This window comes from uncultured Paracoccus sp. (genome assembly GCF_945915435.1).
GTDB lineage: Bacteria > Pseudomonadota > Alphaproteobacteria > Rhodobacterales > Rhodobacteraceae > Paracoccus.
Map to the genome: position 1 here is coordinate 1 of NZ_CAMEFG010000022.1, position 54,096 is coordinate 54,096.

A 54,096-nucleotide genomic window follows, 5' to 3' on the forward strand; every position below is an offset into this window, starting at 1 on the left:
CGACGTGATGAAATGCGACGCCATCCTGGAAATCCCGAACGCCAAGGGCATCCACGGGCTGCGCCCGCAGAAATGGCCGCGCACCGATTACATCTTCTGCAACGGCGAGGACGAGGCACCGCTGATCAACGACGGCTCGACGATGGAGGACCTGTCCACCTACGTCAACATCTTCACCGCCGTCGCCGCCGATGCGATGGAAGTGGCGTGGCAGGTGAAGGTTTCGGGCAACCTCGACAACTGCGACGCGGATTATGAAGGCAAATGGGCCTTCTCGACCAGCTACAACTCGGAAATGGGCATGACGCTGGCCGAGATGACCGAGGCCGAGATGGACCACGTCGTCGTCTTCAACATCGCCGAGATCGAGCGCGCCATCGAGGCCGGGGAATACGAGGAAATCAACGGCTGCAAGGTCGTGGACGGGCGCAAGGAAGCGAATAGCAAGTTCACCCGCTATATCCCCATCGCCAACAACCCGCACGGCTGCAACATGGCGCCGGACCGCAAGCACCTGTGCGTCGCGGGCAAGCTGTCGCCGACCGTGACCGTGCTGGACGTGACGAAATTCGACGCGATCTTCGACGAGGATGCCGATCCGCGCAGCGCCGTGGTGGCCGAGCCTGAACTGGGCCTCGGGCCGCTTCACACCGCCTTCGACGGGCGGGGCAACGCCTATACCTCGCTGTTCCTGGACAGCCAGGTGGTCAAGTGGAACATCGAGGACGCGATCCGCGCCTATAACGGTGAATCCGTCGATCCGATCAAGGACAAGATCGACGTCCATTATCAGCCCGGCCACCTGAAAACGGTGATGGGCGAGACGCTGGACGCCAAGAACGACTGGCTGGTCTGCCTGTGCAAGTTCTCGAAGGACCGTTTCCTGAACACCGGCCCGCTGAAGGCGGAAAACGACCAGTTGATCGACATCTCGGGCGACCGGATGGTGCTGGTCCACGACGGCCCGACCTTTGCCGAACCCCATGACGCGATCGCGGTCGATCCCTCGATCATGGACATCAAGTCGGTCTGGGAACGCGATGACCCGATGTGGGCCGAAACCCGCGCGCAGGCCGAGGCCGACGGCGTCGATATCGACGAATGGGCCGAAGAGGTGATCCGCGACGAAAGCGACCCGACCAAGGTGCGCGTCTACATGTCCAGCGTGGCGCCGAACTTCAGCCTCGAAACCTTCGAGGTGAACGAGGGCGACGAGGTGACGGTGATCGTCACCAACCTGGACGAGATCGACGACCTGACCCACGGCTTCACGATGGGCGATCACGGCGTCGCGATGGAGGTCGGGCCGCGCCAGACCGCATCCGTCACCTTCGTCGCCGCGAAACCGGGGGTCTACTGGTATTATTGCCAGTGGTTCTGCCACGCGCTGCACATGGAAATGCGCGGCCGCATGTTCGTGCGCCCGAAGGAAGCCTGAGCCATGCGCCTGTTGCCCGCCCTGATGCTGCTGATCCTGTCCCTTCCGCTTGCGGCGGAGGAAATCCGGGTCGTGCCGGGGGCGGGCACGCTTGCCGATGCCATCGCCGGGGCCGCACCCGGCGATGTGCTGCACCTGCAAGGCGGGGCCTATCCCGGCCCCGTCACCATCGACCGCCCCCTGACCATCACCGGCCCGCGCGAGGCGGTGGTGGACGGCGAAGGCCAGGGCACCGTCATCACCATCGAGGCGCCGGGCGTCACGCTGACGGGTTTCACCGTCACCGGATCGGGCCACCGGAACGAGGACCTCGACGCCGGGGTCAAGATCCTGCGCGAGGCACACCGAGCCCGGATCGAGGGGCTGCTTGTCACCGGCAACATGCACGGCATCGACATCCACGGCGGCCACGATGCCCGCGTCATCGGCAATGAGATCATCGGCACCCGAAACCCGCGCATGAACGAACGCGGCAACGGCGTCTATGTCTGGAACAGCCCCGGCGCGCTGGTTCAGGGCAACCTGATCCGCTACGGCCGCGACGGGATCTTTTCCAACACCAGCAAGGACAGCACCTATCGCGGCAATACCTTCCTGGACCTGCGTTTCGCCGTGCATTTCATGTATACCCACCGCACCGAGGTGACGGGCAACATATCCATCGGCAACCATCTGGGCTTTGCCATCATGAACTCGGACCGGGCGGTGGTGCGCGACAATATCAGCCTTGGCGACCGCGAACACGGGGTCATGCTGAACTATACCAACAACTCCGACATCGCGGGCAATCTGGTGCGCGGCGGCACGAAGAAATGCCTCTTCATCTACAACGCCCACAAGAACCTGATCTGGGATAACCGCTTTCAGGATTGCGGCATCGGCATCCATTTCACCGCCGGGTCGGAACGCAACGTGCTGACCGGCAACGCCTTCATCGCCAACCGCGAGCAGGTGAAATACGTCGGCACCCGCCACATGGAATGGAGCCATGAGGGGCGCGGCAATTTCTGGTCCGACCATCCGGCGTTCGACCTGAACGGCGACGGGGTGGCCGACAGCTTCTATCGCCCCAACGACCTGATGGACCAGATCCTGTGGTCGCAGCCCGCCGCCGCCCTGCTGACCGGCAGCCCCGCCGTCCAGCTTGTCCGCTGGAGCCAGTCCAGCTTTCCCGCGACCCTGCCCGGCGGCGTGCGCGACTCTGCCCCCCTGATGCGCCCATTGACGATTGCGGTGCCCGGTGACGCCCTGCCGCTCGAGGCAGCCGCCGCCGGACGCTGGACCCAAGGAAACCATGATGACATCGACCCTGAAAATCTCGGCGCTCACTAAACGCTTCGGCCCGGTCGAGGCGCTGCGCGAGGTCTCGCTGGACCTTGCGCCGGGGATGCGCGCGGCGCTTCTGGGCCATAACGGCGCGGGCAAATCGACGATGATGAAGATCATCCTCGGGCTGATCCCTTTCGATGCGGGCGGGGTTCAGGTCTGCGGCGCGGCCCCCGGCTCGCCGCAGGCGCGGGCGCGCGTGGCCTATCTGCCCGAAAACGTCGCCTTCCATCCGGCCCTGACGGGCGAGGAACAGATCCGCCAATACCTGTCCCTGCGCGGCGAAAATCCGCGCCAGGCGCCCGACCTGCTGGCACGGGTCGGGCTGGCCGATGCGCGGGCCCGCCGGATCGGCACCTATTCCAAGGGGATGCGCCAGCGCGTCGGCCTTGCCCAGACCCTGATCGGACGCCCGCAACTGCTGGTGCTGGACGAGCCGACCTCGGGGCTGGACCCGGTGTCGCGGCGCGATTTCTACGAATTGCTGGACGGGCTGGCGGCGGATGGCGCCTCGATCCTGCTGTCCAGCCATGTGCTGACCGAGGTCGAGGCGCGCACCGACCGCATCCTGATCCTGTCCGGCGGGCGGCTGGTGGCCGAGGGCACGCTGCCCGACCTGCGCGCCCGCGCCGCCCTGCCGGTCGCGCTGACGATCCGCCCCGCAGCGGGGGCCGATGCCGCGCTGGCCACGGCCCTGCCGCAGGCCGCGCGGGGGCCGGACGGGCTGCTGCGCCTGACCTGCACGCAGGATGAAAAGCTGCCGCTGCTGGCGCGGATCACCGCATTGGGCGGGCAGGTCGCCGATCTGGACGTGATCCCGCCCAGCCTCGAAGACATCTACAGCCATTTCAGCAAAAGGGACGGGCAATGAGCCGCATCCTCGCCATCGCGGGCGCCGAGTTCCGCATCGCGCTCCGCAACCGCTGGGTCGCCATCGCCACGCTGATGATGGTGCTTTTCGCGCTGGTGCTGGCCGCCGCAGGGGCCGCGCCGACCGGCGATATCGGCGCCGACCGGCTGTCGGTCACGGTCGCCTCGCTGACCTCGCTTTCGGTCTATCTGGTGCCGCTGCTGGCCCTGCTGATGAGCTTCGACGCCCTTGCCGGAGAGGTCGAGCGCGGCACCCTGCCCCTGCTGCTGACCTATCCGATCTCGCGCTTGCAGATCCTGCTGGGCAAGCTGATCGCGCATCTGGCGATCCTCGCGCTGGCCTGCGGGCTTGGCTATGGCGCGGCGGCGGGGCTGGCGCTGTGGTCCGATCCGGGGGCGCTCGCGGGGCTGGCCTCGCTGTGGCGGCTGGTCTGGTCCTCGGTCGTGCTGGGGGCGACCTTCCTTGGCGCGGGCTATGCGCTGTCTGCGCTGTCGCGGCGACCCTCGGGGGCTGCGGGGCTGGCGATCGGGCTGTGGCTGGGCGTCGTCGTGCTTTACGACCTGGCGCTCTTGGCGCTGATCGTGTCGGACGGGGGCGGCGCACTGACCACCCGCGCCCTGCCCGTCGCCCTGCTGGCCAATCCCGCCGACGCCTTCCGCCTGTTCAACCTTGCCGCGGCCGAGGCCGTCGCCGCGGCGGGCGGCATCAACAGCGCGGCGGGGGCGATTCCGCTGTGGCAATCCGCCGCCTCGATCCTTCTCTGGCCGCTGGCGGGCATCCTGCTGGCATGGGCCGCCTTCCGAAAGGTCACGCCATGAAAACCGCGCCGCTTCTGCTGATCGCCCTGCTGGCCCTTGCCGCCTGCCGTCAGGACGAGGTCGCGCAGGACACCACCCCGCAGGAAATGACCGCCGAAACGCTGGGCCATTATTGCCAGATGAACCTGCTGGAACATCCCGGCCCCAAGGCGCAGGTCCATCTGGAAGGGATGCCGCCGCTGTTCTTCAGCCAGGTCCGCGACGCCATCGCCTATGCGCGCGGACCCGAACAGGTCGCCCCGATCCTTGCCATCCACGTCAACGACATGGGGGCTGCGGGCGCAAGCTGGGACGAACCGGGCGAAGGCAACTGGATTGTGGCCGACGACGCCTTCTTCGTCCTGGGTTCCGCGCGCGAGGGCGGCATGGGCGCGCCCGAGACCGTGCCCTTTTCCAGCCTTGAGGCCGCCGAAACCTTCGCCGCGCGCGAGGGCGGGCAGATCCTGCCGCTGGCCCGGATCACCGACGACATGGTGCTGACCCCGGTCGAGACCGGCGATCCCGGCGAGAACGACGACGATTATCTGCGCCGCCTGCGCGCCCTGACCCCATCGGAAAGCTAGACCCATGCGCCTGACCCGCCGCCGCCTGATCGCCATTTCCGCCGCTGCCGCTTTCCTGCCCGCCGTGGCCCGCGCCCGCCCGCCTGCTCGGGTCTGGACCGGGCAGGCGTTGGGGGCGCGCGCCTCGATCCGCCTGGACCACCCCGACGCCCTCGCCATCGCCGCCCGCGCGCTGGCCGAGATCGAGCGGCTGGAGGGCATCCTCAGCCTCTATCGCGCGGACAGCGCGCTTTCGCGGCTGAACCGCGACGGGCGGCTGGCCGCGCCGCCGTTCGAACTGCTGGAATGCCTGTCCATCTGCGCCGCCGTCCACCGCGCCAGCACCGGGCGCTTCGATCCCACGGTCCAGCCGCTGTGGCAGCTATGGGCCGAGGCCGCCATCGCGGGCCGCCGCCCCGGCGATGCGCAGATCGAGACGGTCCTTCGACGCACCGGCTGGGGTGGCGTGACCATCGGCGCGGATGCGATCACCCTGCGTCCCGGCATGGCGCTGACGCTGAACGGCGTCGGTCAGGGCTATGTCGCCGACCGCATCGCCCTGCTGCTGGAAGCCGAGGGGCTGACCGATATCCTGATCGACACGGGCGAGTTCCGCGCGCTTGGCGGCCAACCCGGCGGCGGGGCATGGCCGGTGAAACTGGCGGCGGGCGGATCGGTCGGGCTGCGCCAGCGCGCGTTGGCGACATCCGCCCCGCTTGGCACCTGCTTCGATGCGCAGGGGCGCGACGGCCATATCCTCGACCCCCGCAGCGGTCGGCCCGTGCGGGCGGGCTGGCGCGAGATCACCGTCTCGGCCCCTTCCGCCGGGCTGGCCGACGCGCTGACCACCGCCGCCTGCGCGATGCCGGACGAGGCGGGGCTGCGCGCCATGATCGCGGGCTTTGACGGGGCAAGGCTCGAGGCCGCCCACCGCGCCTGACCCCTTCCCCCGGCGCCGCGCACCATCCTATGATCGCAACAAGGGGACATGAGAGAGAAGAATCATGGATGACAAGCGGCTGGCGTGGACGCGCAACGATACGATCTGGATGCTCAGCCTGTTCGGCACCGCGGTCGGCGCGGGCATCCTGTTCCTGCCGATCAATGCCGGGATCGGGGGATTCTGGCCGCTGGTCGCGATGACCCTGCTGATCGGGCCGATGACCTACCTGTCCCATCGCGGGCTGGCGCGCTTCGTCTGTTCGGGCAGCCGCCCCGATGCCGACATCACCGAGGTCGTGGCCGAGCATTTCGGACCCCGCGCCGGGCAGTTCATCACCGTGCTGTATTTCCTGGCGATCTATCCCATCGTGCTGATCTACGGGGTCGGCATCACCAATACCGTCGGCAGCTTCATGGAAAACCAGATGGGCATGGCGCCGCCGCCGCGCTGGATCCTGTCGGGGGTGCTGATCGCGGCGATGATGGTGGTGATGATCGCGGGCGAAAGGATCATGCTGGTCGCGACGCAATGGCTGGTCTATCCGCTGGCCGCGATCCTGGTCTTTCTGTCGCTGTATCTGATCCCAAGCTGGAACCTGGCCGCGGTCAGGCAGTTCACGCCGATGGGCACGGCGCTGTCCACGATCTGGCTGACGCTGCCGGTGCTGATCTTTTCCTTCAACCATTCGCCCGCGATCTCGCAATTCTCGGTCGCGATGCGGCGCGATTACGGGGCGGACGGGCCGGCCAAGGCCGACCGGATCCTGCGCAACACCTCGGCCATGCTGGTCGGCTTCGTGATGCTGTTCGTCTTTTCCTGCGTGCTGTCGCTGACGCCCGAACAACTGGCCGAGGCCAAGGCGCAGAACCTGCCGGTGCTGTCCTACCTGGCCAATGCGCATGGCAGCAGCTTCGTTTCGATCTTCGGGCCGCTGATCGCCTTCGCCGCCATCGTCTCGTCCTTCTTCGGCCATTATCTTGGCGCGGCCGAGGGGCTGAAGGGCATCCTGCGCGGCAGGACCGGACGGGTGGCGGCAGGGCCGGGGTTGGACCGGATGATTGCGGTCTTCATCTTTCTGACCACCTGGGGGGTGGCGGTCGTCAACCCCTCGATCCTGGGGATGATCGAGACGCTGTCGGGTCCCGTCATCGCGGCCATCCTTTACCTGATGCCGATGTATGCGATCGGCAAGGTGCCCGCGCTGGCGCAATATCGCGGGGCGCTGTCGAATGTCTTCGTGACGGTTTCGGGGTTGGTCGCGGTCAGCGCGATCCTTTACCTGATGTTCTGACGGCGCGGCAAGGAAGGGGGGCGCTGCCCCCCATCCCCGTGCCGGGGATTCCCCCCGGGGTATTTGGATGATGAAGAATTTCCGGGCCGTTCGCGGATGAGGCCAGGCTGATCGTTGTCCCAAGCGGCCATCGCCGCCTGTGCGGACCGATGGCGGGGTTCAGCCATCCATGACCTTGCGCCAGTATTCGTCGGCGCGCTTTTCGAATGTGGCGGCGTCGCGGGCGTCGCTTTGGTAGAGCGTGCCGGGCGGGACCTGCGAATATTCCTGTTCGACCCAGCCGCGCGGGTCCTTGTGGGGCAGGCGGTAACCGGTATGGCCCAGGGCCTCGGCCCCCTTGTAATGCGCGTCCCGCAGGTGCAGCGGCACCGGGGCGGGCGGGGTCGAGGTGACCAGTTGCAGCGCCGCCGCGATGCCGCGCGAGGACGAGGCCGATTTCGGCGCCCGCGCGATATGCAGGGCCGCATGGGCCAGCACGATCTGCGCCTCGGGGTAGCCGATCCTTTCCACCGCCTGCGCCGCCGCCACTGCCGTCTGCAACGCGCTGTTGTCGGCCAGCCCGACATCCTCGGACGCATGGATCATGATGCGCCGGGCGATGAAGCGCGGATCCTCGCCTCCGTGGATCAGGCGGGCCAGCCAGTAGAGCGTCGCGTCAGGATCGGAACCCCGCATCGACTTGATGAAGGCCGAGACCACGTCATAATGCGCATCGCCCGAGCGGTCATGATTGATGGGGGCGCTGGCATAGGCTTCCTTGATCATCGCGTCCGTCACCGGGCCGTCATGGCCAAGCGCCAGGCTTTCCAGCGTGGTCAGCGCGCGGCGCGCATCGCCGCCGGATCGGCCCGCGACAAGGCGGACCTGTTCAGGCGTCATCGCCACCCCCGGCAGGTGGTCCAGCCCGCGCTGCACGACCTTTTCCATATCCTCGATGGACAGCGGTTCCAGCTTGAGGATGGTCGAGCGCGAGACCAGCGCGGGCGTCAGCACGTGATAGGGGTTGCCGGTGGTCGCGCCGATGAAATCGGCCGTGCCGTCCTCGCAGATCGCCAGCAGCTCGTCGGTCTGGGTCGCGGAAAACCGCTGCACCTCGTCCACGAAGATCAAGAGCGGGTTCATCCGCGCCTCATCCGCCAGCCTGCGCAGATCGGCGACCCCGGCGCGGGTGGCGTTCAGCGGGCGGAAGCCCTTGCCCAGCATGTTGCCCACCGCCCGCGCGATCGAGGTCTTGCCGATGCCCGGCGGGCCGTAGAGGATGACGCTGCCAAGCGCCCCCGCCGCGATCCGCCGCCGCAGGATCGAGCCGGGCGCGGTCAGCGCATCCTGCCCGATCACCTCGTCCAGCGTGGCGGGGCGCAAGGCCGCCGCCAGCGGCATCCGGCCCTTGCGCGGGGCGGCGTCGAAAAGATCGCTCATGCCGGTATCCTGATGTGCGTGTTTTGTTCCGGGTATCAGGAAGGCCGGATGCCTGCAAGGAACCCGCCGGCCCATCGCCGGTTGAGCCTGAGGCAACCGGCAAGGGGACATGACAGCACGCGCCATCCTGTGGGTTCTTTGCGCCTTCGCGGCGATGGCCTTGCCATTCGTCGTCCTGATGACGGGTGAGCGGGTGCCGGGCACCGGGCGGCTGCGCGATTTCTCGAAAGGGCTGGGGTTCGGCGCGCTGGCGGGTGCGGGGATGCAATTCGCCCTGACCGCGCGGTTCCGGCGCATGGCCCATCCCTTCGGGATCGACGTGATCTATCTGTTCCACCGCCATATGGCCTGGGGGATCGTCGCGCTGATGCTGGGCCATTTCGCGATCTTCTGGACCTGGTTTCCCGACGACCTGGGCGAGTTGAACCCCCTGACCGCGAGGTGGGAGCTGACGATGGGCCGCTTTGCGCTGCTGTGCTTTCTGGCGCTGGTCGTGACATCGGAACTGCGCAAGCGGCTGGGGATCGAATATGGCCGCTGGCGGCTGGTCCATGTCGCGCTGGCGGTCGCGGGCTTTGCCGCCGCCATCGCCCACGTCCTTGGCGTCGGTCATTTCACCGGCACGACCGACAAGCGGCTGGCGATGCTGGGCGTCACGGCGGGCTGGCTCTTGCTGCTGGCCTGGGTGCGGCTGGCCAAGCCGTGGTGGCAGCTTCGCAACCCGTGGCGCGTGACGGACAACACCGAGCGCGGCGGCGTCCATACGCTGGTGCTGGAACCGATGGGCCGGGGGCTGCGCCGCCGCAAGCCCGGCCAGTTCGCATGGCTGACCCTTGGCCATTCGCCCTTCGGCCTGCGCGAGCATCCCTTCACCATCTCGAACCCGCCCGAGGATGGCGCAAAAATCGCCATGTCGATCAAGCCCCTGGGCGACCAGACAAGGGAACTGGTCAAGACCCGCCCCGGCACGGTGGCGTGGCTGGACGGTCCCTATGGCGCCTTTTCCATCGACATGGAACCGCAGGCCGAGGGCTTCGTGATGATCGCGGGCGGGATCGGCATCACGCCGATGATCGCCAACCTGCGTTCGATGGCGGCGCGCGGGGACCGGCGCCCGGCGATCCTGATCTACGCCAACCCCGACCGGGAATCGGTCACCTTCCGCGAGGAACTGGACGACCTGTCCCGCCGCATGCCGCTGCGCGTGGTTCACGTGCTGGAGGATCCGCCCGAAGGCTGGCGGGGCGAATCCGGCCATATCGACAAGGATATGCTGGCCCGCCACCTGCCCCCGGACAGCCGCGACTGGCCGCATATGCTGTGCGGGCCGCTGCCGCTGACAGACGCGGCCAAGGCGGCGCTGCGTGATCTGGGCGTGCCGCTGCGCCGGATCGATTCCGAAATCTTCGACATGGTGTAGCCCGATGCGACCCGTCCTTGCCCCCATCCTCGCCGCCGCCCTGATCGCATGGGCGGGCGCGCTGGCGCTGGTCTTTGCCCTTGGCTGACGGCGCCTTCGCGAAGGATTGCCCCGGTCCCACACAAGACGTATTCATGTTGCCTACATTCTTTTTTCGGAAATTGGCAGGAGTTTCGTTGATGGCCGGCACCGACCCCCTACCCGAGCGCAGGCGCGGTTCCGGCGTCAAGCTGGTCTATGAACAGCTACGCGACGAAATCCTGGACCTGGCCCTGCCGCCGGGCTGCCCCATCGACGAGGTTCAACTGGCCGAGCGCTTCGGCATGTCGCGCACCCCCATCCGCGAGGCGCTGGTCCGCCTTGCCAGCGACGGGCTGGTCGAGACGCTGCCGAACCGCTCGACCCTGGTCGCGAATATCGACTTTCTGAACCTGCACACCTTTTTCGACGCGCTGACGCTGATGTATCGCGTGACGACCCGCCTTGCCGCAACATATCACCGCCCCGAGGACCTGGACATCATCCGCGCCCATCAGGCCCGGTTCGCGGCTGCGGTGGAAAGGCAAGACGCGCTGGCGATGATCGCGGCCAACCGCGACTTTCACGCCGCCATCGCCGAGGCCGGGCGCAATCCCTATTACACCGGCCTGTTCCTGCGCGTGCTGGACGAGGGGCGGCGGTTGCTGCGGCTTTACTACCAGTCCTTCGACGACCGGCTGCCGGTGGAATATGTCCATGAACACGAGGCGATGATCGCCGCCATCGCGGCCCGCGACACCGCCCTGTGCGACCGGCTGGCGAAATCCCATGCCGACCAGATCGTGCGGCAGATCCAGAACTTCCTGGCCCGCGACCAGAGGCAGAACCCCCCGCTCTAGCTGTCGCTTTATTGTCGACAAACAAAATGCAAGGTGTAGGATCGTGGTCGAGCGAATCAGCCGCGCCCGAAGCCGCGCGCCAGCAAGGAGCCATCGAAGATGAACACCCAGATCTTTACCGGCGTCATTCCCGCCCTGATGACGCCCTGCACCGCCGACCGGCAGCCCGATTACGACGCGCTGGTGCGCAAGGGGCGGGAACTGATCGCGGCGGGAATGTCGGCGGTGGTCTATTGCGGCTCGATGGGCGACTGGCCGCTGCTGACGGACGCACAGCGGATGATGGGCGTCGAGCGGCTGGTCGGGGCGGGCATCCCGGTGATCGTGGGCACCGGTGCGGTCAACCCGGCGCTTGCGGTCGCCCATGCCGCCCATGCGCAAAGGACCGGCGCGGCGGGGCTGATGGTCATCCCGCGGGTGCTGTCGCGCGGCGCGTCGGCCACGGCGCAGCGCCATCACTTCAAGGCAATCCTCGCCGCCGCCCCCGACCTGCCCGCCGTGATCTACAACAGCCCGCACTACGGGTTCGAGACGCGGGCCGACCTGTTCTTCGCCCTGCGCGCCGAACATCCCAACCTGATCGGCTTCAAGGAATTCGGCGGTGCCAAGGCGATGAGCTATGCCGCCGAACACATCACCAGCGCCGATGACGGCGTGATCCTGATGGCGGGCGTCGATACGGGCGTCTACCACGGCTATGTCAAATGCGGCGCGACGGGGACGATCACCGGCATCGGCAACGTCCTGCCGCGCGAGATCCTGCATTTCGTCGCGCTGGCCAAGGCGGCGGCGGCAGGAGACCCGGATGCCCGCCTGCGCGCGCAGGAACTGGGCGAGGCGCTGGAGGTCCTGTCCACCTGGGACGAAGGCACCGATCTGGTGCTGTATTACAAGCACATGATGGTCTTGCAGGGGAACCCGGAATATGCCCTGCATTTCAACGAAACGGACGAGTTGACCCCCAGCCAGCGGGGTTGGGCCGAAGCGCAGTTGCGCCAGTTCCAGAACTGGTATGCGCAATGGAGCAAGCAACCCGGCGCGGTCCGGACATACGCCGCCTGACGGGCGCGCCCGCAAGGCCCTTCCGAAACCGGAAGGGCCTTTTTAGTCACGCGATGGCGTCCAGCCCCAGATCGTGCCAGCGGTCAAGCTGGGCCAGTTCGGCCCCGGTCAGGACAATACCCTCGGCCAGCGCCTTTTGCCGGGCCGCGAAACGGCGTTGCGAGGGCAGCCGCGCGCCCTGCCCCTGGATCGCCTCGAACAGGGTTTCAGCCCGCGCGAAGGGATCGCCCTTGCGGCCTGCGGCGAATTTTTCGGGCGACAGCGCCAGGATCAATTCCCCATGCATCGGCGAAAGCGTGGTGGCGCCAAGGAAGTCCAGAACCTCGGGGCTGGTCAGGTCGCCGATCATGATCCCGGCCAGCAATTCGATCATCGTGCCGATGGCCGATCCCTTATGCCCGCCGAATGGCAGCATCGCGCCCGCCAGCGCGGCCTCGGGGTCGGTGGTGGGCCGGCCCGCGGCGTCGATCGCCCAGCCTTCGGGCAGCGGCTTGCCCGCGCGGCGATGCAGCTCGATCTCGCCCCGCGCGGCGACCGAAGTGGCAAAGTCGAAGACATAGGGCGGCGCATCGCGGCGCGGCCAGCCGAAGGCGAAAGGGTTGGTGCCCAGCAAGGGGCTTGTGCCGCCCGTCGGCACAACCGTCGCATAGCTGGGGCACATGACCAGCGCGGCAAGCCCGTGATCGGTCACCGCCTCGACCTCGGGCCAGAGGGCCGAGAAATGGGAACAGTCGTTGACCACCAGCGCCGCCAGCCCCAATTCCCTGGCGCGTTCGGCCAGCGCGGGCAGGCCAAGCTCGAATGCCGGGGTGGAAAAGCCGCCCCGCGCATTCACCCGCAGGATGGCGCTGCCGGTGCAGGGGTCCAGTTCCGGGATGGCGGTGCCGTCGGCCTTGCCGGCCCGCAGCGTGCGCAGGACCCCCTCGATCCGGTAGATGCCATGCGACTTGCAACCGTCCCGCTCTCCGGCCACGATCACGCGCGAAAGTGCGGCGGCCTGCACCGCATTCGTGCCTGCCCGCAGGAAGATTTCCTCGATCCGCCCGCGCAGGTCCTCGACCGTCAATCCGTGTTCCATGCTTTCCCTCCGAAGATGACCGGCTATCTGCATACATCAAATATGCAATAAGGGAAAGGCGGGCAGGCCGGGGGCGCGCTTCGGGCGATTTTTGTATAATCCTTGTATTATTAAATTGCTTTTGCGGAAAACTTCTGCGGATATTGAGCGATATGGAATCGGTCGTGAACAGACCGGCCACGACAACGACAGGAGAAGGTCATGAAGAAGCTCACCCTCACGCTCGGCCTGCTGGCATTCGCGGCCCCTTCATATGCGGACAAGCTTGACGACATCATCGCCTCGGGGACGCTGCGCTGCGCGGTGGTGCTGGACTTTCCGCCCATGGGGATGCGGGACGAAAGCAACAACCCCATCGGCTTCGACGTGGATTATTGCAACGATCTTGCCGCAGCGCTTGGCGTGAATGCCGAGATCGTCGAGACCCCCTTCCCCGAGCGTATCCCCGCGCTGATGTCGGGCCGCGTCGATGTCGGCGTCGCCTCGACCTCGGACACGCTGGAGCGCGCCAAGACGGTCGGCATGTCGATCCCCTATTACGCCTTTGAAAACGCGGTGACGGTGAACGACAATTCCGGCATCACCGATTGGGAAGGGATGCGCGGCAAGACCGTGGGCGCGACTGCGGGCACCTATGAGGCGATCTGGCTGGAAGGGCAGATCAACGAATGGGGCGAGGGCACCTTCCGCCCCTACCAGACGCAGGCCGACGTCTTTCTTGCGCTGAGCCAAGGCCAGCTTGACGCCACCGTTTCCACCGTCGAGGTGGCGAATGCCAATGTCGCCTCGGGCAATTTCCCCGGCATCTCGGTCGTGGACAAGGCGCCGATGGTGCCCGATTACGTCGCACTGTTCACGCTGCGCGAGGAATACGGGCTGATCAACTATCTCAACCTGTTCGTGAACCAGCAGGTCCGCACCGGCCGCTATGCCGAACTTTACGAAAAATGGATCGGCGAGGGCGAGCCTGCCGACCTGACCATCCCCGGCATCTACCGCTGAGGCGAACCCTTCCGGGGGCGGACGCGCGCCGCCCCCGGCTGCATTCAGGGGGGCGGTCATGTTCAACTATACCTTTCAATGGAAGCAGGCGATGGCCCGGCTTCCGCAAATGCTGGACGGCGCGCTGGTCACCATGCAGATCGCGCTGTTGTCGATGCTGCTGGGCATCCTGTTGGCCGTGGTGCTGACGATGTTCCGCCTGTCCGGCATCCGCGTGCTGGCGGGCTTCACGAAAACATGGGTCGAGATCGCCCGCAACACGCCCGCGCTGTTCCAGATCTACATGGCGCATTTCGGGGTGGCGAGCCTTGGGATCTATCTCAACCCCTTTCTGTCGCTGCTGGTCGGCATCACCTTCAACAACGCGGGTTACCTGGCCGAGAACTTCCGCGGCGCGCTCAAGGCGATCCCCGACACCCAGACCCGCGCCGCGCGCTCGCTTGGCCTTGGCGCGGTGGGGGCGTTCCGTCATGTCGTGCTGCCGCAGATGCTGCGGATTTCCTTCCTGCCGATGACGAACCAGATGGTCTGGGCGATCCTGATGACCTCGCTTGGCGTCACCGTGGGGATGAACACCGACCTTTACGGCGTCACGCAGGACCTGAACGCGCTGACCTTCCGCACGTTCGAACTGTTCGCCATCGCGGCGGTGATCTTCTACGTCATCACCAAGGTCATCACCCTTGGCGCGCGCCTGATCGCGGCGCGGCTGTTTCGCTACTAGGGGGCCGCCATGTTCGACACCGCCCTGACCGCCAACGACTTCATCTTCCTTGCCAAGGGGGCGTGGATGACGATCCTCGTCACCATCGTTTCCGTCATCGCGGGGACCGTGCTTGGGATCGTCTTCGGCACCTTCCGCTATCAGGTGGGGCCGATCTGGGCCGCGCCGCTGACCTTCGTGCTGGATATCTTCCGCTCGATCCCGCTCTTGATCCAGCTTGTGCTGGCCAACGCCTTCCTGGGCACGGTGCTGCGCCTGAACCTGAGCGGGCTGACCATCGCCTGCATCGTCCTGTCGATGTATTGCGCCGCCTATTGCGCCGAGATCGTGCGCGGCGGCATCGAGGCCGTCCCCACCACCACCCGCCGCGCCGCGCGCTCGCTTGGGCTGACATGGTGGCAGGACATGCGCGAAATCGTGCTGCCGCTGGCCACCCGCGTCGCCCTGCCGTCCTGGATCGGGCTGGCGCTTGGGGTGATGAAGGATTCCGCGCTGGTCTATGTCGTGCAGGTCACGGAACTGCTGCGCTCGACCCAGATCCTGATCACGCGCTTGCAGGAACCGCTGCTGCTGTTGATGATCTGCGGGGCGTTCTATTTCGTCATCTCGTTCCCGCTGGCGCGTTTCGGCGGATACCTTGAAAAACGGTGGTCCCATGATTGAGATCGAAAACGTCCGCAAATCCTTCGGCCCGCTGGAGGTGTTGAAAGGCATCGACCTGACCGTGCAGAATGGCGAGGTGCTGACGGTGATCGGCGGTTCGGGTTCGGGCAAATCGACGCTGCTGACCTGCATCAACGGGCTGGAGCCGATCGATTCGGGCCGCATCCTGATCGACGGGACCGAGGTTCACGCCAAGGGCACCGACCTGAACAAGCTGCGCCGCAAGGTCGGCATCGTCTTTCAGCAATGGAACGCCTTCCCGCATCTGACCGTGCTGGAAAACGTGACGCTGGCCCCGCGCAAGGTGCTGGGGATGGCGCGCGCGCAGGCCGAGGAAATCGCGGTCAGGCAACTCAACCACGTCGGCCTTGGCGACAAGCTGAAAACCTATCCCGGCAGGCTGTCGGGCGGGCAGCAGCAGCGCATGGCGATTGCCCGCGCGCTGGCCATGTCGCCCCGATACATGCTGTTCGACGAGGTGACATCGGCCCTTGACCCGCAACTGGTGGGCGAGGTTCTGGATACGCTGAAGATGCTGGCGCAGGAAGGCATGACCATGATCCTCGTCACCCACGAGATGGCCTTCGCCCGCGACGTGTCCGACCGCGTGGCCTTCTTCCATCAGGGCGTCATGGCCGAGATCGGCCCGCCCGCCCATATCTTCGGCGATCCGCAGCACCCCGAAACCCGCAAGTTCCTGTCGAGCAGCAGGCAATGACCCAGCGGGTCGTCGTCATCGGGGCGGGCGTGGTCGGGCTGTCCGTCGCGCTTGCCGCGCAGGCGCGCGGGCTGGACGTGACGGTGATCGACCGCGAAGGCCCTGCGGCGGGGGCGTCCACCGGCAACGCAGGCGCCTTCGCCTTCACCGACATCCTGCCGCTGGCCTCGCCCCGGATCATGCGGCAGGCGCCGAAATGGCTGCTGGACCCGCTTGGCCCCCTGTCCGTGCCGCCCGCCTACGCGCTGAAGATCGCGCCCTGGATGTGGCGCTTCTGGCGGGCGTGTTCGCCTGCCCGCGTCGCGGCCTCGACCACCGCGCAGACCGCGCTGATGGACCTGTCCAGGGCCGAGCTTGAGCCTTTCCTGACCGCGACCGGCACCCTGCCGATGCTGCGCCGCGAGGGCAATCTGCAAGTCTATGAATCGCAAGCCGAATTCGACGCCGCCCTGCCCGGCTGGCAGGCGCGCACGGACCACGGCATCGAATTTCAGCACATGACGCCGGAACAGATGGCCGAGGTCCAGCCCGGCCTCGCGCCGCGCTTCACGCATGGCACCTTTACCCCCGGTTGGTATTCCATCGCCGATCCGCGCGACTATACCCTTGCACTCGCCGACCGTTTCCGCGCGAACGGCGGCACCATCACCATTGCCGAGGCGACCGGGCTGACCCCCGACGGCGTGCTGACCGCGCAGGGCAAGCTGCCGGGCCGGGTCGTGCTGGCGGCGGGGGCGTTCTCGCACCTTCTGGCGCGCACGCTTGGCGTCCGCATTCCGCTGGAGACGGAACGGGGCTATAACACCACCCTGCCCTTGGATGCTTTTGAGTTGCGCACCCAGATCACCTTCGGCGGGCATGGCTTTGTCGTCACGCGGCTGAACTCGGGCATCCGCGTCGGGGGCGCGGTAGAACTGGGCGGGCTGGACCTGCCGCCGAACTATCGCCGCGCCGATGCGATGCTGCGCAAGGCCGCCACCTTCCTGCCGGGACTTAGGACCACGGGCGGGACGCAATGGATGGGCTTTCGCCCCTCGCTGCCCGACAGCCTGCCCGCCATCGGCCCGTTGCCCGGCCATCCCGGCGTGATCTGCGCCTTCGGCCACGGCCATCTGGGCCTGACCCAATCGCCCGGCACGGCGCGGCTGGTCGCCGACCTGCTGGCCGGTGGGCCCGTGCCCATCGACCTGACCCCCTTCGACCCCGCACGTTTCCAAAGGCGATCATGACGCAATACATCTTTCCCTGCATCGACGGTCATACCTGCGGCAATCCCGTCCGCCTCGTCACCGGCGGCGCGCCCCGGCTTGAGGGCGCGACCATGCTGGAAAAGCGCGCCCATTTCCTGCGCGACTTCGACTGGATCCGCACCGGGCTGATGTATGAGCCGCGCGGGCATGACATGATGTCGGGCGCGATCCTCTACCCGCCGACCCGCCCCGATTGCGATGTGGCGGTGCTGTATATCGAGACCTCGGGCTGCCTGCCGATGTGCGGCCACGGCACCATCGGCACGATCACGATGGGGATCGAGAACGGGTTGATCGTCCCGCGCGAACCGGGCCGCCTGTCCATCGAGACCCCGGCGGGCAAGGTCGATATCGAATATCGCCAGGAAGGCCGCTACGTCGAGGAGGTCCGGCTGACCAACGTCCCCGGCTTCCTTTACGCCGAGGGGCTGACGGCCGACGTCGAGGGTCTGGGCGAGATCGTCGTGGACGTGGCTTACGGCGGCAATTTCTACGCCATCGTGGAACCGCAGCGGAATTTCCGCGACATGGCCGATTTCACCGCAAGCGAACTGGTCGGCTACAGTCCCCGGCTGCGCGCCGCGCTGAATGCCAAATACGAGTTCGCCCATCCCGAACATCCCGCGATCACCGGGCTTTCGCATATCCTGTGGACCGGCGCGCCGACCGTGCCCGGCGCGCACGCCCGCAACGCGGTGTTTTACGGCGAAAAGGCCATCGACCGCAGCCCCTGCGGCACCGGCACCTCGGCCCGGATGGCGCAGCTTGCCGCCAGAGGCAGGCTGGCGGTGGGGGATGAGTTCCACCACGAATCCATCATCGGCAGTATCTTCAAGGGCCGCGTCGAGGCCGCGACGAGTGTGGCGGGCCGCGATGCCATCATCCCGTCCATCGCCGGATGGGCGCGCCAGACGGGGCTGAACACGATCTACATCGACACCGAACGCGACCCCTTCGCGCATGGGTTCGTCGTGCGATGAGCGCGCCTGAGGTAAATCGTGCGATGAGCGCGCTTGAGGGAATTCGTGCGATGACGATACGCTACCCCTGCGCGCACCGTTATACCGCCGCCTGACCAGCCAACCATCCAAGGATCATTTCATGCCGATTGTCCGTATCGAACTTTTCCCCGGCCGCGATCACGCCAGGAAGATGGAAATCGCCGAAGGGATCACCAGCCTGCTGCATGAAAAGGCAGGCATCAGCCCCTCGGCCACGACGGTGATCTTTTCCGAGATCGCGCCGACCGACTGGGTCGTGGGCGGCAAGCCCTACGCCTCGCCCGAACCCGCCGAAACCTGACGCGGCGGAACCCACGCCATGACCAACCCTGCCACCGCCATCCTGGCAGGCAGCGCCGAAGGACCGATCATCGCCAGCGACGAGGCGCTGAGCTTCTGGGGCGGGGTCGATCCCGCGACGGGCAAGGTGATCGACATCCATCACCCGCTGCACGGCCAGACGATCACGGGCAGCGTGCTGATGATGCCTTCGACGCGCGGCTCCTGCACCGGCTCGGGGGTGATGCTGGACCTGGTGCTGTCGGGCCGCGGCCCGGCGGCGCTGGTCTTTTGCCAGCCCGAGGACGTCGTGACGCTTGGCGCGCTGATCGCGGCCGAGATGTTCGGCAAGCGCCTTGCGGTCCTGCGCCTGTCGCCGCAGGCGTTCGACAGGCTGGCCCGCCAGCCCTCCGCGCGGATCACCCCCGACCGGATCGAGGCGGGCGGTCTGTCGGTCGCGGTCCAGCCCCCGGCAACCTCGGACCTGCGCCTGGACGGAACCGACCGCGCGATGCTGGGCGGGGCCGGGGGCGAGGCCGTCGCGCAGGCGATGCGGATCATCTGCGCAATGGCCGCCCAGCAGGGGGCCGAGCGGCTGACCGACATCACGCAGGGCCATATCGACGGCTGCATCTATGCCAGCCCCGCCAATCTGGTCTTTGCCGAAAAGATGGCCGCGATGGGCGCAAGGGTCAGGGTGCCGACGACAATGAACGCGATCTCGGTCGATCATGCCGGGTGGCGGCGGCAGGGGGTGGCGCCCGATTTCGGCGGACCGGCGCAGCGGCTGGCGGATGCCTATGTCCGCATGGGATGCCGGCCCAGCTTCACCTGCTCGCCCTACCTGCTGGACAGCGCGCCGGGCAAGGGCGAGCCGGTCGCATGGGCGGAATCCAATGCCGTGATCTATGCCAACAGCGTCCTTGGCGCACGCACGGCCAAGCACCCGGATTTCCTGGACCTGTGCATCGCGCTGACGGGCCGCGCGCCGCTTGCCGGGGTCTATCTGGACCGGCACCGCAAGGCGCGGCGCATCATCGACGTGGCCCTGCCCGACGGGATCGACGACGCCTTCTGGCCGCTGGTTGGCTACCTGGCGGGCAAGGCTTCGCCCGATCGCATCCCGCTGCTGCGCGGCCTGTCCGCCGCCCGGCCCGGCACGGATGAACTCAAGGCGCTTTGCGCGGCCTTCGGCACCACCTCGGCGGCGCCGATGCTGCATATCGAGGGCATCACCCCCGAGGCCGGGATGATCGCCGGGGATGCCGATCATCGCGCCATCACGCAAGGCGAAATGGCGCAGGGCTGGCGGCTTCTGAACGAAGGTCCCGAGCAGGTCGAACTGATCGCGCTTGGCAGCCCGCATGCCTCGCTGTCGGAATGCCGCGCGCTTGCGCGGGGGCTGGCGGGGCGGAAGGTGGCGGTCCCCACCATCCTCACCACCGGGCGCGACACCATCGCAAGCGCGCGCGACGAAGGGCTGCTGACCGCCCTTGAAGGCAGCGGGGTCACGGTCCTGCCCGACCTGTGCTGGTGTTCGATTTCGGAACCCGTCTTTCCAGCCGCGACGCGCACGCTGATGACCAATTCGGGGAAATACGCCCATTACGGGCCGGGCCTGTCCGGGCGCGCGGTCCGTTTCGGCAACCTGGACCAGTGCATGAACGCCGCCCTGACCGGATCCGCCCCCCACGCCCTGCCCGGCTGGCTGCGGGAAGGATGGCGGCGCTAAGGGCGCGGCTTGCCGGGATGTTCGGGGAACAGCCCGCGCAGCGCGGCCTCGACGGTTTCATCCAGGGGACCGTCATTGGCCAGTTCGACCAGTTCGATGCCCGGCGGAAAGGCCGGGTGGGCGCGGGCAAGCCGGGCGGCGATCTGGCCGGGCGTTTCGCGGGCGCGCGCGCCAAGGCGGTCCGCCAGCGTCCGGGGCGTCGCGGTCAGCGACAGCACGGTCAGGCGCGCGACCCGCGCGCGGGCCTGCGCCAGCACCCCGCGCGACAGGTTGGCCACGACATCGCGGCCCGCCGCCAGATCGTCCAGCACCCCGCGCGGCAGACCGTAATGCAGCCCATGCGCATCCCATGCCAGCAGGAAATCGCCCGCCGCAAGGCGGTCCCGGAAGGCGGCGGGGGTCAGGGCCTGATGATCCTCGCCCCCCGCGTCATGGGGGCGTGTGATGGCGCGGCGGGCAAGGACAAGGCCGGGCCGCCTGTCGCACAGCCCCGCGATGACGGAATCCTTGCCCACCCCCGAGGGGCCGACCACGGCGATCAGGCGGCCGGGCTGGGTGTCGTTGCTCATGCGGCGCCCCCTTCCATCAGGCTGCGGCGTATCCGGGCCGAGACCGTATCGACGGCATAGACCATGACGACGATCAGGAAGATGATCGACCAGGCCACGTCCCAGCGATAGGTCGCGATGTTCTGCGACAGCAGATAGCCGATTCCGCCCGCGCCGACGATCCCCAGAATGGTCCCCGAACGCAGGTTGCTTTCAAAATTGTAAAGCACGATGGACATGATGACCGGCATCACCTGCGGCAGCATCCCGATGCGGATCGCCTGCAACCCCGACCCGCCCGAGGCGCGCACCCCGTCCAGCGGCCTTTGCGAGGTGTTCTCGAACGCCTCGGCGAACAGCTTGGCGAAGCCGCCGATCTCGGACACGGCGATGGCCAGCACGCCCGCCAGCGGTCCCAGTCCGAAGGCGCGGATGAAGATCAGCGCAAGGATCAGCGTTTCAAGCGCGCGCATCGCATCGAAACCGCGCCGCACGGCAAAGCGCAGGACAGGCAGCCGGTTCAGGTTCTCGGCCCCCAGAAGCGACAGCGGAAAGGCCATGAGCGCGCCCAGCACCGTGCCGAGAAAGGCCATCGTCAGCGTCTCGGCCAGGCCCGTCAGCACGGGCCGGAAGGACGCCCAGTCGGTCCACAGATGCGGTGGGAACATGAAGCCGAAGATGCGGCCAAGCCGGGTCAGCCCGGTCCAGATCCGCGCCGGACCGGCGCCGAAATCCACCAGGCACCACAAGAACAGCGCGGCAAGGCCAAGGACGGTCAGGCGGTTGCGCCACAGGATGCGGCGGGACGGGGCGAAAAGGCGCGGATGGGCGGCCTTGCAGGCAGCGGTGTCAGGCATGATGAGGCTCGGGCTTGATGACGCGATGACGCAGTTTCTCGGACAGGAAGTCGATGACGGCGATGGTGGCCAGCGTGATGACGAACAGCGCCAGCACGTCGGGATATTCCTGGTAGGACATGGCGGTGCGAAATTCCTGCCCCAGCCCACCCGCGCCGACATAGCCGATGATCGAGGACGAACGGATGTTGATCTCGAACCGCAACAGCGAATAGCTCATGATATTGGGCAGGACCTGCGGCACGACGCCAAGGCGGATCTGGTCGCTCCACCGTCCCCCGGCGGCGCGGATGCCATCGACGGTGCGCATGTCGATGTTCTCGTTCGCCTCGGAGATCAGCTTGGCGGTGGCGCCGGTCGTGTGCAGCGCGATGGCCAGCATCCCGGCCAGCGGCCCGACGCCAAAGGCAAAGACGAAGATCAGCGCAAAGACCAGTTCCGGCACGGTGCGCGCGATTTCCGCCGCCCGCCGCGCGATCCACAGGACCACAGGGTTCGGGGCAAGGTTGCGGGCGGCGGGAAAGGACAGCAGGAAGCCGCAGGCCCCGCCCAGAAGCGTCGCGGCAAAGGCCATCTGGACGGTTTCCAGCAGCAGCCGCAGCCACAGGCCGATGCCCCAGAACCAGTTCGCGATGTCGTGGCCCAGGCTGTTCCAGCGCAGCACGGGCCACATCTGGTCCAGGAACTCGCCAAGCCGCCCGATGCCGGCGGCCAGTATCCACGCCTCGGTCCGGGTGCCGTCGGCGCGGCTGATCTGGGTGACGGTGAAGAAATCCGACCCCCATGCCGTCAGCAGGACCAGCGCCGAAAGCGTCAGCGTCCAGGCCCATGTGCTGCGGCGGCGGGCGGATCGGTGGCGGTGCCAGTCGGCGTCGAACTGCGCCGTCGCGGTCATGGTCATGGTCTTCTCCGATGAAAAGGCGGGCGGCCCTGCGGCGGGCCGCGTCCGGTTGTTCAGCGGCGGCGATGGGTGCGGAACCATTCGCGCATGTCGATCACCCACTGATAGCGGTCGTGTTCGACGGGCACGAAACCCACCTGCGGCTCGCCCGCATAGGCAAGGAAGGCCTCGGGGTCCTTTTCGGGGGCGGCAAGGACGGTGGCGCGCATCTCGTCGATCATCTCGCGCGGCAGGTTCGAGCGGGCGGTCATGGGCGAATTGGTGATCTCGGGCGAGGTCCAGATCGGGCAGACGCTGCCTTCGGGGATCATGCCCTTTTCGGCCATGATATGGCCGCGGTGATAGTCGGGCTGATAGCCGAGCGAGGCCGCCGCATCGAACTGGCCGTTCACCAGCCCCATGATCCCGGCCTCGTGGCTGCCCGAAAAGGGGATGGCGGCAAAGAAGGTCTCGGGGTCGTAGCCGTCCTGGCGCAGGTTGTAATAGGGCACGTTGTAGCCCGAGGTCGAATCCGGGTCGGCAAAGGCCAGCACCTTGCCTTCCAGGTCGTCGATGCTGTCGAAGCCGCTGTCGCAGCGCACGAAGATCACCGAGAAATAGCCCGTGCTGCCGGTATCGTCCACCGCCACGACCAGCGGCTCGACCCCGCCATCCGTCAGGGTCCATGCGGCGGCATAGCCCGAACTGCCAAGCACCGAGAATTCGATCTGGTTGGCGGCCAGCGCCTGGATGGTGCCGTCGTAATTGGCGGCGGTGTGGAACTGGACCTGGACGCCCAGCTCGCGCTCCAGGTATTGGCGGAACGGCTCGCGCCGGGCAAGCTGGTCGGTTTCGTTCTCGCCCGAGATCAGGCCAAAGCGGATGACGCGGTATTCGTCGCGCCAATCCTGCGAAAAGGCGGCAGCGGGCAGGGCGCTTGCCAGGGCAAGCGTCGCAAGGGTCGTTTTCAGCATGTCGGTTTCCTTGGTTGCTCAGACGGGGACGGGCGCCCGTCGGTTCAGCGCCGTCGAGGTGACGGCAGGGTCGAAGCGGGTATTGTCGATGCCGTAGATGTCGCGCACGACATCCGGGGTCAGTTGCCGGGGGGTGCCGTCGAAATAGACCCGCCCGTCGCGCATGGCGATGATGCGGTCGGCATAGGCGCGCGCGGTATCCAGCGTGTGCAGGTTGACCAGGACGGTCAGCCCGTCCTGGCGGTTGATCCGGGCCAGTTCGTCCATGACGCGGCTGGCATTGGCCGGGTCGAGCGAGGCGATGGGTTCGTCCGCCAGCATGACGCGCGGACGTTGCAGCAGGCTCTTGGCGATGGCGACGCGCTGCTGCTGGCCACCCGACAGGGTGCCCGCGCGTTGCAGCGCCTGCCCCAGCAGGTCCAGCCGTTCCAGCGCGCGCACGGCCTCGGCGCGTTCTGCATCCGAAAAGCGCAGAAGCAGCGACGACAGCGGGCCGTGATAGGCGATGCGCCCGATCAGGACATTGGTCAGCACGTTCAGCCGCTCGACCAGGTTGAACTGCTGGAAGATCATCGCGCAATCGCGCCGCCATTGCCGCAGCGCCCGCCCGCGCAGGGCGGAAACGACGCGGCCGTCAAAGCGGATCTCGCCCTCGGTCGGTTCGGTCAGCCGGTTTATCAGGCGCAGAAGCGTGGATTTCCCCGCCCCCGAACGTCCGATGACGGCCACGAATTGGCCCTGCGGGATGGTCAGGCTGACATTGTCCACGGCGGTCTTGCCGCCGAAGCGTCGGGTCAGTCCCGTCAGGGTCAGCGTTCCGGGCTGCATGGTCTGCTCCTGCATTCAGGTGGCGGCAAGGCTGCCGTCGGAATAGACGATGCGCCCCTCGCGCAGCGTCATGCGGACGTGGCCCACGCCCTGCGGATCGGCGGCGACCAGATCGGCGCGGCTGCCCGGCGCGATCCGGCCCCGGTCCTTCAGCCCAAGGGCGCGGGCGGGGTTCAGGCTGACCAGCCGGGCCGCGCCCGCCAGCCCCTGGGGATCGGCGCCCGCCAGCGCCAGCACGGCGGGCAGCATCGCGCTTGGATGGTAATCGGCGGCCAGGATGTCCAGCAGCCCCGCCTCATGCGCCTGCCGGGCCGAGAGGTTGCCCGAATAGGACAGGCCCCGCAGCGCGTTCGGCGCGCCCATGACGGTCAGCATCCCGGCGGCATGGGCGGCGCGGGCCGCCTCGATCGTGACGGGAAATTCGGAAATGGCGGCCCCGATATCGCGCATCAGCGCGACCTTGGCAGGCGTGTCGTCGTCATGGCTGGCCAGCGCCACGCCATGCGCGCGGCAGGTCCGGGCGATGGCACCCAGCACCTGCGACATCTCTGCGGCCGGGCGGGTGCGCTCGGTGATGCGTTCGGCCACAGTGACGGCGGCCTCGTCCATCTCGATCTTCTTGGCGCGGGCAAGGTTCGCTGTATACAGTTCCAGGTCGCGATATTGCCCCTGCCCCGGCGTATGGTCGCAAAGCGAGATCAGGTCGACCGAGCCTTCGGCGACCAGCCCCGACACCACGTCCAGCGCCTTGGGGAAGGTCACCTCGAAACGGGCATGGATGCGGTGATCGACCAGCAGCCCCGCGCGCGCCTTGCGCAGCGCCCGGATCATGGCCGAGGTATGTTCAAACGAGCGCAGATGGCCATAGGTCGAGCCGGGGCTGAAGGACAGCGCCGCATAGGCCGTCGTCACCCCGCTGGAGGCCAGCTTGCGGTCCAGGTCGCGCAGCCCCAGCTCCATCGGCATGCGGACATTGGGGCGGGGTTCGACCTCGCGCTCGATCATGTCGCCGTGGATGTCGATCATGCCGGGCAGCAGCAGCATCCCCCTGCCCTCGATACCGGCGGCGGCAACGGGGGTTTCGCTGATCTCGGCGATCACGCCGTCCCGCACCCGCACCGCCCCCTTCGGGATCACGCGGTCGGGCAGGACGACCTGGAAGTCAGAGAGCCACATCGGCGCGTTCCTTTGTATCGGGGGCCTTTGTATCGGGGGCCTTTGTATCGGGGCTATCCGGGGTCAGGTCGATTTCGCGGTCGATCAGGGCCTCGACGTCCTGCGGATGGTGAAAGACGCCGATCATCGCGACGCCCTGCGCCTTCAACTCGGCCAGCCGCCGGATCAGCGCGGCCCGCGCGCCTGCGTCCAGCGAGGCGGTCGGCTCATCCAGCAGCAGCAGCCGCTGCGGCATGATCAGCGCGCGGGCCAGGTTGACCTTCTGCTGCTCGCCCCCCGAAAAGGTCGAGGGGAAAGCCCCCCAAAGCGCTTCGCGCACGCCGAATTCGTTCAGCCAGTGGCGCGCGGCCCGGCGGGCATCGGCCGCGCTTTCGCCCGCAAGGCGCAGGGGTTCGGCGACGATATCCTGCGCCGGGACGCGCGGGCGGGCGGTCAGGAACTGGGTGACGAAGCCGATCTCGGTCCGGCGCAGATGCGCCACGTCGATATCGGCGGCGGTGGCAAGGTCGATGATCCCTGCCCGCGCCCGATACAGGATCTGCCCCGCGACGGGCCGGTAGCTGCGCCACAGCGTGCGCAGCAGCGTCGATTTGCCCGCGCCGTTGCGGCCCTTCAGCAAGAGAAACTCGCCCGGCGCCAGATCAAGGGAAATGCCGTCGAAAGTGGGCAGAACGGTGTCGATCTGATGCATGCGGAACCGCTTGGTCAGCCCGCGCACAGAGAGGATGGGTTCGGTCATTGGCCTGCCCTTTCAGAGTTTCGCGTGAACGAGTTGCTGGGTGTAGGGGTGCTGCGGATCCTGAAAGACCTGGTCGACCAGCCCCTGTTCCACGACCAGCCCGCGCCGCATGACCATCACGCGGTCGGCCATCGTGCGGATCACGCCAAGGTCGTGGCTGACCAGGACCATCGTGATCCGGCGTTCCTGCTGCAAACGCTTCAGCGTATCCAGCACCAGCGCCTGAACCGATACGTCCAGCCCGGTGGTGGGTTCGTCCAGAAGCAGCAGCGTCGGTTCGAGCGCGATGGCCTTGGCCAGTTGGACGCGCTGCTGCATCCCGCCCGAAAGCTGGGCGGGCGGGGCATCCATGCGCGGCAACGGGAATTCGGACGCATCCAGCGCGGCCCGCGCCTTGTCGCGCAGGGTGGCAAAGGAACGCTCGCCCGCGATCAGCAGCCGCTCGGCCACGTTGCCCGAGGACGAATTGCCCATCAGCAGCCCCAGGTGCGGGTTCTGATAGACGATCCCGATACGGCGCGCGCACAGCATCCGGCGCTGATAACGGTCCAGGTCAAACAGGTTGCGGCCCGCGTGATCGGGAATCGCCAGGTGATAGCTGCCTGCGTCCGGGGTATCCTCAAGGTTCATCATCCGCAGCAGCGAGGATTTACCGGAACCCGATTCCCCCACGATACCAAGCACTTCGCCCGGATAGACGGCGGCATCCACCCCGCCAAGCGCCTCGACCTCGCCAAAGCGGCGGCGGATGCCTTCCATCCGCAGCAGGGGCTGGGTGGTGACAAGCTGCGGCGGGACCAGCGGCAGGGGCGTCGCGTCGCCCGCGATGTTCAGGGCTGCGGTCATGGCTGCATCTCTCCGTTGCGATACCAGGTTTCGGCGATGGTCTCGTCCTCGCCCTCGGCGATGCGGATCGCCTTGATGCCAAGGTTGGAATCCGACACCTCATGGATGCGGCCACCGTCGGCCTGCGGGATCTCGTTCATGAAAAAGCCGCCAAGGCCGGAACGCGCACAGGTCAGGCCGCGATGCGCCTCGACCTGATAGGGGCGGTCGGAAAAGACCAGCGGCTCGACCCGCGTATGGGGCGGCACGGCGTAGATTCGCTTTTCGCGGCCCGCCGAAAGGATGGTCAGGTGGCGGGCCATGTTCAGCTTGGGCACGTCCCAGCGCGGAATGGGCGAAGGCGTGATCACATGCCGCCCGTTCACCAGCGACGGATAGGAGGCCCCCTGCATGATCCGCCCCTTGCGCACGATCTGTTCGTAAAGCGTCAGCCAAAGCCGCCCATAATCGGCATCCGCATGCATCTGCCGCGCCGCCGAGATGTTCGGCTCGACCCGGCGCAGGGGTTCGGGGTCGGGAACCTGCAGGATCAGCACCTGATCGGCGCGCAGGCGTTCCTCGGGGATACGGTGGCGCGACTGGATCAGCGTGGCGGCGGCGGTGTCCCAGGTCGCGGCGCAGCCCGACACGCGGGTCACGAACTTGCGGATCGAGGCCGCGTTCACGCTGTCGTCCGCCCCCTGGTCGATGACCTTGACCACGCTTTCGGGCGTCACCAGCGTCAGCGTCGCCTGCAAGCCGCCGGTGCCCCAGCCGCGCGCCATCGGCACCTCGCGGCTGGCATAGGGCATCTGGCAGCCGGGCACCGCGACGGCCTTGATCAGCTTGCGGCGGATTTCGCGCCGGGCCGAGGCGTCGAGGAAGCCATAGCTCATGGCGGCCCAGGGCCGGGTCAGGGAAGCAAGGCTCATAGCGAGGCTCCGATCTTGTGGTCCGCGCCCTCGCCCGCGGGTTCGCCCGAGGCCCCCCGCATGGCGTCCAGCGCGGATTGGAAGGTGACGTAATGGGGCATCTTGAAATGGATGCAGAAGCCCGAGGCCTCGACGCTTTCGGTGTGGTAGAGGTAGAATTCCTCTTCCGTGGCCGAACCGGGGGCGGCGCCGTCGCTGTTCAGGTCCAGCGTCGCGGCGGCGATCACCTTGACCTCGTTCCAGCCGAAGGTCGCGGCGAATCCCAGTTCGATCTGGTCCCCGCCCTTGGCCGCCACCTCGGCCTGCGAAACGCGGGCGCGGCCACAGGAAAAGACGGTGCCGTCGGGATGGGCAACGCGGATCTCGGCCTCGGCCAGGCGCAATTCGTTGACCGTGGGATGGGCGCTGCCATAGCCGCGCATCGCGGAATAACCAAGCGCCAGCACGCCGCCGGTTTCGGCCCGCGCAAGGGCTTGCAGCCGGTGCGCGCGCGGTGCGGGGATCAGCAGCGGGTCGCGCGTCAGGTCGGGGATGTCGTCGGGCGCGACCGGGCTGTGGGCCGGGCTGGCGACCAGCCCCTCGGTCCGTTCCCAATCGGCCAGCGAGGGTTGGCGCTGCGGCGCGGGCCGCGGCGCGGGATCGACCGGGGGCGGCGCATGGGCCGCGCCTTCCAGCACCGCCGTATCCAGGATGCGATGCGCGTAATCCAGCGTCGGGCCAAGGATCTGCCCGCCGGGAATATCCTTGAACGCGGCCGAGATGCGGCGCTGCACCAGCAGTTCGTCCTGCAGGACCGGCTGCGCGATGGCGATGCGGGGCTGGGTCGTGCGCCATGCGCGCAAGAGCAGCGTGGCCTCGTAAAGCTCACCCCCCGTCTGGGCCAGCGCCAGCGCGGCAAGGTCGGGGTCGTAAAGCGAGGCCTCGCCCATGATCCGGTCGATCAGGTAAGGCATGGCGCGGCGGATTTCATCCACGCGGGAACGGTCGAAAGGGGCAAGATCAGCGCGGAACAGGCGTTCGGCCTGCTCGATGGCCTGCTCGCCGCCACGGGTCGCGACATAGGCCATCAGATCACCTCCACGCGGGTCGAGCGGGGCAGCGCCATGATCCGGTCGCCCTCGATCAGCAACAGCTCGAACCCCTGGGGATAGGCGGCGCGACCGTCGCGCAGCGCCCATGTCTCGGGCGGGATGGCGGGGCTCATGCGGGCCTCGTTCTCGATGCCGGGGCCGGTCAGCCGCAGCGCGGGGCCGCCGGTCAGCCGGACGGGCAGGATCACCGTCGCGCCCCGGTCGGGGTAAAGCGCCGATCCGGTCGCCAGGTCGGGGATCGCCACCGGCAGATCCTCGGCATCGGCCAGAAAGACATGCTCGGCCTGCGGCAGCGGCACATGGCGCGCGCCCGCATGGTCCAGCGCATCGGCAAGCCGGGGCACCTGGCAGCAGACGGTGGTGTCGCGGTCGATCAGCGTCTCGACCAGTTGCAGCGGCCCCGCCTGCGGCAGGCGGTGGATCGTGCCGGGGCGCGACAAGGCCCCGATCACGGCGGCAAAGGCGGATTGCGCAAGGGCATCCGTGGCGGAATAGGCGGGGGGTTGCATCAGAAGGTCTCCATTTCCACGCGGGTGGCCTCGACCTGCCGCATCCGCAGGGTGTCGGCGGCTTTCAGCGCCTCGTTCTCGCGCGCCAGGAAGGCGGCGATCCGGTCGGTTTCGATGCCAAGCGCCAGCGCCAGATCGACCACGGCCATGCCCATCGCGGCTTCCAGGTCGCGCCCGCTGCGCATCCCGTAGCCCTGCGCCGCGCCATGACGCAGATGCGCCTCGGCCACCAGCACCTCGCCCAGGTGGAAATCGACCAGCTTCACGGTGTCGCGCATGGGCAGCATCACCAGCCCGGTGCGGTTTTGCAGCACCTCGACGGGGGCGGTGGATTCGACGGCGGGCAGGATCGCCTCGGCCAGCGCGGCAAGGCGGCCGCGGTCGCAGCGGGCCAGCACCTCCAGCGTTTCAGCGCGCCCGAGGCCCGCCTTGTCGTCGGTTGGGTTCATTCTTCCTCTCCGATAGGGTCCAGTTTGAAGCGCACCCGCCCGGCGGCCCAGATCGATTCGCCGTAAAAGATCGGGCGGCCCTGCATGTCGGCATCGACCTTGCGGGTGACCATCACCCAGCCGCCGGGGGGCAGGCGCAGCAGTCCGGCCTCATCCTCGCGGGCGGGGCGGGCGTGCAGGCGCGTGTGCAGGCGGCGGTAGTCGTCGAAGCCGTAGCTTGCCAGCAAGGGCGTCTTGCGCGGATGCGCGCGGCGGCGTTCCAGCAGATCGGGGAAGCGCGCGGCCTCGAACCAACTGCGCGAGATCAGCAGCGGCAACCCGTCCACCGTCCCGCGCGAGCGGTAGGACAGAAAGGGCGTCTCTGGCGGCAGGGACATCGCCTGTGCGGCGGCGGCATCCGGCGCGACGGCATATTCGTCCAGCAATTCGGAAATGGCGGTGTGGCCCTTGTCGTGGATATTGGCCGAGAACCGCGTCCTGCGCGAAATGATATAATCGATCATCGGCGCCTCGGCCACGAAGATGCCCTTGCCGTGGCGCGGGATCAGCTTGCCTTCGGCTTCCAGCGCCTCGACCGCGCGGCGCAGGGAATGGCGGCGGGTGTTGAATTGCTGGCACAGGCGCGGCTCGGACGGCAGTTGCGCGCCGGGCGCAAAGCTGCCGTCGGCGATCAGCGCATCGATTCCTTCCTTGACGCTTTGCCAGTTTCGGGCGGCGGGTTTCATGTCGTCTCCAACTCATTCGAATGAGTTTCTAGCAGATGACTATGACAGTTTCTTGTCCAGCGGATTATTTTCGCGTGACGGTATTGGCGCCGCCTTCGGGCGGAACGCGTGCAGGTCAGTCGGCGCGTGCCGCCGCCTCTTCGATCCGGGCAAGATCGATCTTGCGCATGGTCATCATCGCCTCCATCGCGCGGCGGGCCTTGCCGGGGTCGGGGTCGGTGGTCAGTTCGATCAGCCGCCGGGGCGTGATCTGCCACGAGTGGCCCCAGCGGTCCTTGCACCAGCCGCATGCGCTTTCCTGCCCGCCATTGTCGACGATGGCGGACCAGTAGCGGTCCGTTTCCTGCTGGCTTTCGGTCAGCACCATGAAGCTGACCGATTCGTTCGGCGTAAAGTCCGGGCCGCCGTTCAATCCCAGGAACGGGCGGCCAAGGACGGTGAATTCCACCGTCAGTTCGTTGCCCGCCTTGCCCCCCGGATAATCCGAGGGCGCCGCGTTCACCCGTCCCACGCGGCTGTTCGGGAAGGTCGCGGCATAGAATTCGGCGGCCTTGCGGGCTTGGCCGTGGTCGAACCACAGGCAGGTGACAAGGGTGGTCATGTCTTTCTCCTTTTCGGGGTCGCTTGTGAACGGCATTTCGATATGGCGGCGCGGGCGGTCCACGGTCGTCGCCGCAAGGCCCTGCACCCGGAAAGGCGCGCACCGCCTGACGCAGCCTTCGGGAACCGCCGCGTTCCGGGTCGTGTCTGGCCGGCGCTTGGTATAAGACACCAGCCGACCGGCATGTGCGTCAAGCCTGTTCATCCTCCGCGCAAAACGGGCCGGGATGAGACCGTTCGACGAGGTGTTTGCGATGCGCAATCCTGCGCGCGGATCGAGCGGCTGGTCAACCGCTGGAACCCCTTCGGCGGCGGGCCGAGCCTGTCGCGCGAACCCTTTTGCGTCCACCAGGCCACTGCCCGGCGGCGGCGAACTGGCGGATCGGGTTCCCGGCTGCCATGCTGGTCCCCGAATCCGCAAGAAAGGTAAAGAATGACAAGGACAGCTTTGAAACCGGCCGCTTGCGCCCTTGCCCTGCTGATCGCGCAGCCCGCCGCCGCGACCCCGCCCGACATGGTCGATCTGCGTGACGAGTTGTTCGGGATCGGGCTGACCGAGGTATTCGTCCTGCGCACCGTCACCGACAACATGGGCCTGCATGCCACCGGGCTGAGCACCGTGTTCCTGGCCGCGATCGACGGCGCGACGGGCGAGGAAACGCTGTGGCCGCTCTACCGTGCGCGCTTCGCCCCCGACCACGACCGCGATCCGACCGGCAACACGATGGGCATCGAGACATGGCCCCTGCCCGACCCCGCCGATCCCTTCGCGATCCTGGCACGGCGCAAGGCCGTGCCCGCCGGGGCGGCGGGCCTGCTCTGGCCGCAGGCGGGGACGGTGACGCTGGATGCCGAAGGGCTTTCGGTCAGCCACGACGACGGCGCGTCGTTCCACCTGCCCGCCCTGCAACTGGCCGCGATGCTGGAACGCACCACCGCGCAACTGGCCGAATTGGCCGAACCCTACAGCCGTCCGAATACGCTGACGCTTGGCGACCTGCTGGCCGGCCGCGACATCGACCCCGCTGGCTGCACGGCTTCCCAGGACGCGCTGCTGCGCTTTCCGGCCAGGACCGCGCCGATCCAGCTCGTGCGCATCACCTGCGGCGACCCCGAGGAAGACTTCACCCTCTCGCGCCTCGTGGCGGTGCCCGAGGGCTAGGCCGTTCCGCTCCGGTCGGGGCCTGCCTGCGCGGATCGGTCAACTGCCCAGATAGGCTTTCTGGACCGTTTCGCTGGCCAGCAGTTCGCTGGCGGTTCCTTGCCCGCAGATGACGCCTTTCTCGATCAGGTAGCCACGGTCCGAGATCGCGAGGCTCTGATGGGTGTTCTGCTCGACCAGCAGCACGCTCATCCCGGTGCGGGCGATGCTGGGCAATGCGCGGAACAACTCGGCGGTCAGCAGCGGCGACAGGCCCAGGGACGGCTCGTCCAGCAGCAGCACCCTGGGGCGGGTCATGATCGCGCGCCCGATGGCCACCATCTGCTGTTCGCCCCCGCTCATGGTGCCGGCGACCTGGGTCAGGCGCTGTTCCAGCTTGGGGAAGATGCCGAAGACCAGATCGCGGCTTTCATCGGCCTTTTGCCGCGTGCGGGGAAGGAAGGCGCCAAGCGACAGGTTCTCGGCCACGGTCAGGGTGGAAAACAGGTGCCGCCCCTCGGGCACCAGCGCCAGCCCGGCATCGACGATGCGATATGCGGGCAGGCGGTGCAGCGCCTGGCCGTCCAGCATGACCCGCGCGCCGGGATCGGGCGCGACCAGACCGGCGATCGCCTTGATCAGCGTCGATTTCCCCGCGCCATTGGCGCCCAGGACCACGACGATTTCCCCCTGCCCGATCTTCAGGGCGGCGTTTTCCAGCGCCAGGTGGCGCCCGTAACGGACGGACAGGCCCGAGACTTCAAGCATGGACAGGTTCCCCCAGATAGGCTTCGACGACCAGCGGATCGGTCAGGACCTGCGCGGGCGCGCCCTCGGCGATCTTGCCGCCCGCGTTCATCACCACGCAACGGTCGCACAGCGAATGGATGGCGGACATGACATGCTCGACCATGACGACGGCGATCCCCAGGTCGCGGATCTTGCGGATCAGGGCGATGCCGGAAAGAAGCTCGGTCGCGTTCAGGCCGGCCAGCCATTCGTCCAGCAGCAGCACCCTGGGTTGCGAGGCCAGCGCGCGCGCCAGTTCAAGGCGCTTCTGGTCGATATAGGTCAGCTTCCCGGCCTCGACCCCCGCCAGATGGGCCAGGCCGGCCAGCTCCAGATACTCCATCCCCTGCCGGGCGATCCGGTCGTTCCACGGCTGGCCGGGGCGGAAGGCCAGCCCGACGACGGCGTTTTCCAGGACGGTCATGTCCTCGACCAGCCGCAGCAACTGGAAGGTGCGCGCCACGCCCATCCGCGCGACCTGGTTCGCGGGACGGCCGGAAATCACCTGCCCGTCCAGCGTGATCGTGCCGCGATCCATCGGAAAGCTGCCCGAGATCAGGTTCATCGTCGTGGTCTTGCCCGATCCGTTCGGCCCGATCAGCCCCAGGATCTGGCCGCGCATCAGGTCGAAGGACACGTCGTCCACCGCCACCAGCCCGCCGAAGGTCTTGCGGATGCCCTGCACCCGCATGATGATGTCACCGTCCATTGCCAAGGACCTCCTTCGCCGAGGGTTGGGGTTTGCGCATCCGCGCCAGCATCGCCTCGATCCGGCCCACGATACCGTTGGGCAGAAGGTAGACGATCACGATGAAGACCAGGCCCAGCAGCAGCGAAAACGCCTGCGGAAACTGGCTGCCCAGGATCTCGAACAGGGCCGACATCAGCAGCGCGCCCAGCAGCGGGCCGTATAGCCGGTGCATCCCGCCAAGCAGCGCCATGATGACCACCTGAAACGACAGCGTGGCGTTGAAGGCGATCGAGGGGTCGATATAGGTCCAGCGCGGCGCCATGATCGCCCCCGCCAGCGCCATCACGGACGAACTGGCGACGAACAGCCCCAGCTTGGCGAAGGTCGGGTTCAGGCCGAAATGGCGGGCCATCACCTCATCCCCGCCGATCACGCGCAGCGCAAAACCCAACCGCGAGCGTTTCAGCGCCACCGCCCCCAGCAACAGCACCGCCAGCAGGGCCAGCAACTGCCAGAAGATCTGGTTCTGGCTGATGTCCAGAAACACGTAGCGGCCGATGGATTGGGTGACGTTGACCTCGTACCAGGTGATGAGCTGGCGAACCATCTCGGACAGGCCGAAGGTGAAGATCACGAAATAGATGCCCGCAAGGCGCAGCGTGGCCAGCCCGACGACCAGCGCGACCAGCGCCCCGATCAGCAGCGCCACCGCCAGGACGGCGGCCCAGGGCAGCGTCTCGCCCAGGACCGCAACGGTATAGGCGCCGATGCCGAAGAACACCACGCTGGCAAGCGAGATATAGCGCGTCGGTCCCGAAAACAGCCCCCATGCGGTGGCCAGCACCATGAAGTTCAGCGTCCCGATGGCCAGCGTCAGGCCGAAGCTGCCGGCCAGCCAGGGCAGGAAGGCCAGCGCCCCCGCGATGGCCAGGATCGCGCCATAGGGTTTCAGCGAATGCGGTGTCATCGCGCCACCTTTCCGAAGATGCCCGAGGGCCGCACCAGCAGCACGACCAGAAAGACCGCATAGATCACCGCGACCGTCAGGCCGGGGTCCAGATAGGCGGCGACGAAGGACTCGACAAAGCCCAGGACCAGCCCCGAGATCAGCGCGCCGGGCACATGGCCCACCCCGGCCATGATGACCACGATCAGCGCCTTCATGGTAAAGACGACGCCCATTTCGGCGGTAAAGGTCAGGTAGGTGCTGATCAGCACGCCCCCAAGCGCCGCGATGGCGCCGCCGATGGCGAAGGCCAGCCCCGCCGCCCATTGCACGTCGATGCCCACCAGCCGCGCACCCACCGGATCGACCGCGACCGCCCGCAGGGCCGCGCCGGTGCGGGTGCGCATCAGTAGCAGCCAGCACAACGCCCCCACCACCAGCGCGGCGGCGAAGGACAGCAGCCGGTTGGCGGAAACCGTGGCGTCCAGGATGCGCACGGGCCGCGCCATATAGCTGTAGTTGGTATAGTTGCTGCCGAAGATCAGCAGCATGACGCCCATCATCGCAAACAACAGCCCGAAGGTCAGCAGCAGGCTGTCGATTTCCAGCGACATGGCGCTTTTGGCGCGCCTGACCAGCGGCATCGCCATCACCCGATAGACGAAGAGCGAGACCAGGAACGACACCGGCACGATCCCCAGCGCCAGCAGGTAAGGGCTGATCCCCAGCGTCGAGAACAGCACGAAGGCGGCAAAGGCCGCCGCGATCAGAAACTCGCCATAAGCAAGGTTCATGGTGCGCGACACCCCGTATTGGATCGTCAGCCCCATCGCGACCAGCGCATAGACGCCACCAAGCGTCAGGCCGGTCAGCACAGCATTCATGAACATCCCGTCATCCTTTCGGCTTCAGCGGCACGGGCAGGCGGGTCCGCCCGTGCCTTGGGGGTCAGCGCGCGGGCCAGGGCTGTTTCGGAACGACCAGTTCCCCGGCGCCGGGAACGTCGCGCGGACCAAGGCCCACGACATGGCCGTCGCGGATCTGGCCGGCCTTGAAGATGGCGGGCATTTCCTGCGTCGCCAGCGTGATCTCGCCCAGGACGGTGTCGAAGGTGCCGGATTTCATCTCGGCGGCGATGGCGTTGTTGTCCAGGCTGCCGACGCGCTCGATCGCCTGCTCCATCGCCTGCAAGCCCGCATAGGTGACGATGCTGCCCGCGCTGTCGGGCTTGCGGCCCGTCACCTCTTCGTGGCGGGCGACGTATTCGCGGGTGGCCTCGTTGCCCATGTCCAGCCCGCCGTGGGTCAGCAGGTCCACCGCGCTGTCGCCAAAGCGGTCCTGGAACATCGGAAAGGCGCCGCCGATGCCGACATACATGACCTGCGGATTGAACTGGTGCAGTTGCGCGCTTTCGGTCAGCGCAACGGTGTCGGGCGGATAGGAAAAGGCGACGAAGGCCTGCACGTCGCGCACATCCGTCAGGATGGACGAAAAGTCCTGCGTGCCGACCGGATAGGTCTGGTCGTAGATCAGGTTGAAGCCCTTGTCGGCAAACGCCTTGCGCGCGGCCTTGGCCAGGTCGATGCCAAAGGCATCCGCGACCGACACCATCGCCACGTCGTCACCGATATGGCCCGCCGCGCGGGCTTCGTCCAGCAGCTCGACCACGGGTTCGGCCCAGGATGCGGCAGTGCCCGACAGCCAGAAGCTGTTGGGCCAGCGCTGCGCCAGTTCGGGCGCGCGGTCGGTGATGCCGGTGGCCATCATCTGGATATAGTCGTGCCGGTCGAAAAGCGGTCCCACCGCCAGGTTCATCGCCGTCCCCCAGGGGGCCAGCAGGATATCGACCTTGTCCTGGTTGATCAGCCGCTCGACCGCGCGCACGGCCTCTTCCGAGTTCGAGCGGTCGTCATATTCGATCACCTGGACCGGGCGGCGTTCGTCGCCGACCAGCAAGCCGCCCTTTTCGTTCAGCTCATGCACCCAAAGCTGATAATTGGGCAGGGTCGTGGTCATGGCCCCGCCCGCATTCGGGCCGGTCAAGGACAGCGCATAGCCGATCCTGACCGGCTCGCCCGTGGATTGGGCGAGGGCCGCCCCCGCCCCCATCGCCGTCATGGCGAGGACACTGGCGAATGTGGTCAGCGCGGTTCTTCTGTCGGTTTTCATCATCTTCTCCCTTTTCCGCCGTGGCGGTCCCTGTCTGAAGGGGTCCCCAAGCCCCCGAAAACCCGGCCCCGCCATCGGGACCGGATGCGCCTTCAGCGCGCGAGTATCTGGCGAAGCACGCGCCGCAATTCCTGCTGGGGGGCCTCGGCCATGCCGGTGGCCCGCCATGCGACATGGTGGTCGGGACGCACCAGCAGGCAGCCGTCGTCGCCGATTTCCGAAAGCCGCGCCCAGTCGCCGCTGTGATCGACATGTTCCTGCCGCGGTCCGATCACATGGGACGCCAGTTCGATCCCCATTTCCCCGGCCACCGCAGCCGCCGCCCGGACCCAGGGCTCACCCCCCAGCCCGGTCAGCAGCGCGAACCGCCCCCGCCCGCACAGATCCAGCGTCGAGACCCTGCCGCCGTCGTCATGGCGGTAAAGCCAGGCATGAGGCAGCCGCGCGCCGGGCCATGTCGTGGGCTGGTGGTGCAGTTCCGCATCCAGTTGGAAGGCTGGCTCCATCTGCCCGTCCGTGACCACCGCACCCGAGCGGTAACGCTGGTTCATCTCGACCCCGTGGGCGTCGAATTCGTATTTCTTGAAGGCAATGGCCTTGCGGATCGCGTCGCGCTGCGCCTCGGCGGCGGGGGTCCCGTCGCTGCGGGCTTGCAGGTTCTGCTGCATCTGCGCCGGATCGACACCCTCAGCCATGCCCAGCGCCTCGAAGATCGGGCCGGTTTCCGCGATGGAGCGGTTGGCGCGGGTGACGATCTGTTTCGCGATCGGCGCACGTTCGGCGTCGAAGCTGTCCAGCAGCGCCTCGCCCGCCTGCCCCTTCAGCACCAGCGCCATCTTCCACGCAAGGTTGAAGGCATCCTGGATCGAGGTGTTGGAACCCAGCCCGTTCGACGGCGGATGCCGGTGGATCGCATCCCCGATGCAATACACCCGCCCGTTCGACAGCCGCGTGGCGTAATAGTTGTTGACGGTCCAGGTGTTGGCCGAAAGCAGCTCGATTTCCAGGTCGGGATCGCCGATCAACTGCCGGGCCACGCCGACGGCGAATTCGGGCGTCACCTCGGGCGCGGGGGCGTTGATGTCATAGCCCCAGACGATCAGCCATTCGTTCCAGGGCCGCACCATGCGCACCAGCCCCATGCCGATGCCGCCCACATCCGCGCCGGGCTGCATCACCCAGTAAAGCACGCTGGGGCGATGGGCGACATGGCGCGACAGGTCGGCACGGAAATGGATGTTCATCGAGCCGCCGACGCCCATCTTGCCCTCGAACGGCAGGCCGGCATGTTCGGCGACCAGCGACTTGCCGCCATCCGCGCCGATCAGGTATTTCGACCGGATGGTGACGTCGCGCCCCGTCAGCCGGTCGCGGCAGGTGGTCGTGACCCCTTCGCCGTCCTGTTCGTGGAACAGGTATTCGGTGGACATCCGCGCCTGCGTGCCGCGCGAACAGGCGGTCTTGAACAGCAGCGGCTCAAGGTAGGTCTGCGGCAGGTCGTTCATCCGCGCGGGCGAGGACATGACATGTTCCGCCCTGGACAGCGGATGATTGCCCCAGGCCTGCATCCGGCCGATTTCCTCGCCCGCCAGGCTTTCGCAAAAAATGTTCTCGCCCATCAGGTCCTGGTGGGTGGCGAACATATAGGCCTCGTCCTCGACCTCGCGGCCCAGATCGCGCAGCACCTCCATCGTGCGCTGGTTGGTGATATGGGCGCGGGGCGTATTGGCCAGCCAGCGATAGCGGTTGATCACCATGTTGCCGATGCCGTGGCTGGACAGCAGCGCCGCCGCGCCCGAGCCTGCGGGACCCGTTCCGACGATCAGGACCTCGGTCGTGATATCAGCCATCATTCTTCCTCCTGACAGTGGTTCGGGATCTGCGGGGCATCCCCGTTCCAGGCCGCTTGCAACAGGCGGCGCAACGGGTCGCGGCGGATCTCGCGCGGGTTCCAATAGGGGTTGGCCGCGGCCAGATCGGCGGCGCGGTCCAGATCGGATTGCGCCAGCCCCAGATCGCGCAGGGCCAGCGGCGCACCCAGCCGGGCGGCAAGGTCGTGGATGCCCGCCGCCGCGCTGTCCGTGCCGAAGATCCGCGCCACCGGGGCCAGCAGATCGGGCACGGCGGCCTCGTTATAGGCAATGGCATGGGGCAGGATCACAGCATGGGTTTCGGCATGCGGCAGGCCGAACGTGCCGCCCAGCGTGTGGCAAAGCTTGTGGTGCAGCGCCATGCCGACCTGCCCCAGGACCGTGCCGCACAGCCATGCGCCGTAAAGCGTCAGGCCCCGTGCCTGCAAGTCGTCCGGCGCCTGCATCACGCGCGGCAGCCCCTCGTGGAAGGCCCGCACGCCTTCCAGCGCCATCATCGTCGAGATGGGCGAGCGGTCGCGCGCATAAAGCCCCTCGACCGCATGGGCCATCGCATTCAGGCCCGAGGTCACCGTCATCCCCGGCGGCAGGGTCGCGACCAGTTCGGCATCGTAGAGGATCACGTCCGGCTGCACGCGCGCGTCGGTCAGGGTGGTCTTCATCCCGTTTTCGGTCTGGCCCAGGATCGGCGTGGCCTCGGACCCGGCGTAGGTGGTGGGGATGGCGATCTGCGGCAGGCCGGTGCGCAGCGCGACGGCCTTGGCCAGCCCGATGGTCGAGCCGCCGCCGGCCGCCACCAGCAGGTCGGCCCCGATTTCGCGCGCATGGGCAGCGGCCCGTTCGGAAACCTCGACCGGCGTATGCATGACGGCACCGGCAAAGCGGCCCGCGATCCGGTCGCCACAGATCGCCGCCAGTTCCCCGGCCAGCGCCGCCTGTTCGGGCGTGGTCAGCAGCAAGGCCCGCCGCGCGCCGGCCAGGTCGATTTCCTGCGCCAGTTCGCGCCGCACCCCCGGCTTGAACCGCGTCCGGTTGGCGGCGCTGCGGGCCGTGAATTCGCTAAGGAAGAATGACATGGCGGTTCCTGCTGGTAGATGGATATTGATCTGGAGAAGGCCGGGTCTTATGCCTTTGAGTTATGAAAATCGAAAGCGAACATCTGGAAATCCTTGCCGTCATCGTCGAAAAGGGCGGGCTGACCGATGGCGCCGATGCCCTGGGCAAGTCGCAGCCCTCGGTCTCGCGCAGCATGAACCTGCTGGAAAGCCGCATCGGAATGCCGCTTTTCGAGCCGGGCCGCCGTCCGCTGCGCCCCACCCAGCTTGGGCAAAGCCTGGCCCGGCTGGGCGCAAGGATCCGCACCGCCAATCAAGAGGCCAGCCTGCTCGTCCGCCAGTTCCGGCAGGGCCGCGCGGGCCTGTTGCGGGTGGGCGGGTCGCCGATCTTCATGGACGGGGTGGTCTCGACCATGATCGCCGACTTCCAGTCGCGCAGTCAGGACATCCAGATCCAGCAATCCTACGGCTATCTGGACGAATTGACCGGAAAGCTGCGCAACGCCGCGCTGGATCTGGCCATCCTGCCGGTGCAGCCGGGACAGATGCCGCAGGGCATGGATTTCATGCCGCTGATGTCGGGCAACAACGTCATCGCCTGCCGCGCCGGTCATCCGCTGACCCACCATCGCGCGATCACGCTGGGCGATATCGACGCCTTTCCGTGGATCTCGCCGCCGATGGACAGCCCGCTGTTCCGCGATCTGGAACGGGCGTTGAAATCCATCGGGCACGAGGAAATGCGCGTTACCTTCTCGGGCGGTTCGCTGGCCTCGATCCAGTCGGTGCTGACCGGCTCGGACAGCCTGACCGTGCTGCCCTATTCCGTGGTGTTCATGTCGCGCCGCACCGTGCCGCTGGAGGCCCTGCCGCTGAAGATCGACCACGCCTCGCGCCAGTTGGGCGTGCTGACCAGCAAGGACCGTCCCCTTCCACCCGCGACCCAGCATTTCATCTCCTTTCTGGTGACAGAGTTCCAGCGCCTGCAAAGCCGGATGGACCATGAAAACCAGGTCACGATGCGGCGCGGATAACCCTTATTTCAGCGTGACATAGCCCGCGGCTTCGATCGGACTCATGCGGATGGCGGCGGGCAGGCCGGTGATTTCCAGCATCCGCTCGCGGATGCGTTGCGCCGTCGCCAGGCACAGTTCGGGCGTGCGGTCGGGGCGGCGGATATAGCCCAGTTCGAAGTTGATCGTCGGCTGCTCGGGCATGCCCTTGACGCCGATGATGGCGAACTGGCAGGCCGAGCGGCTGACCTCCAGATCGCGGCAGATCATTTCGCGCAATCCGGGCAGCCCGGCGGTCAGCCTTTCGCTGATCGCGTCAAGCTGGGTGTCGTCGACGAAAATCTTGATATTCGGCATGGGTATCAGTTCTCTACAAGGATGAAATCGAAATCCGAGCGCCATTCGGTCGGCTGGCCGGACAGCTTTTCGTAATCCGCGATCAGGGTGTTCTTGACGCCGAAAACCGCATCCGATTCCAGGTATTCGTCGCCGTCCACGAAGGTGTGCGTGATCAGCTTCTGATAGCCCGGCGCCGTCACCAGATAATGCATATGCGCAGGCCGCCACGGGTGGCGCCCGATCCGCGACAAAAGCTGGCCCACCGGCCCGTCGTCGGGGATGGGATAGCTGACCGGCTTGATGCCCACGAAGGCATAGCGCCCGTCGGCCCCGGTGATGAAACGCCCGCGGTTGTTCCATTTGGGCTGGATGTCGGGCTGCTGCACGTCGTAATAGCCGTCGGCATTGTCCGACCAGACATCGACGCAGGCGCCTTCGATCGGGTTGCCGCCGCAGTCCAGGACCCGCCCCCGGAACAGGCAGGATTCGCCCTTGCCGTCCAGCGTGATCCGCTCGCCCATCCGGCGGAGCGGCGCGCCCTCGACGTGGAAGGGGCCGAAGACGGTGTTTTCCGTCGCGCCTTCGGGTCGGCGATTGTTGATCGCATCGACCAGCATCGACAGGCCCAGCACGTCGGACAGCAGGATGAACTCCTGCCGTTCGGGGGAACAGATCTGGCCGGTGCGGGTCAGGAAGTCGATCCCGGCCTCCCATTCCTCGGGCCTGAGGTGGCATTCGCGTGCGAAGGCGTGCAGATGCCGGACCAGGCAGGACATGACCTCGCGCATGCGCGGGTCGGCCTCGGGCGACATCCTGCCGTTGACCACCTGTTCCGAGTTCGTTTCCGAGAAATAGCTCATGGGTTCACCTCTTTCGGGGTCATTGTTCGCTGCCCGTCCGCGCCAGCCGCCGCCAGCCCCGGTCCAGATAGACCAGCGAGGCCGCGTCGCCGTCCGCGATCCGCCCGGCCAGCAGTTCGGCCACCACCAGCGTCGCGCCGTTCAGTTCCAGGCGGCGGGTGATGCGGGCGCGAAACCAGTTCGCCACGTCGCTGTAGCGCGGCTCTCCGGTCGGCAGCCGCTCCCAGGCGACTTCGGCAAAACGGTTCGCCCCGCTGGTCGCCCCCAGCCGCGCGATTTCCAGATCCGGGTAGCGCATCAGGTGGATCACGATGTTTTCCGCCCCCAGCAGCGCCTTGCCCGCCGAGGACGCCGCCGACAGCGAAAAGGCCACCGTGGGCGGCTCGGCACTGACCGAGATCAGCGAACTGACCGTCAGCGCGACCGGGCTTTCGCCGCAATCGGCGGTCAGCACCGCCACCCCGGCGGGATGGTTGCGGAACGCATGGCGGAATGCCTCGCCAAGCGATTGGGTAGCACTCATGTCCAGATCATCCGGTTGGGCCGAGGCACGGCAGGGCGCGCGCCCCGGCGGCATGTCATTTCTTTTCGATCAGGTCGTAGAACTGCCAGCGGCGGTCGCTCCAGATACCGCCCAGATCGCGCCCGCCCGAGGCGACGATGCCGGGCGAGACGGTGATATGGTTCACCGCCACCATGATATCGCGGAAGAACCGCTGCATGACGCCCGCGCGCAGGCTGGCGCCGCCGGCGGCGCGATAGGCGAAATTGGCGGCCCTTTCGGCGGCCTCGTGGATTTCCGCCTTGGCCAGGTGCAGCATGGTGATCTGGCGGGTCGATACGGGCTGGCCGCTTTCGACCGTCCGCTCGATATCGCCCCAGACCTCCATGACGAAGGCACGGGCGGCGCGGAAACGGGCCTCGGCGCTGCCATAGTCGTGCCAGAACTTTTCGCTTTCGCCCAGGGCGCCCGCGCGGCCGGTCTTCTGGCGCGCGAAGGCGGCGATCTCGTCCAGCATCCGCCGCCCCGCGCCCATCGCCCAGCCGGTGTGCCCGATCGAGGCCAGCCCGATCACGCCAAGGCTGAACAGCTCTTTCTGGCGCTGCGGCTCGGCGGTCTGGATCGGAAAGACCATGTCCTCGGCGATGAACACGTCCTCGGCGGCATAGTCGATCGAGCCGGTGCCGCGCAGCCCCAGCACGTCCCAGTTGCCCAGCGGCGTGTGTTCCTCGATCGGCGCATGGGTGCACATGATGATCGGATTGCCGTTTTCGTCCCTGGCGGGCTTGCCGGTGCCGTCGTCGATGAAGGCCGCGCTGTGGGAATAGGTCGCATGGCTGTAGCCCGAGCCATAACTCCACCTGCCGTTCAGCCGCCAGCCGCCTTCGACCTTCTTCAGCATGCCCAGGGGCGCGCCCTGCCCCGAGAAACGGTTCTCGGTCCCCGGCGCGAACAGCCGCGATACGGCGCTGTCGGGCAGGAAGGCCGCGGACATCGCGCCGATCCCGGCATGGACCATCGAGACCCAGCCCGCCGCGCCCGAATACCAGGTGACGGCCTCGATCAGTTCCATCCCCTGCGTGGGCGGCAGTTGCGCGCCACCCAGGCTTTCGGCGGCGAAAAGATGGGACATGCGCAGCGGGCGCAGGGCCTCGAAGCTTTCCGGCGTCAACTCGCCCGCGGCCTCGTCGGCGTCGGCATTGGCCTCCAGGATGGGGCCGATCTGCCTGATCTGTTCCAGCAGGTCGCGGTAATCGACCGTCTGGCCCCAGTAGCTGTGTTTCAAGGGCATGTTCATTCTTTCCTCCCGAAAGATCTGGTTCAGGCGATCAGGAAATCGCCGATTTCCGTAACGGTTTCAGGTCGTTCCTGCGCGATCAGGTGACCCGTGCCGGGCAGCGTCAGCAGCCGGGCATTGCCCAGCGATTCGATCCACAGCGGCGCTTGCCCGGCAGGCAGAAGGCGGTCGTTCTCGCCCCAGACCAGCAGCGTCGGATTGGTGATCCGCGCCATCATCCGCCGCAGGTTGGGATGGCCCATGCCGAAGGGCGCGCAGATGCGCCCGACCGTCTCGCCTTCACGGGCACGCGCGGCGCCGAAGCTTTCGGCAAAGGCGGGGTCGCTGCCATCGGGGAAATAGCGCAGCGCGACCGAAACGTCATGGGTCAGATAGCCGGGAAAGTCCTGCGGCGCGATCCCGCCCAGCGCGGTGGCGGGCCAGGCGGGATCGTTCAGCCCCGCGGGGGCCATCAGCACCACCTTGCCGAAACGCTCGCGCGCCACCGCCGCCAGTTCGGTGGCCATCCACCCGCCCATCGAAAAGCCGATCAGATGCGGGGTCTCGCCCGGCAGCATCCGGTCCAGCAGGTCCAGGTAATGCACCAGCAGGTCGGCCATTCCCGACAGATGCGGCGCATCGCCGGAATCGCCCATGCCGGGATGGCTGGGGCAATGGACCCGGAAACGGTCGCTCAGGCCCAGGGCGAAATCGAACCCCTCCAGCGTCGAGGCGCCATGCAGGAACAGCACCGGCTGCCCCCGACCCGCGACCCTGACGGCGGTTTTCACCCCGCCGATGTCGTATTCGCGCAGTTCAAAGCTCATCCTTCCCCCCCTTGCTGTCCGCCGTGCCTCCTACACGGCGGGATGATCGCGCCCGCCCCATCGGGCCGGTTTCAACCACGGGGGGATTTAGGCTTCATCCGTGCTTGGCAGTCAAATGCCAAGAACAGCGGTTAATATAACCCAAAGATATATTCATGCGGTGATCATCCGGTTCGCCGGTCACCGCAATGTCCGGCGCAACCCCTCCTGCACCCGCAGCAGCGCAGGCAGATAAAGCGCCGCCAGTTCCCCCGCCGAGGATTGCACCGCCGCCACCCCGGTATTCAGCGCCGCCACGACCTGGCCGCGCATGTCGTAAAGCGGCACGGCTATCGAGCGCAGGCCCGGCTCGATTTCCTGGTCGATGACCGCATGGCCGTCGGTGCGGGCCTGCCGGATGCGGGCCATGATCTCATCCGGTGCGGTCAGGCTGTGGGCGGTGCGGGGGGTCAGGTCCGAACGCTCGACGATGGCGCGCGCCTGCGCTTCGGGCAGGGCGGCCAGCAGCACCCGGCCCATCGAGGTGCAATGCGCAGGCAGCCGCGATCCCGGCATCAACCCGATGGACATCACCCGCCGCTGCGCCGCCCGCGCCAGATAGACGATCTCGGTCCCGTCGAGGATGGAAACCGAGGTCGATTGCCCGATCCGTTCGGACAGTTGATCCAGCCAGGGCTGCACCAGTTGCGCCAGCGGCATCGCCGCCAAAGCCCCCATTCCCAGCCGCAGGATGCGCGGCGTCAGGGCAAAGAACTTGCCGTCGTAATCGGCATAGCCCAGTTCGTGCAGGGTCAGCAGGCAGCGCCGCGCGGTCGCCCGGTCCAGCCCCGTCGCCTCGGCCACCTCGGCGATGGAAAGGCGCGGGCGTTCGGCGCGAAATGCCTCGATCACGCGCAACCCCTTGGCAAGCGAGGCGATGAAGTCGGTTTTGTTCACCATGCGCACAGGTTTTTACGCAAATTGAACAAAGGTCAATATCCGCACGAATTTTCTGGCCCGACGGCAGCCATATGCCCATGAATGCCCCGGCAGGAGGAGTTCATGGACAAACGCATCCCCAACCTGGCCGAGGCCGTCGCCAGCATCCAGGACGGCGCCACGGTGATGATCGGCGGCTTCGGCGGCTCGGGCGCGCCGATCGAGTTGATCCACGCGCTGATCGACCGCTATCTGGCGACCGGCAGCCCCGGCAACCTGACCATCGTCAACAACAACGCGGGCAACGGCCATGTCGGCATCGCCGCGCTGATCGAGCAGGGCATGGTCCGCAAGATGGTCTGTTCCTTCCCGCGCTCGGCCGATCCACGTGTCTTTACCGAGAAATACCTTGCCGGAGAGATCGAGCTGGAACTGGTCCCGCAAGGCACGCTGGCCGAACGCATCCGCGCGGGCGGCGCGGGCATCCCGGCCTTCTACACGCCCACGGGCTATGGCACCGATCTGGCCCGCGGCAAGCCCGTGGCCGAATTCGACGGGCGCCACTATGTGCGGGAACGCTGGCTCAAGGCCGATGTGGCGCTGATCAAGGCCGAATCGGGCGACCATTACGGCAACCTGACCTATCGCATGGCGGCGCGGAACTTCTCGCCCCTGATGGCGATGGCGGCGGCGCGCACCATCGCGCAGGTGACGCGGGCGGTCGCGCCGGGCGGAATCGACCCCGAGGCCGTCGTGACGCCGGGCATCTTCGTGTCAGGCATCGTCGAGGTCGCCAATCCGGCGCAGGAAGAGGCGCTGAACCGCGCAGGCGCCGCCTATCCAGAGGTGCAGCCATGACCCCGAAACTGACCAACGCCCAGATCGCCTGGCGCGCGGCGCAGGACATCGCCGATGGCGCCTATGTGAACCTTGGCATCGGCTTTCCCGAGATGGTGGCCAAGTTCCAGCCGCCGGGCCGCCAGGCGGTGTTCCATACCGAGAACGGCGTCCTGGGCTTTGGCGAGGCCCCGCCCGCGGGGACCGAGGACTGGGACCTGATCAACGCCGGCAAGAAGGCGATCACGCTGAAACCCGGCGCAGCCTTCTTCCACCATGCCGACAGTTTCGCGATGGTGCGGGGCGGGCATCTGGACGTGGCGATCCTGGGCGCCTACCAAGTGGCGCAGAACGGCGACCTGGCGAATTGGTCCACCGGACCCAGGGGCGTCCCCGCGGTCGGCGGCGCGATGGACCTGGTGCATGGCGCAAGGCGCGTCGCAGTCCTGACCGATCACGTCACCAGGGACGGCAAGCCCAAGCTGGTCGAAACCTGCACCCTGCCCTTGACCGGCGTGGGTTGCGTGACCCGCGTCTATACCTCGCTTGCCGTGGTAGATGTGCAGGACGGTCGTTTCGTGCTGCGTGAAAAGCTGTCCACGATTTCCCTTGATGACCTGCAAGCCGTGACCGGCGCGCGGCTGCATCTGGACGGTGCGGTCGGCGATCTGGCCGCGCCGGAGCTGTGACATGACCCAAGCCTTCATCTGCGACTATATCCGCACGCCCATCGGCCGTTTCGGCGGCGCGCTGGCCCCGGTCCGCGCGGACGACCTGGGCGCCATTCCCCTGCGCGCGCTGATGGCGCGCAATCCGGGCGTGGACTGGCAGGCGGTGGACGACGTGGTCTATGGCTGTGCCAACCAGGCGGGCGAGGACAACCGCAACGTGGCGCGCATGTCCGCGCTGCTGGCGGGGCTGCCGGTCGAGGTGACGGGCACCACCATCAACCGGCTTTGCGGCTCGGGCATGGACGCGGTGCTGGCCGCCGCGCGCCAGATCGCCGCGGGCGAGGCGGACCTGATGATCGCGGGCGGGGTCGAATCGATGTCGCGTGCGCCCTTCGTGCTGCCCAAGGCGGAAAGCGCCTTTTCCCGCCATGCCGAGATCCACGACACCACCATCGGCTGGCGCTTCGTGAACCCGGCGATGCAGGCCGCATATGGCACCGATTCCATGCCCCAGACCGGCCAGAACGTCGCCGACGACTATGGCATCCCGCGCGAGGCGCAGGACGCGATGGCGCTGGCCTCGCAAGCCAAGGCGGCGGCAGCCATCGCCAATGGCCGGCTGGCGCGCGAGATCACGCCGGTCGCGGTGCCCCAGCGCAAGGGCGATCCGATCCCGGTCGAGACCGACGAACATCCCCGCGCCACCACGCCCGAGGCGTTGGCCAAGCTGCGCCCGCTGTTTCCGAACGGCTCGGTCACGGCGGGCAATGCCAGCGGCGTAAACGACGGGGCGGCGGCGCTGATCCTGGCATCCGAGGCGGCGGCGCGCGCGCATGGCCTGACCCCCATCGCCCGCATCCTTGGCGGCGCGACGGCGGGCGTTCCGCCGCGCATCATGGGCATCGGCCCTGCCCCGGCCAGCCAGAAGCTGATGGCACGGCTGGGCTTGACGCAGGCGGATTTCGACGTGATCGAACTGAACGAGGCCTTCGCTGCCCAGGGCCTCGCCACGCTGCGCCAGTTGGGCATCGCCGACGACGACCCGCGCGTGAACCCGAACGGCGGCGCCATCGCGCTGGGGCATCCGCTGGGCATGTCGGGCGCGCGCATCACCGGCACGGCTGCGCTGGAACTGGCGCTGAACGGCGGCAGGCGGGCGCTCTCGACCATGTGCATCGGCGTCGGCCAAGGCATCGCCGTCGCGCTTGAACGGGTTTAGACCGGGAACCGCCTGCCGGTTGCGCCGGTCGATTGCCGGATGGGCTGGCCATAGGCGCGGCGGTGGGCCTTGCTTAGCGCCGCCGCGCTGGAATAGCCGCAGCGCAGGGCGATTTCGCGCAGGCCAAGCCCGGTTGCGCTGGCCAGTTCGCGGGCCTGCGACAACCGCAGCATCTGGAAATAGCGGCCTGGCGCCATCCCGGCCTCGGCGCGGAACAGGCGGTCCAGCTTGCTGGCCGAGACGCCGCAGCGCAGGGCGATTTCCGCAAGCGGCAGGGGCGTCTCGACCGTCTCGGCCATCAGGTTCATCGCCTGCCGCAGCCGCGCTGTGCCCTTGCGGGGCAGGCCGGGCATGGCGGGCGCGGGTTTGCCGGGACCGGCATCGTGCAGGAACATGTTCGATGCGGCAAAGGCATTGGCCTGGCCGAACCGTTCCGCGATGAAGGCCAGGATCAGGTCCAGCGCCCCCGCCGCACCGCCGCAGGACCAGACGCGGCCCGCCATGACATAGGGCGCGGGATCGGCCTGCGTATCGGGGAAGGCCTCGGCGAAATCGGCCAGCAGCGACCAATGCAGCGTGGCGCGTTCTCCGCGCAAAAGCCCCGCCGCCGCCAAGAGCCACGGCCCGCTGTCGGCGCCGATCACGATGCGGCTTTGCCGCGCCAGCCCCGACACCCGGCGCAGCCCCGCGCCACCGGCATGGCCGCGATAGCCATAGCCCGCGACCACCACCAGCAGGTCGAACATCCCCGCGTCGGGCACATCGGGGACGACCGACAACCCGCTCGAGGACCGCACCGGGCCGCCCGTCGGCGTCAGCACCTGCCAGCGAATGTCGATCCCGGCCTGGTCGCGGACGGCCCGCAAAGGCTCCAGCAGGCAGGAGAGGACCATGTTTGAAAAGCCCTCGAAGAGCAGAAAGCCGATGCGGGTCATGAAATGCCGACCTGTCTGGACAACAAGATGACAGGATAGGACAATCCGCCCGCCCCGCAACCCCCTAGCATCGGGCGCGCCAGACAGGAGTTCGCCATGCCCTTGACCATGAACCGGGACGTTTTCATCACCTGCGCCGTGACCGGCTCGGGCGGCACGCAGGACCGTTCGCCCCATGTGCCGCGCAGCCCGCAGCAGATCGCCGACAGCGCCATCGCGGCGGCGAAGGCAGGCGCGGCGGTGGTCCATTGCCATGTCCGCGACCCCGAAACCGGCGCGCCCTCGCGCGACCGGGCGCTTTACCGCGAGGTGACCGACCGCATCCGCGCGGCCGAGGTGGACATGGTGCTGAACCTGACGGCGGGCATGGGCGGCGACATCGTTTTCGGCAATGCCGAGGCGCCGTTTCCACTGAACGCAGCCGCGACCGACATGGCGGGCGCAACCGAACGCATGGCCCATGTCGCGGAATGCCTGCCCGAGATCTGCACGCTGGATTGCGGCACGATGAATTTCGCCGAGGCCGATTACGTGATGACCAACACCCCCGGCATGCTGCGGGCAATGGGCGGGATGATGACCGCGCTTGGCGTCAAGCCCGAGATCGAGGCTTTTGATACCGGCCATCTGTGGTTCGCCAAGCAGTTGGTGCAAGAGGGCACGCTGGACAGCCCCGCGCTGGTGCAGCTTTGCATGGGGGTGCCCTGGGGCGCGCCGAACGACCTGAACACCTTCATGGCGATGGTGAACGCGATCCCGCAGGATTGGCTTTGGTCGGCGTTCAGCCTGGGGCGCGACCAGATGCCCTATGTCGCGGCGGCGGTGCTGGCGGGCGGCAATGTCCGCGTGGGGCTGGAGGACAACCTGTGGCTGGGCAAGGGACAGTTGGCGACCAACGCGCAACTGGTCGAGCGCGCGGTGACGATCATCGAGAACATGGGCGCCCGCGTCATCGGCCCGCAAGCCGTGCGGGACCGGCTGGGGCTGGTCAAGCGCGCGCCGGGGGGTGCGACATGAGCCGGGCGGCGATCATCGGCGGCGGCGTCATCGGCGGCGGCTGGGCCGCACGCTTCCTGCTGAACGGCTGGGACGTGGCGGTCTTCGACCCCGACCCGCAGGCCGAACGCAAGATCGGCGAGGTGCTGGCCAATGCCCGCCGCGCGCTGCCCGCGCTCTATGACCGCGCCCTGCCGCCCGAGGGGCGCTTAACGTTTCACGCCGATCTGGCCGAGGCGGTGGCGGGTGCCTCATGGGTGCAGGAAAGCATTCCCGAAGTTCTGTCGCTGAAGCATCAGATCCTGCCCGCCATCGCGGCGGCGGCGGGACCGGATGCGGTGATCGGCTCGTCCACCTCGGGCTTCAAGCCGTCGGAACTGAACGCGGGCGGAACGAATGCCATCGTCGCCCATCCCTTCAACCCGGTCTATCTGCTGCCTCTGGTGGAACTGGTCGGCGATGCGGCGGCCTGCGCCCGCGCCGCCGACATCCTGCGCGGCATCGGCATGTTCCCCCTGACCGTCCGCAAGGAAATCGACGCCCATATCGCCGACCGCCTGCTGGAAGCCGTCTGGCGCGAAGCCCTTTGGCTGGTCCGCGACGGCATTGCGACGACCGGCGAAATCGACGAAGCCATCCGCATGGGCTTCGGCATCCGTTGGGCGCAGATGGGCCTGTTCGAGACCTATCGCATCGCGGGGGGCGAAGCCGGGATGCGGCATTTCATGGCCCAGTTCGGCCCGGCCCTGTCATGGCCCTGGACCAAGCTGATGGACGTGCCCGAGTTCAACGAAGAGCTGGTCGAACTGATCGCCAGCCAGTCCGACGCGCAATCGGGCCATCTGTCCATCCGCGAACTTGAACGGCTACGCGACGACAACCTGGTCGGCATGATGCGCGCCCTGCGCCGGTCGGACAGCGGCGCGGGGGGCGTCTTGCGCGCGCATGAGGCAGCCTTGCCCGAGCAGGGCGAACAGGACGGGCTGCCCGTCACCGCCGCGCGCCAGGTGCCGGTCACATGGACCGATTACAACGGCCACATGAATGAGACGCATTACCTGGAAGCCGCCTCTCTGGCCACCGACCGCTTGCTTGAGATGATCGGGGCGGGGGCGGATTACGTCGCCTCGGGGCGCAGCTTCTTCACGGTGGAAACCCATATCCGCTATCTGGACGAAATCCACGCAGGCGACCGGCTGACCGTCACGACGCAGGTGCTGGGGGCGCAGGGCAAGAAGCTGCACCTGTTCCACCGGCTGCATCGCGGCGACGCGCTGGCCGCCACGGTCGAGACGCTGCTGCTGCACACCGACCTGACCACCCGCCGCACCAGCCCGCCCGCGCCCGAGGTGGCCGGGGCGATGGCCGATTGGGCCGCCCGCCACGCCGGAATGCCCGCCGAAGGGGCGGGGCGTTTCACCGGCCAGCGGGCATAAGGCAGGGTGCGGATGATGTGACGGCGATGGTCTTTCGGCACTCCGACCGCCCCTTGCACGCCACGATCCTGGTGCTGCCCGAGGCATCGGTGATGAGCCTCGCCGCCACGCTTGACCCCATGCGCGCCGCGAACCGCGTCACCGGCGCCGAACCCTATCGCTGGCAGGTCGTATCGCCCGACGGCCGGCCCGTGGCGACCAGTTGCGGGCTGAGCGTGCAGGTGGACGGCCCGTTCCGCCCCGATCAGGACTGCGACCTGCTGGTGGTGGTCGCCGCCTTCAACGCCGCGCGCCACGCCACGCCCGCGATCCTTTCCGCCCTGCGGCAGGGGGCGCGGCGGACAAAGCTGCTGGGCGGGGTCGAGGCAGGAAGCTGGGTGCTGGCGATGGCGGGCCTGCTGGACCAGCGCCGCGCCACCACCCATTGGGAAGACCTCGAGGATTTCGCCGCCCGCTTTCCCCAACTGCGCGCCATTCCCGACCGCTGGGTGATCGACGGTCCCGTCTTTACCACCGGCGGCGCGGCGCCGACGCTGGATTTCATGCTGGCGCTGATCCGCGCCCGACAGGGGTTCGACGTGGCGCTGAACGTGGCCAGCCTTTATGTCTATGAAGAGGTGCGCCTGCCCTCGGACGCGCAGCCGCTGGTGTCGCTGGGCCGTGCCGGGCGGACCCAGGGCCGCGTCGCGCTGGCGATCCGCATCATGGAAAAGCACCTGGACAGCCCCCTGCCCGTCGCCCGGATCGCCGCGCAGGTGAAATGCTCGACCCGGACGCTCGAGGGGCTGTTTCGCGACACCGTCCAGACCGCGCCCGGCGCCTATTACCGCTCGCTGCGCCTGCAAGCGGCGCGGCGGCTGGTCACGGATACCGATCTGGGCATGGCCGAGATCGCGGTCAGGACGGGCTTCGCCTCGATCGCCTCGTTGTCGCGGGCATTTCGGCGGCGGTTCGGGCAGCCGCCTTCAGCCGCCCGGCGCGATTCAAAGGCCTAGCGCCTCTTTCGCCACGGGCAGGCCCGGTTCGCCGTCGAAGGTCGTGACATCGGCAAGCCATGTCTCCAGCGTATCGGGGTTGTCCTTCAGCCAGCGTTCGGCGGCATCGACCGGCTCCATCCCCTCATCCAGGACGTAGGACATCATCACGTCCTCGGCCTCGACCGTGAAGGAAAGATTGGACAGGAAGCGGCCCAGGTTGGGGCATTCCTCGGAAAAGCCCGCGCGGGTGTTGGTCAGCACCGTCGCCATGCCGTCCTGAGGCCCGAAGGTGTCGTTGCCGTCGGTCAGATATTCCAGTTCATAGCGCACGTTCATCGGATGCGGGCGCCAGCCGAAGAACAGGATCGGCTGTTCGGCCTGGATGGCGCGCTGGACCTGCGCCAGCATCCCCTGTTCGCTGGATTCGACCAGTTCGAATTCGCCCAGGTCGAAGGTGTTTTCGGAAATCAGTTCAAGGATCGTGGCGTTGGCGCCGCTGCCCGCCTCGATCCCGTAGATCGTCCCGCCCAGTTCATCCTTGAAATTCGCGATATCGGAATAGGTCTTCAGCCCCGCCGCATGCGTATAGGCGGGCACCGCAAAGCCGATCAGCGCGCCTTCCAGGTTGGGGCGCACCACCTCGATATCGCCCGCATCGACCAGCGGTTTCTGCTGGGGCTCCTGCAAGGGCATCCAGTTGCCAAGGAAGATATCGGTATCGCCCTGCTTCAGCGATTCGAAGGTGACCGCCACCGAAAGGATCTGCACCTCGGGCGCATAGCCCAGGGCTTCCAGCACCTGCGCCGACATGGCAGTGGTGATCGTGATATCCGTCCATCCGACGTCCGAAAGGCTGGGCGCCTGGCAGGTGGCAGGCTCGGCCGCTTCCGCGCGGGGCAGAACCGCAAGCGAGGCAAGGGCCGCAATGGCGATCTGGCGCTTCATCATCATTCCTCCGTTGTTTCGTCGGCCGATCCGCGTCGGCCCTGCGACGCAGAATAGCCCGGATGACCGCACCCGATTGCCCCGTTGCGCAGAAA

General features: G+C 67.5%; 57 protein-coding genes. 26 read left to right on the forward strand and 31 right to left on the reverse strand.

Annotated features, from left to right (window positions below; all coding sequences use genetic code 11):
- From nosZ to Q0O97_RS09055, 7 genes are all read left to right on the forward strand, one after another.
- Window positions 1-1,438, forward strand: a 1,438-nt coding sequence (gene nosZ, locus Q0O97_RS09025) for a TAT-dependent nitrous-oxide reductase (protein WP_294927676.1), incomplete at its 5' end; no start/stop codon positions are given.
- A 3-nt stretch (window positions 1,439-1,441) separates the two neighbouring features.
- Window positions 1,442-2,770, forward strand: a complete 1,329-nt coding sequence (locus Q0O97_RS09030; protein ID WP_294927679.1) for a nitrous oxide reductase family maturation protein NosD — start codon at window positions 1,442-1,444, stop codon at window positions 2,768-2,770.
- Window positions 2,736-3,635: an ABC transporter ATP-binding protein gene (locus tag Q0O97_RS09035; RefSeq protein ID WP_294927850.1), complete on the forward strand. Its 900-nt coding sequence runs from the start codon at window positions 2,736-2,738 to the stop codon at window positions 3,633-3,635. The genes Q0O97_RS09030 and Q0O97_RS09035 overlap by 35 nt, the downstream gene beginning before the upstream one ends.
- Complete coding sequence (locus Q0O97_RS09040) at window positions 3,632-4,453, forward strand: ABC transporter permease subunit (protein ID WP_294927682.1); 822 nt, start codon at window positions 3,632-3,634, stop codon at window positions 4,451-4,453. Before Q0O97_RS09035 ends, Q0O97_RS09040 begins: the two co-directional genes overlap by 4 nt.
- Entirely contained in the window at window positions 4,450-5,016 is a 567-nt protein-coding gene (locus tag Q0O97_RS09045; protein ID WP_294927685.1) for a nitrous oxide reductase accessory protein NosL, read from the forward strand. The genes Q0O97_RS09040 and Q0O97_RS09045 overlap by 4 nt, the downstream gene beginning before the upstream one ends.
- 4 nt (window positions 5,017-5,020) lie before the next feature.
- Window positions 5,021-5,935, forward strand: coding sequence for an FAD:protein FMN transferase (locus Q0O97_RS09050; RefSeq protein WP_294927687.1), 915 nt, complete (start codon window positions 5,021-5,023; stop codon window positions 5,933-5,935).
- Window positions 5,936-5,999: 64 nt separating this feature from the next.
- Window positions 6,000-7,229, forward strand: coding sequence for an aromatic amino acid transport family protein (locus tag Q0O97_RS09055; protein WP_294927690.1), 1,230 nt, complete (start codon window positions 6,000-6,002; stop codon window positions 7,227-7,229).
- A gap of 159 nt (window positions 7,230-7,388) precedes the next feature.
- Here the strand turns inward: Q0O97_RS09055 and Q0O97_RS09060 are convergent, their stop codons facing one another.
- On the reverse strand, window positions 7,389-8,648 hold the full coding sequence (locus tag Q0O97_RS09060; protein ID WP_294927693.1) for a replication-associated recombination protein A: 1,260 nt from the start codon (window positions 8,646-8,648) through the stop codon (window positions 7,389-7,391).
- Between the two features lie 109 nt (window positions 8,649-8,757).
- Here Q0O97_RS09060 and Q0O97_RS09065 point away from each other — a divergent pair, with 109 nt between their 5' ends.
- The 3 genes from Q0O97_RS09065 to Q0O97_RS09075 all read left to right on the forward strand — a co-directional run bounded on the left by Q0O97_RS09065 (window position 8,758) and on the right by Q0O97_RS09075 (window position 12,008).
- Window positions 8,758-10,068: a ferredoxin reductase family protein gene (locus Q0O97_RS09065; protein ID WP_294927696.1), complete on the forward strand. Its 1,311-nt coding sequence runs from the start codon at window positions 8,758-8,760 to the stop codon at window positions 10,066-10,068.
- Between the two features lie 179 nt (window positions 10,069-10,247).
- Window positions 10,248-10,946, forward strand: coding sequence for a GntR family transcriptional regulator (locus Q0O97_RS09070; protein WP_294927699.1), 699 nt, complete (start codon window positions 10,248-10,250; stop codon window positions 10,944-10,946).
- A 99-nt stretch (window positions 10,947-11,045) separates the two neighbouring features.
- The gene (locus Q0O97_RS09075; RefSeq protein WP_294927702.1) at window positions 11,046-12,008 is read left to right on the forward strand and encodes a dihydrodipicolinate synthase family protein; all 963 of its coding nucleotides are present in this window, start codon (window positions 11,046-11,048) and stop codon (window positions 12,006-12,008) included.
- A 46-nt stretch (window positions 12,009-12,054) separates the two neighbouring features.
- Here the strand turns inward: Q0O97_RS09075 and Q0O97_RS09080 are convergent, their stop codons facing one another.
- Window positions 12,055-13,086: an Ldh family oxidoreductase gene (locus Q0O97_RS09080; protein WP_294927704.1), complete on the reverse strand. Its 1,032-nt coding sequence runs from the start codon at window positions 13,084-13,086 to the stop codon at window positions 12,055-12,057.
- Between the two features lie 201 nt (window positions 13,087-13,287).
- On the opposite strand from Q0O97_RS09080, the gene Q0O97_RS09085 reads away from it, so the two are divergent.
- The 8 genes from Q0O97_RS09085 to Q0O97_RS09120 all read left to right on the forward strand — a co-directional run bounded on the left by Q0O97_RS09085 (window position 13,288) and on the right by Q0O97_RS09120 (window position 20,455).
- On the forward strand, window positions 13,288-14,088 hold the full coding sequence (locus Q0O97_RS09085) for a transporter substrate-binding domain-containing protein (protein WP_294927706.1): 801 nt from the start codon (window positions 13,288-13,290) through the stop codon (window positions 14,086-14,088).
- Between the two features lie 58 nt (window positions 14,089-14,146).
- On the forward strand, window positions 14,147-14,812 hold the full coding sequence (locus Q0O97_RS09090; RefSeq protein ID WP_294927709.1) for an amino acid ABC transporter permease: 666 nt from the start codon (window positions 14,147-14,149) through the stop codon (window positions 14,810-14,812).
- Between the two features lie 9 nt (window positions 14,813-14,821).
- A complete protein-coding gene (locus tag Q0O97_RS09095) occupies window positions 14,822-15,475 on the forward strand; it encodes an amino acid ABC transporter permease (protein WP_294927712.1) in 654 nt (217 codons plus the stop codon).
- Window positions 15,468-16,193, forward strand: coding sequence for an amino acid ABC transporter ATP-binding protein (locus Q0O97_RS09100; protein ID WP_294927714.1), 726 nt, complete (start codon window positions 15,468-15,470; stop codon window positions 16,191-16,193). The genes Q0O97_RS09095 and Q0O97_RS09100 overlap by 8 nt, the downstream gene beginning before the upstream one ends.
- On the forward strand, window positions 16,190-17,422 hold the full coding sequence (locus Q0O97_RS09105) for an FAD-dependent oxidoreductase (protein ID WP_294927717.1): 1,233 nt from the start codon (window positions 16,190-16,192) through the stop codon (window positions 17,420-17,422). Before Q0O97_RS09100 ends, Q0O97_RS09105 begins: the two co-directional genes overlap by 4 nt.
- Window positions 17,419-18,423 (forward strand): 4-hydroxyproline epimerase, encoded by a 1,005-nt coding sequence (locus Q0O97_RS09110; RefSeq protein WP_294927720.1) that lies wholly within the window; start codon window positions 17,419-17,421, stop codon window positions 18,421-18,423. Before Q0O97_RS09105 ends, Q0O97_RS09110 begins: the two co-directional genes overlap by 4 nt.
- Before the next feature lie 121 nt (window positions 18,424-18,544).
- Complete coding sequence (locus tag Q0O97_RS09115; RefSeq protein WP_294927723.1) at window positions 18,545-18,745, forward strand: 4-oxalocrotonate tautomerase family protein; 201 nt, start codon at window positions 18,545-18,547, stop codon at window positions 18,743-18,745.
- An 18-nt stretch (window positions 18,746-18,763) separates the two neighbouring features.
- Window positions 18,764-20,455: an aconitase family protein gene (locus tag Q0O97_RS09120; protein ID WP_294927726.1), complete on the forward strand. Its 1,692-nt coding sequence runs from the start codon at window positions 18,764-18,766 to the stop codon at window positions 20,453-20,455.
- On the opposite strand, the gene phnN is transcribed toward Q0O97_RS09120, so the two are convergent.
- The 14 genes from phnN to Q0O97_RS09190 all read right to left on the reverse strand — a co-directional run bounded on the left by phnN (window position 20,452) and on the right by Q0O97_RS09190 (window position 31,589).
- The gene (gene phnN, locus Q0O97_RS09125) at window positions 20,452-21,024 is read right to left on the reverse strand and encodes a phosphonate metabolism protein/1,5-bisphosphokinase (PRPP-forming) PhnN (RefSeq protein ID WP_294927729.1); all 573 of its coding nucleotides are present in this window, start codon (window positions 21,022-21,024) and stop codon (window positions 20,452-20,454) included. The genes Q0O97_RS09120 and phnN overlap by 4 nt on opposite strands.
- Window positions 21,021-21,860, reverse strand: coding sequence for a phosphonate ABC transporter, permease protein PhnE (gene phnE, locus Q0O97_RS09130; RefSeq protein WP_294927732.1), 840 nt, complete (start codon window positions 21,858-21,860; stop codon window positions 21,021-21,023). Before phnE (Q0O97_RS09130) ends, phnN begins: the two co-directional genes overlap by 4 nt.
- The gene (gene phnE / locus Q0O97_RS09135) at window positions 21,853-22,761 is read right to left on the reverse strand and encodes a phosphonate ABC transporter, permease protein PhnE (RefSeq protein ID WP_294927734.1); all 909 of its coding nucleotides are present in this window, start codon (window positions 22,759-22,761) and stop codon (window positions 21,853-21,855) included. Before phnE (Q0O97_RS09135) ends, phnE (Q0O97_RS09130) begins: the two co-directional genes overlap by 8 nt.
- A 53-nt stretch (window positions 22,762-22,814) precedes the next feature.
- Window positions 22,815-23,714 carry a phosphate/phosphite/phosphonate ABC transporter substrate-binding protein gene (phnD, locus tag Q0O97_RS09140; RefSeq protein WP_294927737.1) on the reverse strand — a complete coding sequence of 300 codons (900 nt, stop codon included), beginning with the start codon at window positions 23,712-23,714 and terminating at the stop codon, window positions 22,815-22,817.
- Window positions 23,715-23,732: 18 nt separating this feature from the next.
- Complete coding sequence (gene phnC / locus Q0O97_RS09145; RefSeq protein ID WP_294927740.1) at window positions 23,733-24,542, reverse strand: phosphonate ABC transporter ATP-binding protein; 810 nt, start codon at window positions 24,540-24,542, stop codon at window positions 23,733-23,735.
- A gap of 15 nt (window positions 24,543-24,557) precedes the next feature.
- Window positions 24,558-25,718, reverse strand: a complete 1,161-nt coding sequence (locus Q0O97_RS09150) for an alpha-D-ribose 1-methylphosphonate 5-triphosphate diphosphatase (protein ID WP_294927743.1) — start codon at window positions 25,716-25,718, stop codon at window positions 24,558-24,560.
- Window positions 25,705-26,457 carry an ATP-binding cassette domain-containing protein gene (locus Q0O97_RS09155; protein ID WP_294927746.1) on the reverse strand — a complete coding sequence of 251 codons (753 nt, stop codon included), beginning with the start codon at window positions 26,455-26,457 and terminating at the stop codon, window positions 25,705-25,707. Before Q0O97_RS09155 ends, Q0O97_RS09150 begins: the two co-directional genes overlap by 14 nt.
- Window positions 26,458-26,469: 12 nt before the next feature.
- The gene (locus Q0O97_RS09160) at window positions 26,470-27,303 is read right to left on the reverse strand and encodes an ATP-binding cassette domain-containing protein (RefSeq protein ID WP_294927749.1); all 834 of its coding nucleotides are present in this window, start codon (window positions 27,301-27,303) and stop codon (window positions 26,470-26,472) included.
- The gene (locus Q0O97_RS09165; protein WP_294927752.1) at window positions 27,300-28,214 is read right to left on the reverse strand and encodes an alpha-D-ribose 1-methylphosphonate 5-phosphate C-P-lyase PhnJ; all 915 of its coding nucleotides are present in this window, start codon (window positions 28,212-28,214) and stop codon (window positions 27,300-27,302) included. Before Q0O97_RS09165 ends, Q0O97_RS09160 begins: the two co-directional genes overlap by 4 nt.
- Window positions 28,211-29,281 carry a carbon-phosphorus lyase complex subunit PhnI gene (locus Q0O97_RS09170; RefSeq protein ID WP_294927755.1) on the reverse strand — a complete coding sequence of 357 codons (1,071 nt, stop codon included), beginning with the start codon at window positions 29,279-29,281 and terminating at the stop codon, window positions 28,211-28,213. Before Q0O97_RS09170 ends, Q0O97_RS09165 begins: the two co-directional genes overlap by 4 nt.
- Complete coding sequence (gene phnH, locus Q0O97_RS09175) at window positions 29,281-29,814, reverse strand: phosphonate C-P lyase system protein PhnH (RefSeq protein ID WP_294927758.1); 534 nt, start codon at window positions 29,812-29,814, stop codon at window positions 29,281-29,283. The genes Q0O97_RS09170 and phnH overlap by 1 nt, the downstream gene beginning before the upstream one ends.
- Complete coding sequence (locus Q0O97_RS09180; RefSeq protein WP_294927761.1) at window positions 29,814-30,263, reverse strand: phosphonate C-P lyase system protein PhnG; 450 nt, start codon at window positions 30,261-30,263, stop codon at window positions 29,814-29,816. The genes phnH and Q0O97_RS09180 overlap by 1 nt, the downstream gene beginning before the upstream one ends.
- Entirely contained in the window at window positions 30,260-30,988 is a 729-nt protein-coding gene (locus Q0O97_RS09185) for a UTRA domain-containing protein (RefSeq protein WP_294927764.1), read from the reverse strand. Before Q0O97_RS09185 ends, Q0O97_RS09180 begins: the two co-directional genes overlap by 4 nt.
- 115 nt (window positions 30,989-31,103) lie before the next feature.
- A complete protein-coding gene (locus Q0O97_RS09190; protein ID WP_294927767.1) occupies window positions 31,104-31,589 on the reverse strand; it encodes a VOC family protein in 486 nt (161 codons plus the stop codon).
- 447 nt (window positions 31,590-32,036) lie between these two features.
- Here Q0O97_RS09190 and Q0O97_RS09195 point away from each other — a divergent pair, with 447 nt between their 5' ends.
- Window positions 32,037-32,750 (forward strand): hypothetical protein, encoded by a 714-nt coding sequence (locus Q0O97_RS09195; RefSeq protein ID WP_294927769.1) that lies wholly within the window; start codon window positions 32,037-32,039, stop codon window positions 32,748-32,750.
- Window positions 32,751-32,789: 39 nt separating this feature from the next.
- Here Q0O97_RS09195 and Q0O97_RS09200 read toward each other — a convergent pair whose 3' ends face one another.
- From Q0O97_RS09200 to Q0O97_RS09230, 7 genes are all read right to left on the reverse strand, one after another.
- A complete protein-coding gene (locus tag Q0O97_RS09200) occupies window positions 32,790-33,497 on the reverse strand; it encodes an ABC transporter ATP-binding protein (protein ID WP_294927772.1) in 708 nt (235 codons plus the stop codon).
- Window positions 33,490-34,227 carry an ABC transporter ATP-binding protein gene (locus Q0O97_RS09205; RefSeq protein ID WP_294927775.1) on the reverse strand — a complete coding sequence of 246 codons (738 nt, stop codon included), beginning with the start codon at window positions 34,225-34,227 and terminating at the stop codon, window positions 33,490-33,492. The genes Q0O97_RS09200 and Q0O97_RS09205 overlap by 8 nt, the downstream gene beginning before the upstream one ends.
- The gene (locus Q0O97_RS09210; RefSeq protein WP_294927778.1) at window positions 34,217-35,176 is read right to left on the reverse strand and encodes a branched-chain amino acid ABC transporter permease; all 960 of its coding nucleotides are present in this window, start codon (window positions 35,174-35,176) and stop codon (window positions 34,217-34,219) included. Before Q0O97_RS09210 ends, Q0O97_RS09205 begins: the two co-directional genes overlap by 11 nt.
- Window positions 35,173-36,045 carry a branched-chain amino acid ABC transporter permease gene (locus Q0O97_RS09215; protein WP_366125251.1) on the reverse strand — a complete coding sequence of 291 codons (873 nt, stop codon included), beginning with the start codon at window positions 36,043-36,045 and terminating at the stop codon, window positions 35,173-35,175. Before Q0O97_RS09215 ends, Q0O97_RS09210 begins: the two co-directional genes overlap by 4 nt.
- A 58-nt stretch (window positions 36,046-36,103) precedes the next feature.
- A complete protein-coding gene (locus tag Q0O97_RS09220) occupies window positions 36,104-37,324 on the reverse strand; it encodes an amino acid ABC transporter substrate-binding protein (protein ID WP_294927781.1) in 1,221 nt (406 codons plus the stop codon).
- A 92-nt stretch (window positions 37,325-37,416) separates the two neighbouring features.
- A complete protein-coding gene (locus Q0O97_RS09225; protein ID WP_294927784.1) occupies window positions 37,417-39,174 on the reverse strand; it encodes an FAD-dependent monooxygenase in 1,758 nt (585 codons plus the stop codon).
- Window positions 39,174-40,271 carry a maleylacetate reductase gene (locus tag Q0O97_RS09230; RefSeq protein ID WP_294927787.1) on the reverse strand — a complete coding sequence of 366 codons (1,098 nt, stop codon included), beginning with the start codon at window positions 40,269-40,271 and terminating at the stop codon, window positions 39,174-39,176. The genes Q0O97_RS09225 and Q0O97_RS09230 overlap by 1 nt, the downstream gene beginning before the upstream one ends.
- 62 nt (window positions 40,272-40,333) lie before the next feature.
- Between Q0O97_RS09230 and Q0O97_RS09235 the strand changes: the two genes are divergently transcribed.
- Window positions 40,334-41,284, forward strand: coding sequence for a LysR family transcriptional regulator (locus tag Q0O97_RS09235; RefSeq protein WP_294927789.1), 951 nt, complete (start codon window positions 40,334-40,336; stop codon window positions 41,282-41,284).
- 3 nt (window positions 41,285-41,287) lie between these two features.
- Here Q0O97_RS09235 and Q0O97_RS09240 read toward each other — a convergent pair whose 3' ends face one another.
- The 6 genes from Q0O97_RS09240 to Q0O97_RS09265 form a co-directional block, all read right to left on the reverse strand.
- Complete coding sequence (locus Q0O97_RS09240) at window positions 41,288-41,620, reverse strand: hypothetical protein (RefSeq protein ID WP_294927792.1); 333 nt, start codon at window positions 41,618-41,620, stop codon at window positions 41,288-41,290.
- Between the two features lie 5 nt (window positions 41,621-41,625).
- Window positions 41,626-42,462: an intradiol ring-cleavage dioxygenase gene (locus Q0O97_RS09245; RefSeq protein WP_294927795.1), complete on the reverse strand. Its 837-nt coding sequence runs from the start codon at window positions 42,460-42,462 to the stop codon at window positions 41,626-41,628.
- A 19-nt stretch (window positions 42,463-42,481) separates the two neighbouring features.
- Complete coding sequence (locus Q0O97_RS09250; RefSeq protein ID WP_294927798.1) at window positions 42,482-42,985, reverse strand: flavin reductase family protein; 504 nt, start codon at window positions 42,983-42,985, stop codon at window positions 42,482-42,484.
- Window positions 42,986-43,040: 55 nt separating this feature from the next.
- Window positions 43,041-44,261 carry an acyl-CoA dehydrogenase family protein gene (locus Q0O97_RS09255; protein WP_294927800.1) on the reverse strand — a complete coding sequence of 407 codons (1,221 nt, stop codon included), beginning with the start codon at window positions 44,259-44,261 and terminating at the stop codon, window positions 43,041-43,043.
- Window positions 44,262-44,284: 23 nt separating this feature from the next.
- Window positions 44,285-45,067, reverse strand: coding sequence for an alpha/beta hydrolase (locus Q0O97_RS09260; RefSeq protein ID WP_294927803.1), 783 nt, complete (start codon window positions 45,065-45,067; stop codon window positions 44,285-44,287).
- Between the two features lie 180 nt (window positions 45,068-45,247).
- A complete protein-coding gene (locus Q0O97_RS09265) occupies window positions 45,248-46,006 on the reverse strand; it encodes an IclR family transcriptional regulator C-terminal domain-containing protein (protein ID WP_294927806.1) in 759 nt (252 codons plus the stop codon).
- Window positions 46,007-46,108: 102 nt separating this feature from the next.
- On the opposite strand from Q0O97_RS09265, the gene Q0O97_RS09270 reads away from it, so the two are divergent.
- Genes Q0O97_RS09270 through pcaF form a run of 3 tightly spaced genes read left to right on the forward strand, consistent with a single transcriptional unit; the run spans window position 46,109 to window position 48,712 of the window.
- Window positions 46,109-46,843, forward strand: a complete 735-nt coding sequence (locus tag Q0O97_RS09270; protein WP_294927808.1) for a 3-oxoacid CoA-transferase subunit A — start codon at window positions 46,109-46,111, stop codon at window positions 46,841-46,843.
- On the forward strand, window positions 46,840-47,511 hold the full coding sequence (locus Q0O97_RS09275) for a 3-oxoacid CoA-transferase subunit B (protein WP_294927811.1): 672 nt from the start codon (window positions 46,840-46,842) through the stop codon (window positions 47,509-47,511). Before Q0O97_RS09270 ends, Q0O97_RS09275 begins: the two co-directional genes overlap by 4 nt.
- Before the next feature lies 1 nt (window position 47,512).
- Window positions 47,513-48,712, forward strand: coding sequence for a 3-oxoadipyl-CoA thiolase (pcaF, locus tag Q0O97_RS09280; protein ID WP_294927814.1), 1,200 nt, complete (start codon window positions 47,513-47,515; stop codon window positions 48,710-48,712).
- Here pcaF and Q0O97_RS09285 read toward each other — a convergent pair.
- Complete coding sequence (locus Q0O97_RS09285) at window positions 48,709-49,647, reverse strand: helix-turn-helix domain-containing protein (protein WP_294927817.1); 939 nt, start codon at window positions 49,645-49,647, stop codon at window positions 48,709-48,711. The two genes, pcaF and Q0O97_RS09285, sit on opposite strands and share 4 nt — an antisense overlap.
- Before the next feature lie 96 nt (window positions 49,648-49,743).
- Here Q0O97_RS09285 and Q0O97_RS09290 point away from each other — a divergent pair, with 96 nt between their 5' ends.
- Genes Q0O97_RS09290 through Q0O97_RS09300 form a run of 3 tightly spaced genes read left to right on the forward strand, consistent with a single transcriptional unit; the run spans window position 49,744 to window position 53,074 of the window.
- Window positions 49,744-50,664, forward strand: a complete 921-nt coding sequence (locus Q0O97_RS09290) for a 3-keto-5-aminohexanoate cleavage protein (protein WP_294927820.1) — start codon at window positions 49,744-49,746, stop codon at window positions 50,662-50,664.
- Complete coding sequence (locus Q0O97_RS09295) at window positions 50,661-52,079, forward strand: carnitine 3-dehydrogenase (RefSeq protein WP_294927823.1); 1,419 nt, start codon at window positions 50,661-50,663, stop codon at window positions 52,077-52,079. Before Q0O97_RS09290 ends, Q0O97_RS09295 begins: the two co-directional genes overlap by 4 nt.
- Window positions 52,080-52,105: 26 nt before the next feature.
- Complete coding sequence (locus Q0O97_RS09300) at window positions 52,106-53,074, forward strand: GlxA family transcriptional regulator (protein WP_294927826.1); 969 nt, start codon at window positions 52,106-52,108, stop codon at window positions 53,072-53,074.
- On the opposite strand, the gene choX is transcribed toward Q0O97_RS09300, so the two are convergent.
- Entirely contained in the window at window positions 53,063-54,001 is a 939-nt protein-coding gene (choX, locus tag Q0O97_RS09305) for a choline ABC transporter substrate-binding protein (protein WP_294927829.1), read from the reverse strand. The two genes, Q0O97_RS09300 and choX, sit on opposite strands and share 12 nt — an antisense overlap.
- Window positions 54,002-54,096: the final 95 nt, after the last annotated feature.

Bases quoted from the DNA above. Each gene is read 5' to 3' on its own strand.
- Q0O97_RS09030 (WP_294927679.1), top strand. From the start codon at position 1,442: ATGCGCCTGTTGCCCGCCCTGATGCTGCTGATCCTGTCCCTTCCGCTT.
- Q0O97_RS09035 (WP_294927850.1), top strand. From the start codon at position 2,736: ATGACATCGACCCTGAAAATCTCGGCGCTCACTAAACGCTTCGGCCCG.
- Q0O97_RS09040 (WP_294927682.1), top strand. From the start codon at position 3,632: ATGAGCCGCATCCTCGCCATCGCGGGCGCCGAGTTCCGCATCGCGCTC.
- Q0O97_RS09045 (WP_294927685.1), top strand. From the start codon at position 4,450: ATGAAAACCGCGCCGCTTCTGCTGATCGCCCTGCTGGCCCTTGCCGCC.
- Q0O97_RS09050 (WP_294927687.1), top strand. From the start codon at position 5,021: ATGCGCCTGACCCGCCGCCGCCTGATCGCCATTTCCGCCGCTGCCGCT.
- Q0O97_RS09055 (WP_294927690.1), top strand. From the start codon at position 6,000: ATGGATGACAAGCGGCTGGCGTGGACGCGCAACGATACGATCTGGATG.
- Q0O97_RS09060 (WP_294927693.1), bottom strand. From the start codon at position 8,648: ATGAGCGATCTTTTCGACGCCGCCCCGCGCAAGGGCCGGATGCCGCTG.
- Q0O97_RS09065 (WP_294927696.1), top strand. From the start codon at position 8,758: ATGACAGCACGCGCCATCCTGTGGGTTCTTTGCGCCTTCGCGGCGATG.
- Q0O97_RS09070 (WP_294927699.1), top strand. From the start codon at position 10,248: ATGGCCGGCACCGACCCCCTACCCGAGCGCAGGCGCGGTTCCGGCGTC.
- Q0O97_RS09075 (WP_294927702.1), top strand. From the start codon at position 11,046: ATGAACACCCAGATCTTTACCGGCGTCATTCCCGCCCTGATGACGCCC.
- Q0O97_RS09080 (WP_294927704.1), bottom strand. From the start codon at position 13,086: ATGGAACACGGATTGACGGTCGAGGACCTGCGCGGGCGGATCGAGGAA.
- Q0O97_RS09085 (WP_294927706.1), top strand. From the start codon at position 13,288: ATGAAGAAGCTCACCCTCACGCTCGGCCTGCTGGCATTCGCGGCCCCT.
- Q0O97_RS09090 (WP_294927709.1), top strand. From the start codon at position 14,147: ATGTTCAACTATACCTTTCAATGGAAGCAGGCGATGGCCCGGCTTCCG.
- Q0O97_RS09095 (WP_294927712.1), top strand. From the start codon at position 14,822: ATGTTCGACACCGCCCTGACCGCCAACGACTTCATCTTCCTTGCCAAG.
- Q0O97_RS09100 (WP_294927714.1), top strand. From the start codon at position 15,468: ATGATTGAGATCGAAAACGTCCGCAAATCCTTCGGCCCGCTGGAGGTG.
- Q0O97_RS09105 (WP_294927717.1), top strand. From the start codon at position 16,190: ATGACCCAGCGGGTCGTCGTCATCGGGGCGGGCGTGGTCGGGCTGTCC.
- Q0O97_RS09110 (WP_294927720.1), top strand. From the start codon at position 17,419: ATGACGCAATACATCTTTCCCTGCATCGACGGTCATACCTGCGGCAAT.
- Q0O97_RS09115 (WP_294927723.1), top strand. From the start codon at position 18,545: ATGCCGATTGTCCGTATCGAACTTTTCCCCGGCCGCGATCACGCCAGG.
- Q0O97_RS09120 (WP_294927726.1), top strand. From the start codon at position 18,764: ATGACCAACCCTGCCACCGCCATCCTGGCAGGCAGCGCCGAAGGACCG.
- phnN (WP_294927729.1), bottom strand. From the start codon at position 21,024: ATGAGCAACGACACCCAGCCCGGCCGCCTGATCGCCGTGGTCGGCCCC.
- phnE (WP_294927732.1), bottom strand. From the start codon at position 21,860: ATGCCTGACACCGCTGCCTGCAAGGCCGCCCATCCGCGCCTTTTCGCC.
- phnE (WP_294927734.1), bottom strand. From the start codon at position 22,761: ATGACCATGACCGCGACGGCGCAGTTCGACGCCGACTGGCACCGCCAC.
- phnD (WP_294927737.1), bottom strand. From the start codon at position 23,714: ATGCTGAAAACGACCCTTGCGACGCTTGCCCTGGCAAGCGCCCTGCCC.
- phnC (WP_294927740.1), bottom strand. From the start codon at position 24,542: ATGCAGCCCGGAACGCTGACCCTGACGGGACTGACCCGACGCTTCGGC.
- Q0O97_RS09150 (WP_294927743.1), bottom strand. From the start codon at position 25,718: ATGTGGCTCTCTGACTTCCAGGTCGTCCTGCCCGACCGCGTGATCCCG.
- Q0O97_RS09155 (WP_294927746.1), bottom strand. From the start codon at position 26,457: ATGACCGAACCCATCCTCTCTGTGCGCGGGCTGACCAAGCGGTTCCGC.
- Q0O97_RS09160 (WP_294927749.1), bottom strand. From the start codon at position 27,303: ATGACCGCAGCCCTGAACATCGCGGGCGACGCGACGCCCCTGCCGCTG.
- Q0O97_RS09165 (WP_294927752.1), bottom strand. From the start codon at position 28,214: ATGAGCCTTGCTTCCCTGACCCGGCCCTGGGCCGCCATGAGCTATGGC.
- Q0O97_RS09170 (WP_294927755.1), bottom strand. From the start codon at position 29,281: ATGGCCTATGTCGCGACCCGTGGCGGCGAGCAGGCCATCGAGCAGGCC.
- phnH (WP_294927758.1), bottom strand. From the start codon at position 29,814: ATGCAACCCCCCGCCTATTCCGCCACGGATGCCCTTGCGCAATCCGCC.
- Q0O97_RS09180 (WP_294927761.1), bottom strand. From the start codon at position 30,263: ATGAACCCAACCGACGACAAGGCGGGCCTCGGGCGCGCTGAAACGCTG.
- Q0O97_RS09185 (WP_294927764.1), bottom strand. From the start codon at position 30,988: ATGAAACCCGCCGCCCGAAACTGGCAAAGCGTCAAGGAAGGAATCGAT.
- Q0O97_RS09190 (WP_294927767.1), bottom strand. From the start codon at position 31,589: ATGACCACCCTTGTCACCTGCCTGTGGTTCGACCACGGCCAAGCCCGC.
- Q0O97_RS09200 (WP_294927772.1), bottom strand. From the start codon at position 33,497: ATGCTTGAAGTCTCGGGCCTGTCCGTCCGTTACGGGCGCCACCTGGCG.
- Q0O97_RS09205 (WP_294927775.1), bottom strand. From the start codon at position 34,227: ATGGACGGTGACATCATCATGCGGGTGCAGGGCATCCGCAAGACCTTC.
- Q0O97_RS09210 (WP_294927778.1), bottom strand. From the start codon at position 35,176: ATGACACCGCATTCGCTGAAACCCTATGGCGCGATCCTGGCCATCGCG.
- Q0O97_RS09215 (WP_366125251.1), bottom strand. From the start codon at position 36,045: ATGTTCATGAATGCTGTGCTGACCGGCCTGACGCTTGGTGGCGTCTAT.
- Q0O97_RS09220 (WP_294927781.1), bottom strand. From the start codon at position 37,324: ATGAAAACCGACAGAAGAACCGCGCTGACCACATTCGCCAGTGTCCTC.
- Q0O97_RS09225 (WP_294927784.1), bottom strand. From the start codon at position 39,174: ATGGCTGATATCACGACCGAGGTCCTGATCGTCGGAACGGGTCCCGCA.
- Q0O97_RS09230 (WP_294927787.1), bottom strand. From the start codon at position 40,271: ATGTCATTCTTCCTTAGCGAATTCACGGCCCGCAGCGCCGCCAACCGG.
- Q0O97_RS09235 (WP_294927789.1), top strand. From the start codon at position 40,334: ATGAAAATCGAAAGCGAACATCTGGAAATCCTTGCCGTCATCGTCGAA.
- Q0O97_RS09240 (WP_294927792.1), bottom strand. From the start codon at position 41,620: ATGCCGAATATCAAGATTTTCGTCGACGACACCCAGCTTGACGCGATC.
- Q0O97_RS09245 (WP_294927795.1), bottom strand. From the start codon at position 42,462: ATGAGCTATTTCTCGGAAACGAACTCGGAACAGGTGGTCAACGGCAGG.
- Q0O97_RS09250 (WP_294927798.1), bottom strand. From the start codon at position 42,985: ATGAGTGCTACCCAATCGCTTGGCGAGGCATTCCGCCATGCGTTCCGC.
- Q0O97_RS09255 (WP_294927800.1), bottom strand. From the start codon at position 44,261: ATGAACATGCCCTTGAAACACAGCTACTGGGGCCAGACGGTCGATTAC.
- Q0O97_RS09260 (WP_294927803.1), bottom strand. From the start codon at position 45,067: ATGAGCTTTGAACTGCGCGAATACGACATCGGCGGGGTGAAAACCGCC.
- Q0O97_RS09265 (WP_294927806.1), bottom strand. From the start codon at position 46,006: ATGGTGAACAAAACCGACTTCATCGCCTCGCTTGCCAAGGGGTTGCGC.
- Q0O97_RS09270 (WP_294927808.1), top strand. From the start codon at position 46,109: ATGGACAAACGCATCCCCAACCTGGCCGAGGCCGTCGCCAGCATCCAG.
- Q0O97_RS09275 (WP_294927811.1), top strand. From the start codon at position 46,840: ATGACCCCGAAACTGACCAACGCCCAGATCGCCTGGCGCGCGGCGCAG.
- pcaF (WP_294927814.1), top strand. From the start codon at position 47,513: ATGACCCAAGCCTTCATCTGCGACTATATCCGCACGCCCATCGGCCGT.
- Q0O97_RS09285 (WP_294927817.1), bottom strand. From the start codon at position 49,647: ATGACCCGCATCGGCTTTCTGCTCTTCGAGGGCTTTTCAAACATGGTC.
- Q0O97_RS09290 (WP_294927820.1), top strand. From the start codon at position 49,744: ATGCCCTTGACCATGAACCGGGACGTTTTCATCACCTGCGCCGTGACC.
- Q0O97_RS09295 (WP_294927823.1), top strand. From the start codon at position 50,661: ATGAGCCGGGCGGCGATCATCGGCGGCGGCGTCATCGGCGGCGGCTGG.
- Q0O97_RS09300 (WP_294927826.1), top strand. From the start codon at position 52,106: ATGGTCTTTCGGCACTCCGACCGCCCCTTGCACGCCACGATCCTGGTG.
- choX (WP_294927829.1), bottom strand. From the start codon at position 54,001: ATGAAGCGCCAGATCGCCATTGCGGCCCTTGCCTCGCTTGCGGTTCTG.